At 59.6% G+C, this 55,764-nt stretch carries 55 protein-coding genes and 2 pseudogenes (1 of these 57 cut by a window edge); 29 read left to right on the forward strand and 28 right to left on the reverse strand.

Going from position 1 to position 55,764, the window contains the following annotated elements:
* The first annotated feature begins 221 nt into the window (after positions 1-221).
* Positions 222-590: a PilZ domain-containing protein gene (locus F8N21_RS05425; RefSeq protein WP_150641150.1), complete on the forward strand. Its 369-nt coding sequence runs from the start codon at positions 222-224 to the stop codon at positions 588-590.
* A 24-nt stretch (positions 591-614) separates the two neighbouring features.
* Here F8N21_RS05425 and radA read toward each other — a convergent pair whose 3' ends face one another.
* On the reverse strand, positions 615-1,982 hold the full coding sequence (gene radA, locus F8N21_RS05430) for a DNA repair protein RadA (RefSeq protein ID WP_150641151.1): 1,368 nt from the start codon (positions 1,980-1,982) through the stop codon (positions 615-617).
* Between the two features lie 433 nt (positions 1,983-2,415).
* On the opposite strand from radA, the gene mscL reads away from it, so the two are divergent.
* Entirely contained in the window at positions 2,416-2,829 is a 414-nt protein-coding gene (gene mscL, locus F8N21_RS05435) for a large-conductance mechanosensitive channel protein MscL (RefSeq protein WP_150641152.1), read from the forward strand.
* A 46-nt stretch (positions 2,830-2,875) separates the two neighbouring features.
* Here the strand turns inward: mscL and F8N21_RS05440 are convergent, their stop codons facing one another.
* Positions 2,876-3,652: a ferredoxin--NADP reductase gene (locus tag F8N21_RS05440; RefSeq protein ID WP_150641153.1), complete on the reverse strand. Its 777-nt coding sequence runs from the start codon at positions 3,650-3,652 to the stop codon at positions 2,876-2,878.
* A 417-nt stretch (positions 3,653-4,069) separates the two neighbouring features.
* On the opposite strand from F8N21_RS05440, the gene F8N21_RS05445 reads away from it, so the two are divergent.
* Positions 4,070-4,846: a LuxR family transcriptional regulator gene (locus F8N21_RS05445; RefSeq protein WP_191624201.1), complete on the forward strand. Its 777-nt coding sequence runs from the start codon at positions 4,070-4,072 to the stop codon at positions 4,844-4,846.
* A 150-nt stretch (positions 4,847-4,996) separates the two neighbouring features.
* Positions 4,997-6,121 carry a methyltransferase gene (locus F8N21_RS05450; protein ID WP_150641155.1) on the forward strand — a complete coding sequence of 375 codons (1,125 nt, stop codon included), beginning with the start codon at positions 4,997-4,999 and terminating at the stop codon, positions 6,119-6,121.
* Between the two features lie 75 nt (positions 6,122-6,196).
* Here the strand turns inward: F8N21_RS05450 and F8N21_RS05455 are convergent, their stop codons facing one another.
* From F8N21_RS05455 to F8N21_RS05465, 3 genes are all read right to left on the reverse strand, one after another.
* Positions 6,197-6,364 carry a DUF2474 domain-containing protein gene (locus tag F8N21_RS05455; protein ID WP_150641156.1) on the reverse strand — a complete coding sequence of 56 codons (168 nt, stop codon included), beginning with the start codon at positions 6,362-6,364 and terminating at the stop codon, positions 6,197-6,199.
* A 125-nt stretch (positions 6,365-6,489) separates the two neighbouring features.
* Positions 6,490-7,497, reverse strand: coding sequence for a cytochrome d ubiquinol oxidase subunit II (gene cydB, locus F8N21_RS05460; protein WP_150641157.1), 1,008 nt, complete (start codon positions 7,495-7,497; stop codon positions 6,490-6,492).
* A gap of 3 nt (positions 7,498-7,500) precedes the next feature.
* Positions 7,501-8,934, reverse strand: coding sequence for a cytochrome ubiquinol oxidase subunit I (locus F8N21_RS05465; protein ID WP_150641158.1), 1,434 nt, complete (start codon positions 8,932-8,934; stop codon positions 7,501-7,503).
* 524 nt (positions 8,935-9,458) lie between these two features.
* Between F8N21_RS05465 and F8N21_RS05470 the strand changes: the two genes are divergently transcribed.
* Positions 9,459-10,697 (forward strand): MFS transporter, encoded by a 1,239-nt coding sequence (locus F8N21_RS05470; protein WP_150641159.1) that lies wholly within the window; start codon positions 9,459-9,461, stop codon positions 10,695-10,697.
* Between the two features lie 22 nt (positions 10,698-10,719).
* Here the strand turns inward: F8N21_RS05470 and F8N21_RS05475 are convergent, their stop codons facing one another.
* Entirely contained in the window at positions 10,720-11,271 is a 552-nt protein-coding gene (locus F8N21_RS05475) for a DJ-1 family glyoxalase III (RefSeq protein ID WP_150641160.1), read from the reverse strand.
* A 66-nt stretch (positions 11,272-11,337) separates the two neighbouring features.
* A complete protein-coding gene (locus F8N21_RS05480; protein ID WP_150641161.1) occupies positions 11,338-11,793 on the reverse strand; it encodes a DUF4879 domain-containing protein in 456 nt (151 codons plus the stop codon).
* Between the two features lie 206 nt (positions 11,794-11,999).
* On the opposite strand from F8N21_RS05480, the gene F8N21_RS05485 reads away from it, so the two are divergent.
* Both F8N21_RS05485 and trmA read left to right on the forward strand, forming a co-directional pair.
* Complete coding sequence (locus tag F8N21_RS05485; RefSeq protein WP_150641162.1) at positions 12,000-13,295, forward strand: NCS2 family permease; 1,296 nt, start codon at positions 12,000-12,002, stop codon at positions 13,293-13,295.
* A complete protein-coding gene (gene trmA / locus F8N21_RS05490) occupies positions 13,292-14,380 on the forward strand; it encodes a tRNA (uridine(54)-C5)-methyltransferase TrmA (RefSeq protein ID WP_150641163.1) in 1,089 nt (362 codons plus the stop codon). Before F8N21_RS05485 ends, trmA begins: the two co-directional genes overlap by 4 nt.
* 65 nt (positions 14,381-14,445) lie before the next feature.
* Here trmA and F8N21_RS05495 read toward each other — a convergent pair whose 3' ends face one another.
* Both F8N21_RS05495 and F8N21_RS05500 read right to left on the reverse strand, forming a co-directional pair.
* The gene (locus F8N21_RS05495; RefSeq protein WP_150641164.1) at positions 14,446-14,892 is read right to left on the reverse strand and encodes a DUF2442 domain-containing protein; all 447 of its coding nucleotides are present in this window, start codon (positions 14,890-14,892) and stop codon (positions 14,446-14,448) included.
* Positions 14,889-15,317 (reverse strand): DUF4160 domain-containing protein, encoded by a 429-nt coding sequence (locus F8N21_RS05500; protein ID WP_150641165.1) that lies wholly within the window; start codon positions 15,315-15,317, stop codon positions 14,889-14,891. Before F8N21_RS05500 ends, F8N21_RS05495 begins: the two co-directional genes overlap by 4 nt.
* Positions 15,318-15,511: 194 nt before the next feature.
* On the opposite strand from F8N21_RS05500, the pseudogene F8N21_RS05505 reads away from it, so the two are divergent.
* Positions 15,512-15,770: pseudogene (locus F8N21_RS05505) on the forward strand (shikimate dehydrogenase); the annotation flags it as partial.
* A gap of 120 nt (positions 15,771-15,890) precedes the next feature.
* On the opposite strand, the gene F8N21_RS05510 reads toward F8N21_RS05505, so the two are convergent.
* The 4 genes and pseudogenes from F8N21_RS05510 to F8N21_RS05525 form a co-directional block, all read right to left on the reverse strand.
* On the reverse strand, positions 15,891-16,568 hold the full coding sequence (locus F8N21_RS05510) for a TetR/AcrR family transcriptional regulator (protein ID WP_150641166.1): 678 nt from the start codon (positions 16,566-16,568) through the stop codon (positions 15,891-15,893).
* Positions 16,569-16,672: 104 nt separating this feature from the next.
* A pseudogene (locus tag F8N21_RS05515) lies at positions 16,673-16,867 on the reverse strand (4-hydroxyphenylpyruvate dioxygenase); the annotation flags it as partial.
* A gap of 28 nt (positions 16,868-16,895) precedes the next feature.
* Positions 16,896-17,774, reverse strand: a complete 879-nt coding sequence (locus tag F8N21_RS05520) for a DMT family transporter (protein ID WP_150641167.1) — start codon at positions 17,772-17,774, stop codon at positions 16,896-16,898.
* A gap of 112 nt (positions 17,775-17,886) precedes the next feature.
* The gene (locus tag F8N21_RS05525) at positions 17,887-18,663 is read right to left on the reverse strand and encodes an IclR family transcriptional regulator (RefSeq protein WP_150641168.1); all 777 of its coding nucleotides are present in this window, start codon (positions 18,661-18,663) and stop codon (positions 17,887-17,889) included.
* A gap of 180 nt (positions 18,664-18,843) precedes the next feature.
* On the opposite strand from F8N21_RS05525, the gene F8N21_RS05530 reads away from it, so the two are divergent.
* The 3 genes from F8N21_RS05530 to F8N21_RS05540 all read left to right on the forward strand — a co-directional run bounded on the left by F8N21_RS05530 (position 18,844) and on the right by F8N21_RS05540 (position 21,718).
* Positions 18,844-19,710: a neutral zinc metallopeptidase gene (locus tag F8N21_RS05530; protein WP_150641169.1), complete on the forward strand. Its 867-nt coding sequence runs from the start codon at positions 18,844-18,846 to the stop codon at positions 19,708-19,710.
* Positions 19,711-19,868: 158 nt separating this feature from the next.
* Positions 19,869-20,762: a neutral zinc metallopeptidase gene (locus F8N21_RS05535; RefSeq protein WP_150641170.1), complete on the forward strand. Its 894-nt coding sequence runs from the start codon at positions 19,869-19,871 to the stop codon at positions 20,760-20,762.
* Entirely contained in the window at positions 20,762-21,718 is a 957-nt protein-coding gene (locus tag F8N21_RS05540) for an alpha/beta hydrolase (RefSeq protein ID WP_150641171.1), read from the forward strand. Before F8N21_RS05535 ends, F8N21_RS05540 begins: the two co-directional genes overlap by 1 nt.
* A 30-nt stretch (positions 21,719-21,748) precedes the next feature.
* On the opposite strand, the gene F8N21_RS05545 is transcribed toward F8N21_RS05540, so the two are convergent.
* The 3 genes from F8N21_RS05545 to F8N21_RS05555 form a co-directional block, all read right to left on the reverse strand.
* Positions 21,749-22,342, reverse strand: coding sequence for an HAD family hydrolase (locus F8N21_RS05545; RefSeq protein ID WP_150641172.1), 594 nt, complete (start codon positions 22,340-22,342; stop codon positions 21,749-21,751).
* On the reverse strand, positions 22,339-23,208 hold the full coding sequence (gene tesB, locus F8N21_RS05550) for an acyl-CoA thioesterase II (protein WP_150641173.1): 870 nt from the start codon (positions 23,206-23,208) through the stop codon (positions 22,339-22,341). Before tesB ends, F8N21_RS05545 begins: the two co-directional genes overlap by 4 nt.
* A gap of 106 nt (positions 23,209-23,314) precedes the next feature.
* Positions 23,315-23,884, reverse strand: coding sequence for a GNAT family N-acetyltransferase (locus tag F8N21_RS05555; protein WP_150641174.1), 570 nt, complete (start codon positions 23,882-23,884; stop codon positions 23,315-23,317).
* 85 nt (positions 23,885-23,969) lie between these two features.
* Between F8N21_RS05555 and F8N21_RS05560 the strand changes: the two genes are divergently transcribed.
* Both F8N21_RS05560 and F8N21_RS05565 read left to right on the forward strand, forming a co-directional pair.
* Positions 23,970-24,890 carry a histone deacetylase gene (locus tag F8N21_RS05560; protein WP_150641175.1) on the forward strand — a complete coding sequence of 307 codons (921 nt, stop codon included), beginning with the start codon at positions 23,970-23,972 and terminating at the stop codon, positions 24,888-24,890.
* A 375-nt stretch (positions 24,891-25,265) separates the two neighbouring features.
* Positions 25,266-26,507, forward strand: a complete 1,242-nt coding sequence (locus F8N21_RS05565; RefSeq protein ID WP_191624202.1) for a TIGR03862 family flavoprotein — start codon at positions 25,266-25,268, stop codon at positions 26,505-26,507.
* A 240-nt stretch (positions 26,508-26,747) separates the two neighbouring features.
* Here the strand turns inward: F8N21_RS05565 and F8N21_RS05570 are convergent, their stop codons facing one another.
* Complete coding sequence (locus tag F8N21_RS05570) at positions 26,748-28,082, reverse strand: DEAD/DEAH box helicase (protein ID WP_150641177.1); 1,335 nt, start codon at positions 28,080-28,082, stop codon at positions 26,748-26,750.
* Positions 28,083-28,140: 58 nt separating this feature from the next.
* A complete protein-coding gene (gene yedA / locus F8N21_RS05575) occupies positions 28,141-29,031 on the reverse strand; it encodes a drug/metabolite exporter YedA (protein WP_150641178.1) in 891 nt (296 codons plus the stop codon).
* A gap of 180 nt (positions 29,032-29,211) precedes the next feature.
* On the opposite strand from yedA, the gene F8N21_RS05580 reads away from it, so the two are divergent.
* On the forward strand, positions 29,212-29,673 hold the full coding sequence (locus F8N21_RS05580) for an Lrp/AsnC family transcriptional regulator (protein WP_150641179.1): 462 nt from the start codon (positions 29,212-29,214) through the stop codon (positions 29,671-29,673).
* 116 nt (positions 29,674-29,789) lie between these two features.
* On the opposite strand, the gene F8N21_RS05585 is transcribed toward F8N21_RS05580, so the two are convergent.
* The 3 genes from F8N21_RS05585 to F8N21_RS05595 form a co-directional block, all read right to left on the reverse strand.
* Positions 29,790-30,401 carry a PolC-type DNA polymerase III gene (locus F8N21_RS05585; RefSeq protein ID WP_150641180.1) on the reverse strand — a complete coding sequence of 204 codons (612 nt, stop codon included), beginning with the start codon at positions 30,399-30,401 and terminating at the stop codon, positions 29,790-29,792.
* A gap of 28 nt (positions 30,402-30,429) precedes the next feature.
* Positions 30,430-30,915, reverse strand: coding sequence for an NYN domain-containing protein (locus F8N21_RS05590; protein ID WP_150641181.1), 486 nt, complete (start codon positions 30,913-30,915; stop codon positions 30,430-30,432).
* 136 nt (positions 30,916-31,051) lie between these two features.
* Positions 31,052-31,828, reverse strand: coding sequence for a DUF2076 domain-containing protein (locus F8N21_RS05595; RefSeq protein ID WP_150641182.1), 777 nt, complete (start codon positions 31,826-31,828; stop codon positions 31,052-31,054).
* A gap of 178 nt (positions 31,829-32,006) precedes the next feature.
* On the opposite strand from F8N21_RS05595, the gene F8N21_RS05600 reads away from it, so the two are divergent.
* The 4 genes from F8N21_RS05600 to F8N21_RS05610 all read left to right on the forward strand — a co-directional run bounded on the left by F8N21_RS05600 (position 32,007) and on the right by F8N21_RS05610 (position 34,886).
* A complete protein-coding gene (locus F8N21_RS05600; RefSeq protein WP_150641183.1) occupies positions 32,007-32,681 on the forward strand; it encodes a YciC family protein in 675 nt (224 codons plus the stop codon).
* Positions 32,682-32,756: 75 nt separating this feature from the next.
* A complete protein-coding gene (locus F8N21_RS05605; RefSeq protein WP_150641184.1) occupies positions 32,757-33,836 on the forward strand; it encodes an endonuclease/exonuclease/phosphatase family protein in 1,080 nt (359 codons plus the stop codon).
* A 282-nt stretch (positions 33,837-34,118) separates the two neighbouring features.
* Positions 34,119-34,268, forward strand: a complete 150-nt coding sequence (locus F8N21_RS30390) for a hypothetical protein (protein ID WP_191624204.1) — start codon at positions 34,119-34,121, stop codon at positions 34,266-34,268.
* Between the two features lie 165 nt (positions 34,269-34,433).
* Positions 34,434-34,886: a hypothetical protein gene (locus tag F8N21_RS05610; protein WP_150641185.1), complete on the forward strand. Its 453-nt coding sequence runs from the start codon at positions 34,434-34,436 to the stop codon at positions 34,884-34,886.
* Positions 34,887-34,938: 52 nt separating this feature from the next.
* On the opposite strand, the gene hrpB is transcribed toward F8N21_RS05610, so the two are convergent.
* Positions 34,939-37,473: an ATP-dependent helicase HrpB gene (gene hrpB / locus F8N21_RS05615; protein ID WP_150641186.1), complete on the reverse strand. Its 2,535-nt coding sequence runs from the start codon at positions 37,471-37,473 to the stop codon at positions 34,939-34,941.
* A 374-nt stretch (positions 37,474-37,847) separates the two neighbouring features.
* On the opposite strand from hrpB, the gene F8N21_RS05620 reads away from it, so the two are divergent.
* Together F8N21_RS05620 and F8N21_RS05625 are read left to right on the forward strand one after the other, a co-directional pair.
* Positions 37,848-38,267 carry a polyribonucleotide nucleotidyltransferase gene (locus tag F8N21_RS05620; RefSeq protein ID WP_150641187.1) on the forward strand — a complete coding sequence of 140 codons (420 nt, stop codon included), beginning with the start codon at positions 37,848-37,850 and terminating at the stop codon, positions 38,265-38,267.
* A 30-nt stretch (positions 38,268-38,297) separates the two neighbouring features.
* Positions 38,298-39,212: a cation diffusion facilitator family transporter gene (locus F8N21_RS05625; RefSeq protein ID WP_150641188.1), complete on the forward strand. Its 915-nt coding sequence runs from the start codon at positions 38,298-38,300 to the stop codon at positions 39,210-39,212.
* On the opposite strand, the gene F8N21_RS05630 is transcribed toward F8N21_RS05625, so the two are convergent.
* Positions 39,202-40,266, reverse strand: a complete 1,065-nt coding sequence (locus tag F8N21_RS05630) for a DUF6515 family protein (RefSeq protein ID WP_150641189.1) — start codon at positions 40,264-40,266, stop codon at positions 39,202-39,204. The genes F8N21_RS05625 and F8N21_RS05630 overlap by 11 nt on opposite strands.
* 414 nt (positions 40,267-40,680) lie before the next feature.
* Here F8N21_RS05630 and F8N21_RS05635 point away from each other — a divergent pair, with 414 nt between their 5' ends.
* Together F8N21_RS05635 and F8N21_RS05640 are read left to right on the forward strand one after the other, a co-directional pair.
* Positions 40,681-41,160: an Lrp/AsnC family transcriptional regulator gene (locus F8N21_RS05635; RefSeq protein WP_150641190.1), complete on the forward strand. Its 480-nt coding sequence runs from the start codon at positions 40,681-40,683 to the stop codon at positions 41,158-41,160.
* Between the two features lie 275 nt (positions 41,161-41,435).
* On the forward strand, positions 41,436-41,645 hold the full coding sequence (locus F8N21_RS05640) for a DUF2788 domain-containing protein (protein WP_150641191.1): 210 nt from the start codon (positions 41,436-41,438) through the stop codon (positions 41,643-41,645).
* On the opposite strand, the gene F8N21_RS05645 is transcribed toward F8N21_RS05640, so the two are convergent.
* The 4 genes from F8N21_RS05645 to F8N21_RS05660 all read right to left on the reverse strand — a co-directional run bounded on the left by F8N21_RS05645 (position 41,640) and on the right by F8N21_RS05660 (position 47,987).
* Positions 41,640-42,281: a pseudouridine synthase gene (locus tag F8N21_RS05645; RefSeq protein ID WP_150641192.1), complete on the reverse strand. Its 642-nt coding sequence runs from the start codon at positions 42,279-42,281 to the stop codon at positions 41,640-41,642. The genes F8N21_RS05640 and F8N21_RS05645 overlap by 6 nt on opposite strands.
* 70 nt (positions 42,282-42,351) lie before the next feature.
* Positions 42,352-43,851 carry an AMP nucleosidase gene (amn, locus tag F8N21_RS05650; protein WP_191624206.1) on the reverse strand — a complete coding sequence of 500 codons (1,500 nt, stop codon included), beginning with the start codon at positions 43,849-43,851 and terminating at the stop codon, positions 42,352-42,354.
* Positions 43,852-43,872: 21 nt separating this feature from the next.
* Positions 43,873-45,522, reverse strand: coding sequence for an acyl-CoA dehydrogenase family protein (locus F8N21_RS05655; RefSeq protein ID WP_150641194.1), 1,650 nt, complete (start codon positions 45,520-45,522; stop codon positions 43,873-43,875).
* 74 nt (positions 45,523-45,596) lie between these two features.
* Positions 45,597-47,987 carry a hybrid sensor histidine kinase/response regulator gene (locus F8N21_RS05660; protein ID WP_150641195.1) on the reverse strand — a complete coding sequence of 797 codons (2,391 nt, stop codon included), beginning with the start codon at positions 47,985-47,987 and terminating at the stop codon, positions 45,597-45,599.
* Between the two features lie 473 nt (positions 47,988-48,460).
* On the opposite strand from F8N21_RS05660, the gene F8N21_RS05665 reads away from it, so the two are divergent.
* The 4 genes from F8N21_RS05665 to F8N21_RS05680 all read left to right on the forward strand — a co-directional run bounded on the left by F8N21_RS05665 (position 48,461) and on the right by F8N21_RS05680 (position 51,994).
* Complete coding sequence (locus F8N21_RS05665; protein ID WP_150641196.1) at positions 48,461-49,258, forward strand: hydroxymethylpyrimidine/phosphomethylpyrimidine kinase; 798 nt, start codon at positions 48,461-48,463, stop codon at positions 49,256-49,258.
* An 18-nt stretch (positions 49,259-49,276) separates the two neighbouring features.
* Positions 49,277-49,900, forward strand: coding sequence for a thiamine phosphate synthase (gene thiE / locus F8N21_RS05670; RefSeq protein WP_150641197.1), 624 nt, complete (start codon positions 49,277-49,279; stop codon positions 49,898-49,900).
* 31 nt (positions 49,901-49,931) lie between these two features.
* The gene (gene hemL, locus F8N21_RS05675) at positions 49,932-51,215 is read left to right on the forward strand and encodes a glutamate-1-semialdehyde 2,1-aminomutase (protein WP_150641198.1); all 1,284 of its coding nucleotides are present in this window, start codon (positions 49,932-49,934) and stop codon (positions 51,213-51,215) included.
* 224 nt (positions 51,216-51,439) lie between these two features.
* The gene (locus tag F8N21_RS05680) at positions 51,440-51,994 is read left to right on the forward strand and encodes a tetratricopeptide repeat protein (protein ID WP_150641199.1); all 555 of its coding nucleotides are present in this window, start codon (positions 51,440-51,442) and stop codon (positions 51,992-51,994) included.
* A 228-nt stretch (positions 51,995-52,222) separates the two neighbouring features.
* On the opposite strand, the gene F8N21_RS05685 is transcribed toward F8N21_RS05680, so the two are convergent.
* Positions 52,223-52,549 carry a DUF1820 family protein gene (locus tag F8N21_RS05685; RefSeq protein ID WP_150641200.1) on the reverse strand — a complete coding sequence of 109 codons (327 nt, stop codon included), beginning with the start codon at positions 52,547-52,549 and terminating at the stop codon, positions 52,223-52,225.
* Between the two features lie 133 nt (positions 52,550-52,682).
* Here F8N21_RS05685 and miaB point away from each other — a divergent pair, with 133 nt between their 5' ends.
* The 3 genes from miaB to ybeY form a co-directional block, all read left to right on the forward strand.
* Positions 52,683-54,011, forward strand: coding sequence for a tRNA (N6-isopentenyl adenosine(37)-C2)-methylthiotransferase MiaB (gene miaB, locus F8N21_RS05690; RefSeq protein ID WP_150641201.1), 1,329 nt, complete (start codon positions 52,683-52,685; stop codon positions 54,009-54,011).
* Positions 54,012-54,266: 255 nt separating this feature from the next.
* Complete coding sequence (locus F8N21_RS05695) at positions 54,267-55,286, forward strand: PhoH family protein (protein WP_150641202.1); 1,020 nt, start codon at positions 54,267-54,269, stop codon at positions 55,284-55,286.
* Positions 55,279-55,764, forward strand: the 5' portion of a protein-coding gene (ybeY, locus tag F8N21_RS05700) for an rRNA maturation RNase YbeY (protein ID WP_150641203.1). The gene runs 9 nt beyond the window's last position; 486 of the gene's 495 nt are visible here — the first part of the coding sequence; it begins with the start codon at positions 55,279-55,281; its stop codon lies off the right edge, out of view. The genes F8N21_RS05695 and ybeY overlap by 8 nt, the downstream gene beginning before the upstream one ends.

The following is a 55,764-nucleotide window of genomic DNA, read 5'->3' on the forward strand; positions in this document are numbered from 1 at the left end:
AAGCCCATATCCTGCGTTGCTGTTCCTCGCCATAGCGGGCTATGACTCGTCACAGCGCCTTGGCTATGGACTTCCGGCATCCGAATTTGAGCTAACGAACTAGCCGTACAGGCCACTAGAGCCTTGTTTCGAGTACGTAGCTTTCAACGTCGCGAATGAACCGCGGTAGCGACTCTTGCAAATGCCGGTCTATAGTCAGCGCACATAAAGAGGATTGCGCCATGAGCGACCACCCTGCAGATCGCCGCCGCTTCAAACGAATAACCTTCGATGCGAGGACTGAACTGAGCCAGGGTGAGCATCGCTGGCCGGTGCAATTGATTGATCTGTCCCTCAAAGGTCTGCTGGTCCAACGCCCCGATCCCTGGACGGGTGACGAGACGCAACCTTTCGCAGCGGATATACATTTGAGCGACGACGTCGAAGTCAGGATGGACATACAACTGACCCACGTCGATCAGGGCCAACTGGGTTTCGTCTGCCTGCACATTGATCTGGAGTCAATCGAACACCTGCGACGGCTGATCGAGTTGAATCTGCGGGATGTAGAAGAGCTGGAGCGGGAACTGGGAGCGCTGATCGAAGTTTGATCACCGCTCCAATTCGCCTGGTGTTTATGCGAACAACGCATCCAATGCCTGCTCGAGGCGTGTCACCGCAATAATTTCCAGTCCGGGCGGTGCCTCTTTCGGTGCATTGCCCTTGGGTACGATGGCCCGCTTGAAGCCATGCTTGGCGGCTTCTTTCAGCCGTTCCTGACCGCTGGGCACCGGCCGTACCTCGCCAGACAGGCCCACTTCGCCAAACACCAGCAGATCATGGGGCAACGGCCGGTTGCGCAAACTGGACATCACCGCCGCCATCAGTGCCAGGTCGGAAGCCGTCTCCAACACCTTGACCCCGCCGACCACGTTGAGGAACACGTCCTGATCGTGAGTAGGGATGCCGCCATGTCGATGCAGAACCGCCAGGAGCATGGCCAGTCGGTTCTGATCCAGGCCCAGGGTCACCCGTCGCGGATTGGCCAGATGGCTATCGTCCACCAGTGCCTGGACTTCCACCAGCATCGGCCGGGTGCCTTCCCAGGTTGCCATTACCACACTGCCCGGCACTTCTTCCTGGGCTCGCGTCAGGAAAATCGCCGACGGGTTGGAGACTTCTTTCAACCCTTTGTCGGTCATGCCGAACACGCCCAGCTCGTTGACTGCCCCGAAGCGGTTTTTCACCGCCCGCAGCAGACGCAGGCGACCATCCGATTCGCCTTCGAAATACAGCACGGTATCGACCATGTGCTCCAACACCCGCGGTCCAGCCAATGCACCCTCTTTAGTGACATGACCCACCAGGAAAATCGCGGTACCGCTCTGTTTCGCATAGCGCACCAGCAACGCCGCACTTTCGCGCACTTGAGAGACGCCGCCCGGTGCCGACTGCAGTTGTTCGGTAAAGATTGTCTGGATCGAGTCGATCACCATGACTTTCGGTTTTTCTACCCGCGCCGTGGCAATGATGGTCTCGATGCAGGTTTCAGTCATGACCCTCAGCTTGTCCTGGGGTAGCCCCAGGCGACGGGCACGCATGGCCACTTGCTGCTGGGATTCTTCGCCGGTGACGTACAGCGCCGGCATGCGCGCGGCGAGACTGCACAAGGTCTGCAACAAAATGGTCGACTTGCCAATGCCCGGATCACCGCCGATCAGTACCACCGAACCGTCCACCAGACCACCGCCAAGGACTCGGTCGAGTTCACCGGACGCCGTGGAAAAGCGCGGAATCTCTTCGACGCTGACTTCGGCCAGGGTCTTGATCTGAGCCTGCTGCCCGGTCCAGCCAGTACGACCGCTGGGAGCCGCTGCGCCACCGCTTTCCACCATGGTTTCGGTCAGCGTGTTCCAGGCGCCGCACTCGCCGCATTGGCCTCCCCACTTGGGAAAGGTTGCGCCGCACTCAGTGCAGCCGTACATGCGCTTTGCCTTGGCCATCGGAACTCCAATGAAAAACCGCGATGATAGCTCAGCTGGCGGTGATCAGTGCCCTTGACTGGCAAAGCATCGAACCTTGGCAGCCAAACGGCAGCAAAGCGACTTCCATAACAATTTGCCCGGTTAATAGAGTCGGATACGGATCAATGCCATGCATCCAACTTTTTGTTCATCCATACCCAGGCATCCAACGGATGAGAAACAAAAAACCTCTACATGCATTGCCAACTCAGAAGTTGGATGTATAAGTTTTAGCCTTGGACAAACACCTTGATAAAAGCGCTACGCTCCAACAGCAGTCATATGCCAGCCGTCCTCTCCCTGAATATTGGCAGGTACTTTTGGGTCATGAGGTAAATGGTTGTTTCGAGCAAGATGCGTTTTGCTGACTTACACTGCACTCACCAACCTCATTTGTAACAAGGAATAACCTATGGGCGTGATCAATGAGTTCAAGGCCTTCGCGGTCAAAGGTAACGTGGTCGACATGGCCGTCGGGATCATTATCGGCGCAGCCTTCGGCAAAATCGTTTCGTCCTTTGTAGGCGACGTGATAATGCCACCCATCGGCCTGCTGATCGGCGGGGTGGACTTCAGTGATCTTGCAGTCACCCTCAAGGCAGCCCAAGGCGAGGCACCCGCGGTGATGCTGGCCTACGGCAGATTCATCCAGAGCACGATCGACTTCATCATCCTCGCTTTTGCGATTTTCATGGGCGTCAAAGCCATCAATCGTCTGAAACGCGAAGAGGCCGTTGCGCCAACCCTGCCACCGGTTCCGACCAAGGAAGAGGAGCTGCTGGAGGAAATACGCGACCTGCTCAAAGCGCAGAACAACAGACCCTGAACGGTTTTGTCGCCTGGGTAAACGGCACCATCACGGTGCCGTTCTCTTACCAGTAATTCTCCACCGCAACCTGCCCGGGCTTGCGACTCAGGCTTAGCCGCATATCGCGTGTTTTAAGCAGTTTGCGCGTGTCATCGATCATTTGCGGATTACCGCAGAGCATCACCCGCGAGTGCTCGGCCGTCAGCTCCACGCCTGCGGCACATTCCAGTTCGCCATTTTCTATCAACCGGGTGATCCGACCGCTCAACGCACCTGGATGCTGCTCGCGGGTGACTGTCGCAATGAACTGCAGTTTATGTCCGTACTCCGCCAGGTACTCGCGCTGTGCCAGTCCGGCGATCAATTCCTGGTAGGCGAGTTCTCGTGCTTCGCGTGCACTGTAGACCAGGATGATTCGCTCGAATTTTTCCCAGGCCTCGAAGTCCTGAAGGATCGACAAAAACGGCGCAACGCCGGTACCTGTGGCCATCAACCAGAGATCTCGGCCGTCGGTAAAACGATCCAGGGTCAGAAAACCGAACGCCTGCCGGTCGACCAGTAACGTATCGCCCTCGACCAAACGACTCAACTCACTGGTGAACTCGCCACCCGGCACCACGATGGAAAAGAACTCAAGAAACTCGTCATGGGGCGAGGAGACCATGGAATAGGCCCGCCAGACCACGCTGCCATCGGCCTTGCAAACACCCAGGCGCGCGAACTGCCCAGCCCGAAAACGGAAGCCAGGATCTCGTGTGGTACGCAAAGTGAACAGACCTGGGGTCAATGGCTGAACGTCGAGCAGGGTTTGCCGGGTGAATTTTTCGGCGCTGGCGGTCATGGGGTGCTCCAAGAGGCAGATACCCCAGTGTCGCGCAAAGCCAGGCAGATAAACACCGTGAGTTTGTAGTGTTAAAAAGCATCCAGGACGCTGGGCAAAATTAAACAAAATTGAACTAAAAATACTCGAATTCCACCGCGCACAACATGAATCTCTCCAGAGATGCTCCAACCATACAATTACTCACAAATACTGGCTTACTGCTATCAGTCTTGATCCTACTTTGGATAAGTCGACATTTACTCACTAGATGATAAACATCATTCAAAAAACAAGTATTTATCAGAGAGCTTATAATCAAATAAGAACCAAACCTTCTACTTCAAGAATAAAATAATCATTAAAATTGCGTAGGACCTGTCCTACACTGCCCCTCTAGAATCGGATCCAATCCAACAAGAACACATGGAGAGTCGTATGGATTTCTGGACGGAGGCCCAGCTTAAAAGATTGAATCAAGAGCATGATTTACAGACCGTTTTCAAAATCGCCTTGAATTTAACCCGCGATATAGGCTTCGAATTTTGTGCGTTCACGATGAACGCTCCCGGGCATCACCAGCAGCCACAGGCCCTGAGAATCAACAATTATTCGTTCGCCTGGAACGAAAAATACGAACTCTCCAACTATGTGGCTATCGATCCAATTGTTCATCACTGCAATCATTCGGTCATTCCTATCATCTGGAGCGACCAGGTCTTCGCCAATGCTCCTGCCTACTGGGAGGACATGCAAAAACACGGCATGCACCATGGGATTTCTCAGTCAGTGCATGACCCCCGCGGAGTCTGCAGCATGCTGAGCCTTTCTCGAAGCCGTGAGTCTATCGGTGGACGCGAGCTCTACGAAAAAGCCGCCCATATCATCTGGCTTTGCCATGCCTTGCACACTGCCGTTGTCGAGCAGTTGTTGCGTGACCCTGCTTTTCGCCCCTCCAACAGATTGTCGACCCGGGAAATCGAAGTCTTGAAATGGTCAGCCGAAGGCAAGACCGCCTCGGACATTGCCACCATTCTCAACCTCTCGGAACGGACCGTGAATTTCCATGTGAGCACTGCAATAAAAAAGATGGGAGTCAACAATAAGATCGCAGCCGTCGTACATGCGGTCATGGAGGGATTGCTTGACCCATCCCTTACGACAGATACAGCGTCACGGAGGCGCGTTTTGCAAACCGAAAAAACCTGCAAGTAATCCAGAAGAAAAAAACGTACCATTTACCACCCTATCTGAGTGATGACGTGAGTTGCCCGGCACCGCGATGCAGTTCACTCAGACAGTCCCGCAAGCCCCCTGCCGCCCAGGCCCTGCAGGACCCCGTTGATTACCCAGAGTCCCCGCCCCATGCCCCTGCTCGAAAGCCCTTTCACCCAACTCGATCTGATCCGCCAGCCTGAACAACAGAACGAACCCTTGCAGGCCTTTGACGCAGCCGATGAATACCTGCTCAATTATCTGGCCGAGCAAACGCCTGCAGCAGATACCCGGGTGTTGGTGCTCAATGACAGCTTTGGCGCTCTGGCTGCCAGCCTGGTCGGGCATGTGCAGGTCAGCAGCAGCGGCGACTCGTTCCTGGCCAGCCAGGCACTGGAGAAGAATCTGGTGCGCAACGGCCGGGCCTTCGACGCCGTATCGTTCGTTCCTGCCAGCGCAATACCCACCGGGCCGTTCGACCGGGTGTTGATCCGGGTGCCGAAAACCCTGGCCTTGCTCCAAGAACAACTGATTCGCCTGCAAGACCAACTGGCTCCCGGCGCCCAAGTGATTGCCGGCGCCATGGTCAAGCACCTGCCCCGCGCCGCTGGCGATCTGCTGGAGCGTTATATCGGCCCGGTGCAAGCTTCACTGGCGATGAAAAAAGCCCGACTGCTGATCGCTACCGCCGAAAGCAAAAAGCCGAGCGTATCGCCCTACCCGACTCGCTACACCCTCGACCAACCTGCGATCGAACTGTTGAACCATGCCAATGTGTTCTGTCGCGAAGGGCTGGATATCGGTACGCGGGCGTTTCTCCCACACCTGCCGAAAAACCTGGGCAGCGCACAGGTTGCGGATCTGGGGTGTGGTAACGGTGTACTGGCCATCGCCAGTGCACTGCAAAACCCCCAGGCCCGGTACACGCTGGTCGATGAATCCTTCATGGCGGTGCAATCTGCGAGCGAAAACTGGCGTGCCGCACTCGGTGAGCGCGAGGTGATCGTTCGCGCTGACGATGGTCTGGCAGGGCAAGAACCGCAATCCCTTGATGTGGTGCTGTGCAACCCGCCGTTTCACCAGCAACAGGTGGTCGGTGATTTCCTTGCCTGGCGGATGTTCCAGCAAGCCCGTGAAGCACTGGTGGTCGGCGGCGCACTGTATATCGTCGGCAATCGTCATCTGGGTTATCACAGCAAACTGGCGCGATTGTTCCGCGGCGTCGAACAAGTGGCAGCCACACCCAAGTTCGTGATTCTCAAAGCCCGGAAGTAACAAAAAAAAACCCTCCAGTGGAGGGTTATAAATCCGTGCCGCAAGGCAACGGGATGGGATTGGGTGTGGCGAATATCAGTGAGTGGTCAGGCCGGCAGCGTTCATGAACATACGCATCAGGCCGGCAACAATGGCCAGGGCCAGCACACTGCCGGTCCAGATCAGCGCCAGCCAGCCGAGTCGCTGCCAGAGAGGCTTTTTTTCGGCCTGTTCGATTTCTTGCAAGGAATGTTTGCCGGTCATTGCCTGGAATCCTCTCTGGGGTTCGGTGGTGCCTAAGTAGACGCTAGCGTAGGAGCCCGGGATCTTTTGGGGTGCTGGTACCAAAGAGCAAGATCAAAAGATCGCAGCCTATCGGCAGCTCCTACCTAGTGATACCCGTCTTCGTGGGTGACCTTGCCGCGGAACACGTAGTAGCTCCAGAAGGTGTACCCCAAAATGAACGGGATGATAAACAATGTGCCGACCAGCATGAAGCCCTGACTCTGCGGCGGCGCGGCAGCATCCCAGATCGAGATCGACGGCGGCACGATGTTCGGCCACAGGCTGATGCCCAGGCCGCTGTAGCCGAGGAAGATCAGCACCAGGGTCAACAGGAACGGCGTGTAATGGGCATTGCGGGCCACTGCGCGGACCAGACCGTACATGGTCACCAGCACCAGAATCGGTACCGGCAGGAACCAGAACAGGTTCGGCAGGGTAAACCAGCGAGCGGCGATCTCGGCATGGGCCAGCGGCGTCCAGATACTGACGATGCCGATCAGCGCCAGCACCACGAAGGCCAACGGCCGCGCCAGGTCATGCATCTGCTCCTGCAACTTGCCTTCGGTCTTCATGATCAGCCAGGTGCAGCCGAGCAAGGCATAAGCCACCACCAGCGCCGCGCCGCAGAACAGCGTGAAAGGCGTGAACCAGTCCAGCGAACCGCCGGCGAACTGGCGATTGACCACCGGAAAACCATCAATGAATGCCCCCAGCGCCACGCCCTGAAAGAAGGTCGCCGTGATGGAGCCGCCGATAAAGGCCTTGTCCCAGAGGTGACGTTTGTCGTCCCTGGCCTTGAAACGGAACTCGAACGCAACGCCGCGGAAGATCAGCCCGATCAGCATCAGGATCAGCGGCAGGTACAACGCCGAGAGCACCACCGAGTAGGCCAGCGGGAACGCGCCAAAGAGTGCCGCACCGCCCAGCACCAGCCAGGTTTCATTACCGTCCCAGACCGGCGCGACGGTGTTCATCATTACGTCGCGATCACGTTTGCCCTTGATGAAGGGGAAAAGAATCCCGATACCCAGATCGAAGCCATCCATGACCACGTACATCATGATGCCGAAAATGATGATCACGGCCCAGATCAGCGGAAGATCAATACCCATGACTCAATTCCCCTTGTTCAGGCTATCGCTGTGATCACCATCATCATCAGCGGCGGAAAGCGGACGGGCCGGCGTACGTTTCTGGCCAGGACCACCGTGGCTCGGCTCGGCGCCTTCGTTGATCACCGGACCTTTGCGCACCAAGCGCATCATGTAACCCAGGCCCGCGCCAAACAGCGAGAAATACACCACGACGAATAGCGCCAGGGTGATGCTCATCTGGGTAAAGCTATGCCCGGAGGAGGCGTCCGCCGTGCGCATCAATCCGTAGACCACCCACGGCTGACGACCGATTTCGGTAGTGAACCAGCCCGCCAGGATCGCGATCAGGCCGGATGGCCCCATCCACAACGCCAGGTACAGGAACGGACGGGAGGAGTAGAGGGTGTCGCGTTTGCGCAGCCAAAGGCTCCACAAACCGGTAAAAATCATCAGCATGCCCAGCCCGACCATGATCCGGAACGACCAGAACACAATGGTCGAATTCGGCCGATCCTCAGGTGCAAACTCCTTGAGCGCCGGTACTTGCTTGTCCAGCGAGTGGGTCAGGATCAGGCTGCCCAGGTAGGGTACCTCAACGGCAAAACGCGTCTTCTCGGCTTTCATGTCCGGCCAGCCGAACAGGATCAGCGGGGTCGGCTCATCACCGTGATTCTCCCAGTGCCCCTCGATCGCGGCGATTTTCGCCGGCTGGTGCTTGAGGGTATTGAGGCCATGGAAGTCGCCGATCACCGCCTGGATCGGCGCAACAATCAGCGCCATCCACATCGCCATCGACAGCATCGTGCGGATCGCCGGGTTGTCCCGACCGCGCAACAGATGCCAGGCCGCGGAGGAACCGACAAAGAAGGCGGTAGCGACGAAGGCGGCCGTGGACATGTGCAGCAGACGGTACGGGAAGGACGGATTGAAAATCACCGCCAGCCAATCCACCGGAATCACTTGACCATTGACGATTTCATAGCCTTGCGGGGTTTGCATCCAGCTGTTGGAGGCGAGAATCCAGAAGGTCGAGATCAGCGTACCGATGGCCACCATGACGGTGGCGAAGAAGTGCAGTTTACGCCCGACCTTGTTCCAGCCGAACAGCATCACCCCGAGGAAACCGGCTTCAAGAAAGAACGCCGTCAGCACTTCATACGTCAGCAGCGGCCCGGTGACCGAGCCGGCGAAATCGGAGAAGCGGCTCCAGTTGGTGCCGAACTGATAGGCCATGACCAACCCTGACACCACCCCCATGCCGAAGTTGACGGCAAAGATCTTCGACCAGAAGTGATACAGGTCGCGGTAGGTATCGTTATGGGTCTTCAGCCACAGGCCTTCGAGCACCGCAAGGTAACTCGCCAGGCCAATGGTGATGGCCGGAAACAGGATGTGAAACGAAATGGTGAACGCGAACTGAATTCGGGCGAGATCAAGTGCCTCCAAACCGAACATAAGTCTTCCTCTGTCAGGTAATACCGGCTGCCGGCTGAAGGCCTGCACCCACTGCCCCCACGGATATGGAGTGCGGCGAATTCGAATTCGTTCTTCTTAAACCAACACAACGCAGGGATTCTGGCCATCTGGCCGCCAGAGCTTTTCCGAAAAGGAATTGATCTGGATCAAGCAATGCCCAAAGAGTAGTCCCATTTTCCGGCCCGGACTGTGTGGTCTTTTGTCGCGTGACAGGTTGCCTCACTCGGCACACTGCCCGTTATGGCGCCGAACACTGTGGCGAGGGGGCTTGCCCCCGTTCGGCTGCGAAGCAGTCGCAAAACCAGCCATTGCGGTGTGCCAGACAAAATGAGGTGGCCGGGTTTGGGGGTGCTTCGCACCCCAACGGGGGCAAGCCCCGTCGCCACAGGGATATCGTCATGGCCAAACCAGGTGTCTAGCTAACTAAATCTCCCGAGCCTGCAACTTCTGGTTACATTCTGGTGATAATCTCGCCTCTCCCCCAGCTCAGACCCTGCCTTCAGATGCCTAGCCAAGCCCCGCTGCTGTTGCGCCATCACCGCCCTTTCATTGCGTTCTGGCTGGCTCGGGTGTTTACCGCCAGTGGTTTCCAGATGCTCACCGTGGCTATCGGCTGGAACCTCTACCAACTGACCGGCAGTGTCCTGGACCTGGGTTGGGTCGGGCTGGTGGAATTCGCACCACGGGTGCTGTTCATGCTCCACACCGGGCATGTGGCGGATCGTTATGACCGACGCAAGGTCGCGGCCCTCTGCCAATCCCTGCAAGCCTTGATCGCCCTGGCGCTGGTTATCGGCAGTGTCACCGAGAACGTCACCCGGGAAATGATCTTCATCCTCGCCTTTCTGCTGGGTGCCGCCCGCTCGTTCGAAATGCCGACAACCCAAGCCTTGCTGCCAACCATTGTCCCCTGCACGCTGTTCCCGCGAGCCGTCGCCGCGTCACAGTCGGCCCAGCAATCGGCGACCATCGTCGCCCCGGCCCTGGGCGGCCTGCTTTACGCCTTCGGCAGCGTCTGGGTCTACGGACCCACGGTGATTTTGTACCTCATCGCCTGCCTGCTGATGCTCAACCTGCCAGCCCGGCAAACGCCGCTGAACAAAGGCAAGGCCACGCTTGATTCGCTGCTGGCCGGGATCCGCTTCATTCGCAGTCGTCCGGACATTCTCGGGGCAATTTCCCTGGACCTGTTTGCCGTGCTGCTGGGCGGTGCGACAGCGCTGCTGCCGGTGTTCGCCAAAGACATCCTGCTCACCGGGCCCTGGGGTCTCGGATTGCTGCGCTCGGCCCCTGCGGTCGGCGCTTTGTTGATGTCGCTGTGGTTGGCGCGTTTCGCCGTGGAACGCCAGGTCGGGCGAATCATGTTCACCGCGGTCGGGGTGTTCGGTGTCGCGACTATCGCCTTCGGACTGTCGACCTCGTTCTGGTTCTCGCTCGCAGTGCTGGTGGTGCTGGGCGCGGCGGACATGATCAGCATGGTGATCCGCGCCTCCTTCGTGCAACTGGAAACCCCGGACGAGATGCGCGGCCGGGTCAGCGCCGTGAACGGATTGTTCATCGGCGCTTCGAACCAGTTGGGCGAATTCGAATCCGGGGTGACCGCCCATTGGTTGGGCACGGTACCGGCGGTGGTGCTCGGCGGGATCGGTACCCTGGTGGTCACCGGGGTGTGGGTCAAACTGTTCCCGACCCTGGCCCGGCGCGACCATATGCATGTACCGGCAGAAGAAGCGAAAGCCTGAAGCAGAATGATGGGAGCAAGCGCTAAACCAGTAAATCCCCTGCCACCGCCGCCCGTTTGCCCTTGCCGCACAATTGCTCCACCAGGGTCAAGGCCAACTCCAGGGTTGCACCGGAACCTTGGGCAGTGATGCAGTTGCCGTCCACCACGATCGGCTGGTCGATGAAGGTGCAGCCGGACAAATAATGGCTGACGGTTGGCAGGCAAGTCATGCGGCGCTGGCGCAGAACGCCGTAAGTCTGCAAGGCCACTGCGGGGGCTTCGGCGATGCCTGCGAACAGGCGTCCGGCCGCCGCCTGGCCCTTGACCAATTGCAGCAAGGGTTGATAGGCCGCCAGATGCTGCACACCGACCATTCCTCCGGGCAATACGATCAAGTCGAAATGCTGGGCCAGCACATCCACCAACATACCGTCGGCAGTCACCCGGGTACCACGGGCACAGGTAAGCATGCGCCGCCCTTCGATGCTGGCCACTACCACTTCAATCTTGGCGCGGCGCAACACATCGATCAGGGTCACGCTTTGCAGGTCGTCGATACCTTCGGCGAGGGTGATCAGGGCTCTAAAGGTCATGGCTAGTTCCACACAGTGATCGTTCAAGCTTAGTCAGCTTTCCCGACAAAGGTCCGGACACTTCGATTACTTGATGTAGATCTGCGCCGTCAGCGTGTTTTGCGGCGCATTGATTGATGTGTTGCTGAAGGTAAAATGCCCTTGCTGCTTACCGGCCAGATCGAAGATATACAGATAGCCGACGATTTTCCCGGTTGAGGAGCACTCCACCAGATTGTCGCTGGCGTTTGCGCAAACCCGTGTACGAGTACCGTCCACTACGAGCCCATCCAGTGCAACCCTCGGCTCGCGGCCATAGCCCTGCTCCAGCACATAGACCTTGATGCCGGGCCCTTGGTGATCGCAGCGCGTCCGCGCCTGGTCTTGTGCCACATCTTCAAAGCCACAGGCTGGCGATTCGACCTTGAGAATTCTGACCTCAGTCAAGGCCGCAGCCGAGGCGGCGGAAGCGGTTTGCCCACCCATCAGCAAGGCCCCCAACAGCCCAAGGCGGAAAACCACACGGTTGTTTATGCAATACATAGCGCCCCCCCCAAAACCTGCGCGCAGTATGCCCCACTCCCTGCCATGGCAAAACTTCGCCGACGATCGCAGCCATTGGCCCAAGCTGCTGGTATGATGCGCGGCTTTTTCCGACCCGCAGAATATCCACAGGCGCTTCAGGCACCCTGTGCTTTGCTGTCCAGGTCGATACATTCACGGCGCCCGGCGCGCCACGGGGAGCGGACATGCTGGAAAGGCTGTTTCAACTCAAGGAACACAACACCAACGTGCGGACCGAGATTCTTGCGGGCCTCACGACCTTCCTGGCCATGGCCTACATTCTGTTCGTCAACCCGAGCATCCTCGGCGAGACCGGCATGGACAAGGGTGCGGTGTTTGTCGCGACCTGCCTGGCGGCGGCCATCGGTTCGACCGTGATGGGCCTGATCGCCAACTACCCGATCGCCCTGGCACCGGGCATGGGCTTGAACGCCTTCTTTACCTACACTGTGGTCCTGAACATGGGCCATACCTGGCAAGTGGCGCTGGGAGCGGTGTTCATCTCGGCGGTGATGTTTTTCCTGTTGTCGATCTTCCGCATTCGCGAATGGATCATCAACAGTATCCCGCTGGCGTTGCGCTCGGCAATTGCCGCCGGTATTGGCTTGTTTCTGGCGCTGATCGCCCTGCATAACGCCGGTATCGTGGTCAGCAACCCGGCCACCATGGTTGGCCTCGGCGATCTGAAACAACCAGCGCCGATCCTCGCCACCCTCGGTTTCGCCCTGATCGTCGCCCTCGAAGCGCTGAAGATTCGCGGCGCGGTGCTGATCGGTATTCTCTCGGTGACTATCGTTTCCATTGCACTGGGCTTCACCCCGTTCGGCGGCGTGATGTCGATGCCGCCCTCGCTGGCGCCGACCTTCCTGCAACTGGACATCATGGGCGCGCTGGACATCGGGCTGGTCAGTGTAATCTTCGCCTTCCTGTTCGTTGACCTGTTCGACAACTCCGGCACGCTGATCGGCGTGGCCAAACGTGCCGGGTTGATGGGCAAGGACGGCCACATGCCGAAAATGGGCCGTGCGTTGATTGCCGACAGTACCGCGGCCATGGCCGGTTCCTTGCTGGGCACCTCGACCACCACCAGTTACATCGAATCGGCAGCAGGCGTCAGCGCCGGTGGCCGTACCGGTTTGACCGCCGTTGTCGTGGCCATCCTGTTCCTCTTGGCGCTGTTCTTTTCGCCACTGGCCGCCAGCGTTCCGCCCTTCGCTACCGCACCCGCCTTGCTGTTCGTCGCAGTATTGATGACCTCTGGCCTGGCTGAAATAGACTGGGACGACATCACCGTCGCCGCGCCTGTGGTAGTCACCGCCCTGGCCATGCCGTTCACCTATTCGATCGCCAACGGCATTGCCTTCGGTTTCATTTCCTGGACCGCCATCAAGCTGTTGTCCGGTCGTGGCCGTGAACTGAACTCGGCGCTGGTGATTCTATCGATTCTGTTCGTGATCAAGTTGGGTTGGTTCAACGCATGAGTGCTCCGTCTTTCGATTCCGGGTCCTACACCCTTCAGCTCGATGAAAAAGCTGCGCGCCTGCGCGAATTGCTGGCGCCATTCGATGCGCCCGAGCCTCAGGTGTTCGATTCACCGCTGAAAAATTACCGGCTGCGTGCCGAATTCCGCCTGTGGCGCGAAGACGGCCAGCGCCACTACGCGATGTTCGCCCCGGGGAACAATCACACGGCAATCCTGATCGAAGAGTTCCCGATCGCCAGCCTGCGCATCAATCAATTGATGCCGCAGCTCAAAGCCGCGTGGCAAGCCAGCGCAGCCTTGAGTCACAAGCTGTTTCAGGTGGATTTCCTGACCACCCTGGCCGGTGATGCGGTGATTACCCTGTGCTACCACCGCACGCTGGACGAGCACTGGCATGTGGCGGCCAGGCAGCTGGCCGCCGATTTGAATGTCAGCGTGATCGGCCGCTCCAAGGGTAAACGTGAAGTGATCGGCCACGATTATGTGGTCGAAAAATTCGACGTCGGCGGCCGCACGTTCAGCTACCGACAACCGGAGGGCGCGTTCACCCAACCCAATGGCACGGTCAACCAGAAGATGCTCAACTGGGCCTTCGAAGCCCTCGGCGAGCGTTCCGATGATTTGCTCGAGTTGTATTGCGGCAACGGCAACTTCACCCTGCCGCTGGCGACCCGCGTGCGCAAGGTGCTGGCCACCGAAATCAGCAAGACCTCAGTGAATGCGGCCCTGAGCAACCTCAGCGAAAACGCTGTGGATAACGTCAGCCTGGTGCGCTTGTCCGCCGAAGAACTGACCGAAGCGCTGAATGAGGTTCGCCCGTTCCGCCGCCTGCACGGCATCGACCTCAAGAGCTATGAGTTCGGCAGCGTGTTCGTCGACCCGCCGCGCGCCGGCATGGACCCGGACACCTGCGAGCTGACCCGGCGCTTCGAGAATATCCTCTATATCTCGTGCAACCCGGAAACCCTCGCGGCCAATATCGCGCAACTGCACGACACCCACCGCATCACTCAATGTGCGATGTTCGACCAGTTCCCCTGGACCCATCACATGGAGTCCGGGGTGTTGTTGACCCGGCGTTGAAACCGATCTGACAAACAACAACAGCCGTCGTTATGACGGCTGTTTTGTCTGGATCATCCGGCTGTTCAAAGAGCAACATCGACCTTGCGCGGACGCCCCCCCTTTCTGCCATTGGCACGCGCCGCCCTGGCTTTGGCCTCACTGCTCTGACGACCATTACGCGCTGCGATCACTACCGCCGCCATATCCATCAACGGCTTGCTGGCCGATATCAGGCCGGCAATGGAAACCTGTAAATCACGCGCCTCATGACAGATCGCGGCACCTGCAAAACCGACCTCCAACCCGTCGAAATCCGCGACTGAGAAATCATCGAACTCCGGATAGTTCTTTATCGGCAGGAGAATTCTGCTGCCGTCTGCAAAACCGATAGACAGGCACTGCTCCTGAAATTTCACCGTGGTCGCGTTAACCCCAACGCTGCGGCGCGCCTGACCACGTTCTATCGCCTGATCCAGAACGGCCTCGGTCACCGGCCGGTCGATGTGCGCCTTGGCCTGTAGCGTTTTCATAGTTCGATCTCCACCCCGTCCGGCGCGTCGAGCAGCCTCAGCAGGGTTCTATTTCCTTCTATCTCATAGCGAGCAGACTCAATCAGATAAGTCGTGCTCCCAGGTCCCTTCGTTGCAACCACTTCATCCGCCCGCCAATCCCATGACTGATTGTCCAGGCAGACCGTATTCAATCTGCTCCACCAGACTCTGCGAGCCTGCTGCAAATGGGCAGGTTGTTTCAGCTCCTGGCGTAACCCCTCAAGAACCGCCAAGGGCGGTCGGCGCGAATAAGGAATGACATCCCAGAGCTCGACGCCGTTATGCCAGAAGCTGAATCTGAAACGGGCACTCCATCTGCCGCCGTCCACATGCACGTGAGGCGGACAATGTTCGTCACGCAGCATGACCACCACCACCAATCCTTTGTACTTGCATATCTTCATGCTAACCCATCCGTTAGGTTTTTAAATTCATAGATCCTGGTTTCTGTCATTGATCCGACGACTGGCAGTTTTTCCACACCGCTAGCGGTCTTGAGATTAGTTCTGGCGACGGCCAACGGTTCTCGCCTCACACCGCAAAGTAGTAAGCAATCCTTACAGCCTTCGCCCTCGGCCCTGGAGCTGAATATCCGATCACCACGCCGATGGGCATGGCCAAGCTGCCTGGCATGCCGGTGCCGGGTGGAGTTGCTGCACGCGGCCTTGTGGGTCGCGGAGATCGTCTACTTCCCGCTGGAAACCGAACTGCTGCGCAACGCCCGTGCTTTGGGGTGTCGCACGCTGGATGGCGGCACCATGGCGGTGTTCCAGGCGGTGAAGGCGTTTGAATTGTTCAGTGGGATGGTGCCGGATGCGCAGCGGATGCTGGAGCATTTTCAGGGCATGAATGGTTGAAAAGCAAAGATCGCAGCCTATCGGCAGCTCCTACAGACAGCGGGGTGTCATGCCGTTCCGCAGCCCGTAGGAGCTGCCGATAGGCTGCGATCTTTTAAGCAGCACATCAGATTCGAGGCATCAGGCCTGTAGATACCTCAACACCGACTCGCAAATCATCTCGCGATGGCGCTGTTTGATCGCTTCGTCCGGCAAGTCGATCTGAAAGATTTCGCCGAAAGTATGGCGGTTCGAAACCCGGTAGAAGCAGAACGAACTGATCAGCAAATGCACGTCCAGCGGTTCAAGCCCGCGGCGGAACAACCCTCCCTCGACCCCGCGCTGGAGAATCTCGCCCAGTACATGGAGGATGGTGTTGTTCATCGCCTTGATCGCATCGGACTGCTTCACATACTCGGCGTTGTGAATGTTCTCGATGCTGACGATGCGCACGAAGTCGACATTGCGGTCGTGGTGATCGAAGGTGAATTCCACCAACCGCCGAATCGCCTTCCGAGGTTCCAGCTCAGTCAGGTGCAGACGGCTTTCGGTGTTGCGGATATCACCGTAAAGTTTTTCCAGCACTTCGACGTAGAGCTGCTCCTTGCTGGCGAAGTAGTAATAGATCATGCGCTTCGAGGTATGGGTCCGTTCGGCGATGGCATCCACACGAGCACCCGAAAGCCCCTGCTGGACGAACTCGACAATGGCTTCTTGAAGAATGTTCTCGCGGGTCTTTTCCGGGTTGTTCTTGCGACTCTTGCGCGGCGCGAGAGCAGGCTCGTCGGGCGCTGCAGAGAGTTCTGGGGTCATTGTCATTCCGGGCTCAAGGCCATCACTGCACAGACTGCCGATTATGGGCCGCGCCGCGCCGTGAAAGAAAGCACGGCGGCGGCGGTTTACCACCTCTCATTACGAAACTCCTACAACTTGGCGTGACGTATCCTCCCACTGCGCGACTTGGCCATCGCAGCCAAACGCACCGCGACGTTCGCCGCGCCATAACCCGCGTAGCCATTCTTGCGCTGGATAATCTCGAAGAAGAAACGCCCTTCGAAGGGTTCGGTATAAACATGGAACAACTCGCCGCCTTGTGCGTCGCGGTCATACAACACGTTGCCTGCGCCTCTCTGCGGCGTGGCTCCATCACTGGCGCCGCTGTTGCCAGACCGCCGCCAGCCCGCTCAGACAAATCACCCCGATGCCAAACACGGTAGTCAGGCTCGGCGTGTGGGAAAACAGCAGCCAGCCAAGCAGACCGGCGAAGACAATCTGGCAATAACCAAAAGGCGCCAGCAACGCCGGTGCCGCGAGGCGGAACGCCTGGGTCAGGAACAGATGCGCCGTCATGCCAAAAGCCCCCAGCGCCACCATCAGCAAACCATCGCCAACGCCTGGCGCTTGCCAGAAGAACGGCACCAAAGCACTCATCACCAGGGTATTGCACAGGCCGGCAAAGAAGTTACTGGTAGTCGGGCTGTCGAGCTCACTGAGTTTGCGCGTGAGCAACTGATAGAAGCAGAAAAATAGCGCCGAGCAGAATGGCAGTAGTACTGCAGGGGTAAACAACTCGCCACCGGGATGGACGATGATCAACACCCCTACAAATCCACAGATCACCGCCAGCCATTGGCCGCGGGTCACGTGCTCGCCGAGCAGCGGCACCGACAGCGCAGTGACCAGAACCGGCGCAAGAAAATTCACCGCCGTCGCTTCGGCCAGCGGAATGAACAACAGGCCGGTAGTGAACAACAAGCTGGTACTGAGCAGGCACAGCGCCCGCAAAAATTGCAACAGCGGACGTTTACTGCGCAATACCCGCAACCCCGATTGCGGCAGGAAAATCCCGGCCATAAGCAAGGTGTGAACCAGATACCGTGCCCAGACCACCATCACCACCGGGTAGAAACCAGAAAGGTATTTCGACAAGGCGTCATGGCTGGAAAACAGAAAGGTCGCCACGACGACCAGCAGAATGCCCTTGAGGGGCTGATTGACACCGGAAAGAGGTGTGCTGAGGGTCATGAGGGCTCTCTTGAGTAACGCATAAAGGTTATTTAGAACTCAGTTCCAATTTCAATCAAGAGACGAACAAAAAGCTGTGCGATCAGCGAACACTTTCAGGAAGGAACATTGATCAACTAAACAACTCTGACGCCTGGCTCGCCACCGACAACTCGTCAGCAAACTTCAGCAGCAGCGGCGCCAGCTCATGGAGCCTTGCGTGGGTCATCCGCGCACTTGGCCCGGCGATGCTGAGCACGCCGACCACCCGTCCATCCAGCGGATGACGCACCACCGCGGCAATCGCCGAGGTGCCGACCGCCGAACTCTCCTCGACCCAGGCATAACCGTGCTCGCGGGCCAGGCGCAAACGTTCGAGCAGTTCGATATTGGTACGTGGCGCATTCGGACCCAGCTCCAGCGGGACGTCCGCAGCCTGTCGTTCAACCAGCGACAGAGCTTCGGCATCGCTCAGACACGCCAGCCAGGCATGTCCGGAAGCGGTATAGAACAGTGGCGCATCGCGGCCCATGTCGGGGTCGTAACGCAGGCCGGAACGAGCCCCCTGAGACTTGGCGATCCAGATCTGGCGCTCTCCCTCGATCACTCCGAGGCGCACCAACTCTCCGGTTTCCTGTGCCAGGCGATCAAGTACCGGCTGAACGATATCCGCACCGCTGCTGGCCAGGTAACGAAAACCCATGGCAACCAGTTTGGTCGACAGGTGATAACGCAGATTGTCTGGATTCTGCCGTACATAGCCCAGTCGAATCAGCTCGGCGAGCAGCCGGTGGGTGGCGCTTTTGGGGATATCCAACTGCTGCGCCAGGGTCTGCATCGGCAGACCCCGCGGGTCACTGGTGAGATTTTCCAGAACGCTGAAAACGCGTTCGATTTGACTGCCTGCCATAGGGGGGTCCAAATATATTGGAATAAAGTTCCATAATATAACAATCCGCCTGAATCTTTCGCCTTGATGCCTGACACCTGGCGTTATCTGCATTTACACATTTTTCCATCGCCGAAACGGCATTCGGACTATCTATAGAAAAGGCGATTCACGCCGATCCCGCTATGGAGAGCACGATCAATGTTATGGAACAAAGCAAGACGCAGTGACAATGTGGAGGACGCGCGCGATGGCCGGCAAACGCGCACGTTGAGTGGTAAAAAACTGGGCCTGGGTCTCGGCGCCATTGCACTGGCGGGCATCGGCCTGTATGTCGGTGTCAATCCGCCGCTCGACCAGGTTCGACCGGACACCGCCCCTATTGAAGGACTCGACGCGCCAGCCATTGACACATCCGTCGCCGAAGATACCCAACAGGCGTTTGTCGAGTCGGTGCTCGGTGATACCGAAGACACTTGGCGGCCGATATTCGAGCAATTGGGTGAACGCTACCCGGAACCGACCCTGACCCTGTTCGACAACGGAGTGGTCTCCGGATGTGGTTTTGCCCGCTCTGCCATCGGTCCCTTCTATTGCCCTCAGGACCAGAAGGTGTATCTGGATCTGGAATTTTTTCGCGAGATGGCGCAGCGCTATGCAGTGGTCGGCGACTTCGCCCAGGCCTACGTGATCGCCCATGAAGTCGGCCATCACGTGCAGAAGGTACTCGGTCTGACACAAGCCCTCGACGATGCACTGAACACCGATCAACCGGTGGTTGGCGCGAATGGCCTGGAGGTTCGTTCAGAACTGCAGGCCGATTGCCTGGCCGGCGTCTGGGCCCACCACGCACAGCAGCGGCTGAACTGGCTGGAGCCCGGAGATATCGAAGAGGCGCTGCATGCCGCAGCAGTATTCGGCGACGACTATGCTCAGCGCAACCGGAACCGCGCACAGTCGCCAGAGACATTCAGCCATGGTACCTCGGCCCAGCGTGCACAATGGTTCCAGACCGGTTTTGCCAAAGGCCGGATCAACGATTGCGACACCTTCGCCGCTGACCTGTAATACCATCACCGGAGCGCAAAACCTCCCGCTCGCTATGCTGAAGCAGTGGGATGCGGCCCGCGACTGAACTTTGTCCCTCGTCACTGTCTGACAACCGGACTGGCATCCGTCCCGCTCAGCAGCAACACTCATCAGCAAACCAACCAGAGGATTCCCACATGCTATGGAAAAAAGGCCGGCGCAGTGACAACGTGGTGGATGCTCGCGGTGACGACACTGGCGGTGGCGGTGGTGGGATGCGTTTCGGTGGTGGCAAGGGCCTGAGCCTGACGGCCATTGTGTTGATAGTCGGCATTGGCTGGTTAACCGGTCAGGATCCGATGCAGATTCTCGGGGAACTGACCGGGCAGATGAGCGAGCAATCGGCACCGGCCACTCAACAGTCTCGCAAGGCGCCACCGGCCAATGATGAGCAGGCGGAATTCGTTCGTTCCATCCTGGGTGACACCGAGGACACCTGGGGTCAGATTTTCCAGCAGGCCGGGCGCAATTACAGGAACCCGACGCTGATCCTGTTCAGCAACGGGGTGAACTCCGCCTGCGGCTTTGCGACCTCTGCCACGGGCCCTTTCTATTGCCCGGCGGACCAGAAGGTTTACCTGGACATGAGTTTTTTCCGGGAGATGTCCCAGCGTTTTTCTGCGGCCGGCGACTTTGCGCAGGCCTACGTGATCGCCCATGAAATCGGTCATCACGTACAAACCCTGCTCGGGGTGTCCGCGAAAATCCAGGCTGCCCGGCAACAGGGCCAGCGTATGGAAGGCGACGGCGGCCTGCTGGTGCGTCAGGAACTGCAGGCCGACTGCCTGGCGGGGGTCTGGGCCAACAATGCGCAGAAACGTTTGAACTGGCTGGAGCCGGGTGACATCGAGGAAGCACTGAACGCGGCCAACGCCATCGGCGACGACCGCTTGCAACACCAGGGTCAGGGCCGCGTGGTGCCGGACTCGTTCACCCATGGCTCCTCGGTGCAACGGGTTCGCTGGTTCAAGACCGGATTTGCTCAAGGCCAGGTCAGCCAGTGCGACACTTTTGCCGCGAGGAACCTGTAATGCGTATGTGGCTGCTGGCTCTACTGATCACCTGCGCCAGCACCCAGGCTGCCGAGCCTGGAGCTGAGACGATCAGCTCCGGGCGCCTGAAGTTGAAAGGCGGCGAGATGGCGGTGAGCGTAGGCCCGTCACCGTTAAAAATCGAGCGTATGCTGATCGTCATCCATGGTCGTTCTCGGGATGCTGAAACCTACCGCAAGAGCGCTGAACACGCGGCCGACCAGGCCGGGCAAAGCATGACCACGCTGGTGATCGTCCCGCAATTTCTCAATGAAACCGATATCGCTCGCCATCACCTGCCTGACAACGTGTTGCGCTGGCAGGGCGATGACTGGATGGTCGGCGGCTTATCCACAGGTCAAAACCCTCTGAGTTCCTACACTGTTATCGACGAAATTGTCGCCCGGCTGGGTGATCACCAACAGTTTCCGGACGTGAAGGAAGTCGTCATCGCCGGTCACTCCGGTGGCGCTCAGGTGGTTCAGCGCTACGCATTGTTGAGTCAGGATCAGCCAGCCCTCAAATCAGCCGGCGTGCAAGTGCGCTATGTGATCGCCAATCCCTCGTCGTACGCATATTTCAATGAGCAACGGCCGGTAGCCTTCAATCACGCTGGTTGTCCGAACTTCAACCGATGGAAGTACGGGCTGAAGGACTTGCCCGCCTATGCCGGAGGGCAAACACCCGCACAACTGGAGGAAATCTACGTCAAACGTGACGTCAGTTATTTACTCGGGCAGCAGGACAACGACTCGAATCAACCGGCGCTGGATAAAGGTTGTGAGGCCCAGGCCCAAGGCGTGAATCGGTTGATCCGCGGGCACAACTATTTTAACTATCTGAAGCGGCGCCACACTCAAGGGTTGAGTCAGCAACTGATCGAAGTGCCCGGGGTTGGGCATGATGGGGACGCGATGTTTACCTCGCCTGAGGGGCAAAAAGCGTTGTTCAGGTAGGAGCTGCCGCAGGCTGCGATCTTTTGATCTTCAAGCAGACAACATTTGCCGCAACGCCAGACAATCCTGCGCATGCCAATCGGTCAATTCCGGCCACGGATTATCCGGCAGATTGACCAGCACGGTCCGCGCACCCGCCGCCCTGCCGCAGTCCAGGTCGAAGCGATAATCCCCGACCATCACCAATTCGCCGGGCGCCACATTCCAGGCCTGGGCCAGTTTCAGCAAGCCACCCGGATGGGGTTTGGGCGGGGCTTCATCGCGGCCCAGCACATCCTCCACCGCAAAGCAGTCCGCCAGACCGATCGCTTCCAGAGTCACATGGGCCAGCTCACGGGCGTTGCGGGTCAGGATGCCAAGGCGATATCCGCGCCCCGCCAACTCACGCACCAACTCCACCGCGCCAGGAGCCGGCCGCGAACCCAGTGCCAGATCACGCTCGTGTTCAAGCAACCAGGCATGTTTGGCCGCAGCCTCATCGGCCGGCAGCGCGGCGAGGTGGGTCAGGATGTCGTGTTCAGCGGGAATCGCCAGCGCTTCGCGAATCGCCGCGAAGTCGTGCACGGCAATTGTCAGCGTGCCGTCCATGTCGAACACCCAGTACCGCACTTCGCCCAGACTCATGCCCAATCCTTGCGATGACGAATCAGGCCTTCCTGAGTGACCGACGCCACCAGTTGCCCGGCGCGATTGAACACGCTGCCACGGGAAAAACCACGGGAATTGCCAGCCCACGGGCTGTCCATCGCATAGAGCAGCCAGTCATCGGCGCGCAGGTCACCATGGAACCACAAGGCATGGTCGAGGCTGGCGACCTGCATGTCTTTCTGCCAGACCGACTTGCCATGGGGCATCAGCGAGGTGGTCAACAAGCCGAAGTCCGATGCATAGGCCAGCAGGTACTTGTGCAGTGCCGGCGAGTCGGCCAAGGCTCCGTCGGCGCGGAACCAGACGTATTTGATCGGATCGCCGGGTTGCGGGTTGTAGGGGTCTTTTTCCGTCACCGGGCGCACTTCGATCGGCTTGGCGCACAGCAGCTTATCGCGCATGTGCTCCGGGATCAGATGCGCATACTGCTGGGTGATCTCCAGTTCCGACGGCAGATTCTCCGGGCCGACCACTTGCGGCATCTGCTGCTGGTGTTCGAAACCTTTTTCGTCAAACTGGAACGACGCGCTGCAGGTGAAGATCGGATTGCCCTTCTGGATCGCCGTGACGCGACGGGTACTGAAGCTGCCACCATCACGCACCCGATCAACCTGATAGACCACCGGTAAACCGGCATCACCCGGGCGCAGAAAATAACCATGCATCGAATGCACATGGCGCGCTTCTTCTACCGTCTGGCTGGCCGCCGACAACGACTGGCCGAGTACCTGGCCACCGAACAGCTGGCGAAAACCCAGGTCCTGGCTGCGACCGCGAAAGAGGTTTTCTTCGATCGGTTCCAGGGTCAGCAGGTCGACCAGATCTTCCAACACGTGGCTCATTCAGACTCTCCTCACACAGAGCAATGCCGCGCAGTCTTGGCTGCGGCGGTCGATTCAGTTTTTGGCCCGAGCCAACAATGGACCCATTGTAAACGTCCAGGCAGGCTTATCCATGCAAGGTTTCCAGCCATTGTTCACGAGTGATGCGGTACAGCACATGATGGCGCAACGGATCATCGCTGCCGAGCTTCGGATGCTCGAAGTCGTGCGTCGGGTCGTGTTGCATGCCAATCGCCTGCATGACTTTCTGCGACGGCAGGTTGCTCGCGGTGGTAAACGCCACGATATCCTTCAGCAACAACCGGTCAAAGCCGCAACGCAGAGCGGTCCAGGCTGCTTCGCTGGCATAGCCCAATCCCCAATGTTCACGAGCCAGACGCCAGCCGATTTCCACCGCAGGAGTAAACGTTGCGTCGAATCCGACATGCAACAGGCCGGTAAATCCAATAAAATCCCCGGTATCCTTGCGCTCCAGCGCCCAGAATCCGAAGCCATGTTCGGCAAAATGTCCGCGTATTCGCCCGATCAATCCGGCACTTTCCAGACGGCTCAAGGGTGCCGGGAAATAACGCATGACCTGGGGATCGGCGCACATGGCTGCGAATTCCGGCAAATCACCATCTTGCCACTGACGCAACAGCAATCGTGCGCTCTCAAGTTCCAGTATCGACTCCATCGTGCCCCTCCATTTCCATGTCGCAAGTCTACATCGCTGGTAGGATCCTTCACTCATTCCTACATGCTGCCTAGATAAATCTGCCATGCCGCTGCCGCTGATCTATCACGAAGACTACAGTCCCGAGTTTCCGGCGGAACATCGCTTCCCCATGGACAAATTTCGCCTGCTGCGCGATCACCTGGTCGACAGTGGCCTGACCCGCGACCCCGAGCTGCTACGCCCGCAGTTGTGCCCGTCGGAGATTCTCGCCCTCGCCCATGACCCTGGGTACATCGAACGTTATATGAGCGGCGAATTGTCCCGCGAAGATCAACGACGTCTCGGCCTGCCCTGGAGCGAAGCACTGGCCCGGCGTACCGTGCGTGCGGTCGGCGGCTCGCTGCTGGCCGCCGAGCAGGCACTGGAACATGGCCTGGCCTGTCACCTGGCTGGCGGTACACATCACGCCCATTACGACCATCCGGCCGGGTTCTGCATTTTCAACGACCTGGCGGTGATCAGCCGCTACCTGCTGGAAAGCGGCCGGGTGGGCCGGGTCTTGATCTTCGATTGCGACGTACACCAGGGTGACGGCACTGCACGCATTCTGGAAAATACACCGGACGCTGTGACCGTCTCCCTGCATTGCGAAAAGAATTTTCCGGCACGTAAAGCCCAAAGCGATTGGGACATCCCGCTGCCCATGGGCATGGGTGATGGGGACTACCTCAAGGTGGTCGACGATGCCTTGAACTACCTGCTGCCGCTCTACCAGCCGGACCTGGTGCTGTATGACGCCGGGGTGGACGTGCATATGGATGACGCGCTGGGCTACCTGAAACTGACCGACCAGGGCGTCGCCGCTCGTGATGAAAGCGTGCTGCGCCACTGCCTGGGGCGCGACATCCCGGTGGTCGGGGTGATTGGTGGCGGTTACAGCAAGGACCGCAAAGCGCTGGCGCGACGCCATGGGATTCTCCATCACAGCGCGCAACGGGTCTGGGCGTCATCAGGTTGTCACTGAGTTGTGGATGCTTTACCCACAATGCCTGTGGAACTGCCTGTGGATAACCTGAGTGAAAGGCCCTGCAGGCCAGCGTGTATATAGCCTGCAGACTACTGGTTGTTTTTTGATCAACCAAAAGCGTCGCGGGCAAACCCTAATGCCGGTCAGGTAAGACGTTACGCGAACCGCACGGTTTGTCTGGAGTATCGCGGTGCCTGATTTTACGACTGCTTCGCAGCCGAACGCAGCCTTCGGCAGCTGCTACGGGGCCAGTGCTTGGCCTGAAACTCCTTAACTGACCGGCATTAGGACAAGCCCGCGCCCCCAAGAATAGTGCACGGCAATTGTGCTGATAGAATGCCCGCCCTATTCCGTCGAACCGCAGCCCACGCCATGACCCAGTCCTCCGCCAACCTCCCCCACCACGCCACCATTATCGGCGGCGGACCCGCCGGTTTGATGGCGGCCGAAGTATTGAGTCAGGCCGGGGTCAAGGTCGAGCTGTACGACGGCATGCCCTCTGTGGGTCGCAAGTTCCTGCTGGCCGGCGTCGGCGGGATGAACATCACCCATTCCGAAGCCTACCCGGGGTTTCTCTCGCGCTATGGCGAACGGGCGCCGCAGATTGCGCCGCTGCTGCGCGAGTTCGGCGCCGAGGCTCTGTGCCAGTGGATTCATGGGTTAGGCATCGAAACCTTTGTCGGCAGTTCCGGTCGGGTGTTTCCAACCGACATGAAAGCCGCTCCCCTGCTACGCGCCTGGCTCAAACGCCTGCGCGAAGCCGGCGTAGTTATCCACACCCGTCACCGCTGGCTCGGCTGGAACATCGATGGCAGCCTGCGCATCGACAGCCCGGAAGGCGAAAAAAACCTGCAAACCGATGCGCTGTTACTGGCTCTCGGCGGCGGCAGTTGGGCACGCCTGGGCTCGGATGGCGCGTGGATGCTGCCCCTGGAACAACGCGCAATTCCATTGACGCGCCTGCAACCGAGCAACTGCGGTTTCGACGTGACGGCCTGGAGCGATCTGCTGGTCAACAAATTCGCCGGCGCACCGCTGAAAAACATCGCCATCGGCCTGAATGACGATGTGCCGCGATTGGGGGAATGTGTGATCACCGCAACCGGCATCGAAGGCAGCCTGGTGTATGCGCTGTCTGCACCGATCCGCGAAGCCATCAATCAAAACGGCTTGGCGACCCTTCACCTCGACCTGCTGCCGGGCAAAACCCTCGACAGGATTCAAGCAGCGCTGCTCAAGCCTCGTGGCTCTCGCTCAATGAGCAAGCACCTGCACAGCCAGCTCGGTATCGACGGCGTGAAAGCGGCCCTGTTGCGTGAACTGACGCCTGCCGGATGCTTTGCCGATCCGCTGCTGCTGGCCACTGCAATCAAGGCACTGCCCCTGACCCTGGTAAAACCCCGGCCACTGGACGAAGCCATCAGCAGCGCTGGCGGGGTGCCGTTCGAGGCGATGAATGAAGGTTTGATGCTCAAGCAATTGCCCGGCGTGTTCTGCGCCGGCGAAATGCTCGACTGGGAAGCGCCGACTGGCGGCTACCTGCTCACCGCATGCTTTGCCAGTGGCCGCGTGGCAGGGTTGGGGATGGTGGAGTGGTTGAAGCAAACGGCTTAACGGATCGTTAACTGAAGATTTCTTTCACTTTCAAAATCCACCCCTCACCCCAACCCTCTCCCCAAGGGGGAGAGGGGGAAAGGGAGCCGATCTTTGTGCTGTTCAAACCTGAGTTCGACTCGATATCTCAGGTCGCAGTACTTCCAAAAAACACCGCGGTCAGCTCCCTCTTCCCCCTGGGGAGAGGGTTGGGGTGAGGGGTGGTTCTCAAGTCGATCGCGAAGCCAAGGCCAACGAAGCTTAAGGCTTGCGCTTACGCGGCCCAGTGTTGAACACCGGAACCTTACGCACTGGCTTGATCGCCGGCGCTTCAACCGGCACTTCGCCGCTGTCCACCCATTTGCCCAGGTTGCGCTTGCCGCCACCCGACACTTTGGGTTTCTTCGGCTTTTTCGGTTTCTTGACCACTTGGCCGCTGGCATCGGTGTCCGGCACGCGGTGCTCAGGTTCGAAATCCTGCTCTTCCTCGCGGGTCAGTGTCTGACGGGTCAGGGTCTCGATGGCTGACAGCATATTCACTTCATCGGCACACACCAGTGAAATCGCCTCGCCGGTAGCGCCCGCACGACCGGTACGGCCGATACGGTGGATGTAATCCTCAGCCACGATCGGCAGGTCGAAGTTCACCACCAATGGCAAGTCTTCAATATCCAGACCACGGGCCGCCACATCGGTGGCCACCAGAATCTGGATCTCACTGGCCTTGAACCGGTCCAGCGCACGCTGGCGAGTGGCTTGTGGTTTGTCGCCGTGAATACCGTCGGCATTCACACTCAGGCCCTGGAGTTTTTCCACCAGTTGATCGACGCCGTTACGGGTCTTGGCGAATACCAGTACCTGCTTCCAGCGATTCTTGCGCATCAAGTGGATGAACAGCTCCGCCTTGCGTTTCTTGTCCACCGTCACCACCCACTGCTTGACGGTGTTGGCGGCGACGTTGCGCGGGCTGACTTCGATGCTCAGTGGATCATTGAGCATCTGCCCGGCCAGCAGGCGGATCGCATCGGAGAAGGTCGCGGAGAACAGCAGCGTCTGACGTTGCTTGGGCAGGACCCGGTAAATGTTCCCCAGCTCTTCGGAAAATCCGAGGTCGAGCATACGGTCGGCTTCGTCGAGGATCAGGGTTTGCAACTGGTTGAACTTCAGCGCTTTCTGCCGGTACAGGTCGAGCAAGCGGCCCGGGGTCGCCACCAGCACGTCAACGCCCTTGCGCAGCTTCATCATCTGCGGGTTGATGCTCACGCCGCCGTACACCGCATAAGTGCTCAGTGGCAGGTGCTCGGCATATTGGCGAACGCTTTCGTGAACCTGTTCGGCCAGCTCGCGGGTCGGCACCAGGATCAGCGCGCGCACCGAGTTACTGGCGACCTTCGGCCCTTCCATGGCCAGCAACTGCAGCAGCGGCACGGCGAAACCGGCGGTCTTGCCGGTGCCGGTCTGGGCCGCGGCCATCAAGTCGCGACCGGCCAGCACCGCCGGAATGGCTTGCACCTGCACCGGCGTCGGGGTCTGGTAACCGAGCGTCTCAAGGGCGCGCAGCAAGGGTTCGATCAAGCCAAGAGTGGCGAAAGTCATGGGGGTACCGTAGGGAAATGTCAGCGCATGTGAGCAATGCGCCGCAGTTTACCCTAATTCACTGCGGATTCTGCCTGCGCCACTGCGGCAAGCCGATCAACACTACGGCACTGATGATCACCGCCATCGCCAGAGCCTCTTCGATACCGATGCTTTCACCGGCAAAGACGATCCCCAGCAGCACCGCCACCGCCGGATTGACGTACGCATAGCTGGTCGCCGCTGCCGGACGGACGTTTTTCAGCAGGTACATATAGGCGTTGAAGGCGATGATCGAGCCGAAGCCAATCAAATAGGCCAGAGCGAGCCAGCCTTCTATTGGCGGCAGGCTGTCCAGGTGCTCACCACTGAGGGTGCTGGCAATCATTAGCACCACTCCGCCGACCAGCATCTGCGCGGCGCTGGCCATCGCCCCCTGAGGCAATGGCAAGTGTTTGCTCAAGACCGAGCCGAATGCCCAGGCTGCTGCCGCGAACACCAGCAACGCCGCGCCCAGCGGGCTCGACTGCAGGTTGGAACCGAGGTTGAGCATGGCAATCCCGATCAGCCCGAGAGCAATCCCGGCCCACTCCAGACGGGTATTACGCGCGCCCCAGAAGTAGCCGCAGAGCAAGGTGAACAGCGGTACCGTCGCCACCGCCAGCGCCGCAACCCCGGAGGCCACACCCATATGCTCCGCCACCGTCACCGCACCGTTACCGCAACTGAGCAGCAAAATTCCGATCACTCCTGCCGCCTTCCATTGCGGCCAGGTCGGCGCGGGCACTCCTCGCCAGCGCAGGAAACCGTACATCAAGGCCCCGGCAATGATGAAACGAATCCCGCCGAGCATCAGCGGCGGCCAGTACTGCACGCCGATTCGAATCACCAGATAGGTGGATCCCCAAATCACATACAACGCAAAAAACGCAGAAACCAGCGGCAACGTAATTTGGCGTGGGCCAGGCATGGAAAGCTCGACGGCAGACATGGGAAGCTCGAATCTGGAGAGGTGGAGCGCTAGTTTAGAAAGCAGTGGGGCAGAATTTAAGTTACAAAACCTGTTTATAGCACCCGTACACTTTTCAAAACACGGAGATCAGCGCTATAAACCGTGCTTTCGAAAGTCGCGCGTTCCAGGAGCCCAATCATGGACAAATACGACCGCATGCTCCTCAATGCCCTGCTGGAAAACGGCCGGGCGACCTATGCGCAACTGGCGCGCAAGGTCAACCTGTCCGCCCCGGCCGTAGCCGAGCGCGTGGCCAAACTCGAAGCCTGCGGGGTGATCACTGGTTACCAGGCGAAAATCGATATGGCCAAGGTCGGCCTGCCGATCCAGTGCGTCATCGAATTGCGCCTGAGCCACCACGGCAGCCAGAAAACCTACGACGAACTGATCAAAATCCCGCAACTGACCGAATGCCACCGAGTCACCGGCGACCCCTGCGTCATCATGCAAGCCGCTGTTGGCTCGATGCCGGAACTCGAAGACCTGATCAACCGCATCGCCCAGTTCGGGTTTAGCAAGACCTCGATCGTGCTATCGAGCGCGATTGAAAAACGCGTGCCGCTGGGGCATCTGGAGGGGAATGGAAAGAATGGGGGGTGACGCTAAAGATCGCAGCCTGCGGCAGCTCCTACAGGAATCCGGTACACCTGCGTTATCGTGGGTGGACACCGATTCCTGTAGGAGCTGCCGCAGGCTGCGATCTTTTGATCTTGCTTCTAGAAACCTCGATGGCGCTTGAGATGCTCATTGATCTTCGCCGCCGGCACCTTCTGCAGGCTGCACAACAGATCATGGGACAACTCCCGCAGACCATGTCGCTGCCGCAGTTCCTGGGCCAGGTGCGTGGTGAGGTTGGCGGCCATTTCGGCGTCGGCCATGGCCCGGTGAGCCTGGCCGGTGTGGGGCAATTGGGCGAAGGTGGTCAGGGTGCCGAGTTTGTGGTTCGGCGCGGCCGGCATCAGGCGCCGGGCGAGTAACAGGGAGCAGGCGAAGTTCTGCAGGCGTGTGCGCTTGATCCGCCCCAGTTCGTAGTCCCAGAACTTCTGGTCAAACGCGGCGTTGTGGGCCAACAGCGGTGTGGTGCCGACGAATTCGTTGACTTCGTTCATCACCTGTTCCGCCGAGGGTGCGCTACGCAACATGGCGTTGCTGATACCGGTCAGGCTTTCGATAAAGCCCGGGACGCGCACGCCGGCGTTCATCAGGCTCTGGTAACGCTCGACAATGCGCCCCTGTTCAAGGATCACCACGGCAATTTCCGTGGCCCGGCAAGAGCTGCTCGGGGAGATTCCGGTGGTTTCAAAGTCGATGACCGCTATCCGTTCCAAACCTGTTCCCACTCCATCCAAAATATAATCAGTTTGAGTTTTTAAGCAGCAACGCGCCTTCGATCGGCACATAGCGGCTGGCGGCGCGTATCAACGAGTTGGCGGTCAGGCCCGGCACGCCGTAGGCGACGGCTTCAACCCCATGTTTGCTGATGATGTGTTCAAGCAGCATGTCGAAATCACCATCGCCGGAGGCCAGCACCACTTCATCGACGTTCGCCGCAGCGTCCATGATATCGATGGTGATACCCACATCCCAGTCACCTTTGGCCGAACCGTCGCTGCGCTGGATATAGGGCTTGAGTTTCACTGTGAAGCCGAGGTTGCGCAGGATTTGCTGGAACTGCTGCTGCTTGCTGTCACCGCGATCGATGGCATAGGCATAGGCCTCGACAATCTGCCCGCGCTGACTGATGTCAGCCCACAGGGCCGCATAATTGAAGTGACAGCCATAGGCCTGACGCACGGTGTAGTAGAGGTTTTGGACATCGGCGAACACCGCGATTTTTTTCACCGCAAATCCTCATGGCGCAAGCGCGCGCAGGCTGGATCAGGCGCAAAGCCCGAAAAGTCGCCCAGTATGCCAGCCAGAAGGAAATTTCCGCGAATAATCGGACCGGAGCGCCATGGCGCTCCGGACGAATGGTGTATCAGACGAAGGAATCGTCGTCGCTGAAGTCAGATGAGCTGTCATCGGTGTAGTCGGCGTCGGTAAACCCGCCCTGGTCGTTGCCGTAGGAATCGTTACCGACCAATTGCTGGTCATCGTTCGCCACATCGCTGCCGCTGTCACTGACCTGGGCGGGCTCTTCCTTGGCGACTTCGGCCACTTCCTGCGGTTGTTGATCGTTGTGGAACAGGCTGCTGATGCCTTGCGCCAGCATGACCCCGCCGGCCACCCCGGCCGCGGTTCGCAATGCGCCACCGAGAAAGCTGTTGCCACCTGCCGGAGCCTGTTGCTGCGGTGCCGCATAATTCTGTTGCGGGCTACCGAAGTTTTGCCGGGGCGCTACGCCGGGCTGGGCGTTGAACGACGGGCGTGGCGGTTCACGCCAGCCACCGGTCGAGGCCGGAGCGCTGGCGACCGAAGCCGGTTGCGAGTCACGCGAACCACCGCCGAAGATGCTCGACAGGAAACCGCCACCACCGCTTGGCGCGGGTGCGGCCACTTGGGCCTTGGCTTGTTGCAGTTCGGCCTGCAGTTGCTGGTTTTGCTGAGCGAGTTGCTTGTTCTGTTCGTCGAGGCTTTTGAGCGCAGCCTCCTGCACCAGAATCGCCTGGGTCATGAAATAACCTGCCGCAGGCTGGCGATTCAGATGTTCCTTGATCCGTGTCTCGGCCTGGGCATCGCGCGGGGCTGAATCCGCTTCGGCTTGCTGCAGCCGTGAAAACAGACCATCGATCAGGGTTTGTTCTTCGCTGTTCATGGCGACCTCGTTAGATTGCCGGAAAAATCGTCGCCCTTTCCGTTGTGGATAAGGTGCCTTGCAGTAATGGGGGGTGCTGCGCCGCCTTTCAATAGCTTTTACCTAACGTTTACGTTTGCTCCTGCGGGTCCTGCATCGGTTAAAGTGTCGAACTGCTTTTTACCTGCGATACCGACTGATGAATCCGTTAGATGTGCTCCGCGACTCTTTGTACTTCTTCAAGCGCAACCTCGGCCAGATCGTGCCGTTGTGCCTGCCGTTAGTGGTGCTCGAAGCGCTGCTGCAACAACTGGTCGAACACTCTCGGGGGCCGGATGTCTTTCCCGGCTACAGCGTGATCGTCGGGCTGCTGATTTATCCGTTGTACACCGCTGCGCTGATCCTTTTTCTGGATGCCCGCAGTCGCGGTGAATCACCGCGAACCCGTGATCTGCTGGCGATGTCGGCCAGTCTCTGGCCGCGCTTCGCGTTGCTGACGGCGATCAATACCCTGTTGATTCTGGTGGGCCTGTCGCTGTATTTCCTGCCAGGGTTGTGGCTGATGGTGACGCTGGCCTTTGCCGAGTACCTGCTGGTACTGCGAGGTCTGCAACCACTGGCTGCGATCAAGGAAAGCTTTCGACTGACCCGTGGCAATTTCCTGCGCATCCTGATTTGCATTCTGTGCGTCATGGCACCGCTGTGGATACTCAAGGGCGCAAGTCTTGGGGTGTACCCCGAGCCGCAGAACCCTGCCTTTGCATTGCTGATCGACAGCGTTCACAGCTTCCTGCAACTCTTTACCAGCGTGGTGCTGTTCCGCCTGTTCATGTTGATTAGCGAAGCATCCGACAAAAATGATGAAATAGTCTGACAGACCAGCCCTTTGGATCCGACTCGGCTCTCGGGTATGCTCGAGCTTAATCCTGCAACGCCATAAGCCGAGCCGATGATCCGTCTACTGCGCTACACCCTGCTGGGCCTGCTGATAATTGCCGGTCTGTTGTCAGCCGTGATCTATAGCCTGACCTGGCGCCCGGGAGCCAAAGAGCCCCTGCCGGTCAGTTGCAGCGCCCAGGCACCGACCCTGGTGCCCGGCCAGGCGTTCACGGTGATGACCTGGAACGTCCAGTACCTGGCGGGCAAACGCTATGTATTCTGGAATGACCTGGCCAACGGCATCGACGAACGCCCCACCACTGAAGACATGGCCTTCAGTCTCGATGAAGTGGCGCGGGTGATTCGCGATGAGCAACCGGACATCGTCCTGCTGCAAGAGCTCGATGAAGACGCCAAGGCCAGCGACTATCAACACCAGTTGAAACTGCTTCAGGAACGCCTGACCGATCTTTACCCCTGCAGCACTTATGCGTTCGACTGGAAGGCTGACTTCATTCCAGACCCGCATATTTTCGGCAGTGTCGGCCGACAACTGGCGACATTGAGCCGCTACCAGATCGAACACGCCGAACGCCTGCAACTACCCGAGGCACCCGCCAATATCATCAGCCGTCAATTCCAGCCGAAAAACGCGCTGCTGGTGAGTTATCTGCCGTTGAGCGACGGCGGGCAAATGGCGGTGCTCAATACCCATCTGGATCGATCGATGCAGGCTGACGACACTCTGCGAGTGCAAGTGAGCGCCGTCGCCAAGGTGCTCGACAAGTTCGAAAGTCGTGGCACGCCCTGGTTGATCGGCGGCGATTTCAATCTACTGCCGCTGGGCCAGTATCAACGGCTCGCCCCCGAACAACGCTCCCCCTACTCTCCAGACAGCGCGCTGCATGTACTCTGGGACAAGTACCCGATGATTCCCACCAACAGCGAAGCCAGCGGCATCGACCGCGCGCACTGGCTGACCCACTATCCCAATGACCTGACACTCAACGGTCCGGACCGGACCCTTGACTACCTGATTTACAGCCCACGGCTGAAACGGGTCGAGGCCCAGGTGAGGCAGGACGATACGCTGCGCATCTCCGATCATTTGCCGGTGATTGCACGGTTTCTGTTGCCGGCGGCGCTATAGATCAAACCTCTGGCGAGGGGGCAAGGTGGCCCATCTTCGCTTCTCTGCCAGGATCGGCCTTTGATGCAGATCGATGGACGAGAGCCTGATAGTGTTGCGTAGCGCCCATCGTATAGAAGAGCAATCCAGGGAGGCCAGACACAATTGGTATCCTCAATGCGGCACCTGCTGCACCCTGTTTCCTTGACTTTTCTGGGGTCGCTCATCAAAAATGAGCAAAGGAAAATACTCGTCCGGGCACCTCTGAAAGCCCGAGCGACCACGGAGAAACTGGAGGTTTTTATGCCCAACGTCTCGATCGCACTCGTCAAGGAAAGTAATAAACGGCTCTCGTCGACTGCCAGGAAGGATGTCGTTGCTCGCTCCTCGAAGCTATCCAAAGAAACCATCAATGGCATGATGAAGCGGGCGTACGAACGCCTGTCTCGTTGACTGCGAGATTTTTATTCTTTGTCCTCACGCCCAATTGATGCTTGCGCTGCTTCAGTCGAGATGACGCATCAGGCTTCATCTCCTGCTGCCCCCCATCACTCTCCAGTTCACTCCCTCACGGCAACATCGCCTGCCAGTTCAATACAGTTCAACGTCTTCAGCAAGATGGTTGAAGCTGATGAGGACTTCCTGGGCCTGCTGGCGTACGCACTGTACAAGCGCCACAAAATCGAATGGATTCGAAATCACGACAGCGATAACCATGATGCATTCAAACAGGTGGCCTGTACTCCACAGCAGGTCAGGATGTATCGAGATCAAGCCGAGCAGTTGGCAAAAAACTTCATCGACGAATCGCTTGATCAACTCGGCGCGGAGATGAAAGAGACGATCACCAATGGCGTTATCGTTGCCAAAATCGAAAGCCTGAAGCCCGGGTTCTGGCGCTCCCTTGGAAACCATACGCTCAGTGGCATTGCCTCTGTCGCCGTCGCGCTGGCCCTGTTTGGCCTGTTCACTCTCTATTCGAGCTACCAGGAAAATGGCGGCCTGGAAGGACGCATCAAGCAGATGACCACCCCTTTACAGTCCTCCCCTCCCAACCAGCCGCAAGGTTGAGACCATTCCTGGCCACATCTGGTGACCTGACCAGCTCGACCCGTCGCCCTCCTCAGGTACCCCTGGGTTTTGCCCGAGCAGTGGCCTCTGCTGCCAAGGGATCATCCGGCCAGTAATGCTTTGGATATCTCCCCTTCAGGTCTTTCTTAACATCGCTATAGGTCGTACGCCAGAAGTTGGCTAAATCCTGGGTTACCTGCACCGGACGCCGCGCCGGTGATAACAGATGCAACTTGACCACTTGCCGGCCGCCGGCAATGCGCGGGGTTTCTGCCAGGCCGAACAACTCCTGCAAACGCACCGCCAGAATCGGCGGCTGCTCGCTGTAATCCAGGCGAATCGACGAGCCGGAAGGGACCGTCAAATGGTGTGGCGCCAGTTCATCCAGGCGTTGCGGCAGTGGCCATGGCAACAGGTTATGGACGATGCTGGACAGCTCCAGATTGGCGAAGTGGCTGAGTCTCGAGACCCGCCCCAGATACGGCAACAACCAATGCTCCAGACCCGACAGCAACGCCGCATCGCTGACATCCGGCCATTCGCTCTGCCCTTTCCCCTCGATATCCAGCTGGCGCAGCAAAGCCACCCGTGCCTGCCACTGGCGCAGTTCCGGCGTCCATGGCAACAGCTCAAGCCCTTTACGCCGCACCAGATTGACCAACGCCTGGCTGCGCGCGGCTTCATCCAGACCGGTCAGCGGTTCACGGCTGAGAATCAGTTCGCCCACCTTGCGCTGACGCTCGGCCCGCAGCACACCTTCGCGCTCATCCCAATCGAGTTGATCGACCGTGCGCACTTGTTCAGCCAGCACCGACTCGAACAGCGCCGGATCAAAATCCGCCGCCAGATAAATTCGTTCTTCGCGTTGCCCCTGACGACTGCCCAGATCGGCAATCACCAACCAGGGTTGCTTCATCAGGCTATCAGCCTCGGCGAACAGCGCCGCGCGCCCGTTGGCCAGGCGATATTCGGCCCCGCCGGCCCGTCGCTGCTGCGCGACGCGATCCGGATAGGCCAGGGCCAGCAGCGCGCCAAGCCAGCGCGGATGATCCGGATCGCTGACCGGTTCCTGTGCTTTGCCGCGCAGATAACCGCGATATTGTCGAGCCAGCTGCCGGGCTCGCTGAACGCCACCTTGAGCACCCCGCGCCGCTCGCTCTTCGCCGGACAACAACACCAGCCGGCTGTGCAGATCCGCACCGGCGCCGCGCAAGATATCCCGTTCTCCCAACAATGCGGCGACGTCGCAGGCCATGTCCGCCAACCCCAGCGCCTGCCCACGCAACAACAAATGGGCGATGCGCGGATGAGCCGGCAGTTCGGCCATCGCCTGCCCGTGACGGGTCAGTTTCCAATCCTCGGCGGTCTTGCCCTCCAGTGCGCCCAAACGCTCAAGCAGATCCTGAGCCTGTGCATAAGCCGCCGCCGGTGGCACATCGAGCCAGATCAATTGCCCAGGCAGAACACCCCAACGCCCCAACTGCAGGGCCAGCCCGGCAAGATCAGCCGAAAGAATTTCCGCACTGGCGTAAGCCGCCAACTGCTCATGCTGGTCCTGGGACCACAGGCGATAACACACGCCCGGTTCCAGACGTCCCGCGCGCCCGGCGCGCTGGGTCGCACTGGCGCGGGAGATCCGTTGCGTGTCGAGGCGAGTCATGCCGCTGCCCGGATCAAAACGCGGGACCCGCGCCAACCCGGCATCGATCACCACTCGCACGCCGTCGATGGTCAGGCTGGTCTCGGCGATGTTGGTGGCCAGCACCACTTTGCGCTGACCGGGCGGTGCCGGTTCGATGGCGGCGCGTTGCGCGTTCAGGTCCAGTTCACCATGCAACGGACACAGCAGCACTTCAGTTCGCTCGCCCAGTGCCTCGACCAACTGTTGATGGACCCGACGGATCTCCGCCTGGCCCGGCAGAAACACCAGCAGACTGCCGCTTTCGTCGTTCAAGGCCTCGAGGATGGTCTGCACCACCCGTGGCTCGATGAATTCCCCCGACTGAAACGCCCGGCCCCAGCGCATCGCCACCGGGTACATACGCCCTTCGCTGCGCAGAATCGGTGCCTCTTCCAACAAGCCGGCGAGGCGTTCGCCTTCCAGGGTCGCCGACATCAAGAGAATCTTCAGCGGTTGCTCATCACGGAACAGGTCGCGACCATTCAGGCTCAGGGCCAGCGCCAGATCAGCGTCGAGGCTGCGCTCGTGGAACTCGTCGAAGATCAGCAGACCGACACCGTCCAGCGCCGGGTCATCTTGCAGGCGTCGAGTGAGAATTCCCTCAGTGACCACTTCGATACGGGTATTGGGTCCCACTTTGCTGTCGAGACGAATGCGATAGCCCACGGTTTCGCCGACCTTTTCCCCCAACTCGCTAGCCAATCGTTCGGCGGCTGCGCGGGCGGCAAGGCGACGCGGTTCAAGCATCAGGATGGTTTGCCCGGCCAGCCACGGCTCATGCAACAACGCCAATGGCACGCGGGTGGTTTTACCGGCGCCGGGCGGTGCTTCGAGCACGGCTTCGTGGCGTGTCGCCAAGGCTTCACGCAGCGCGGGTAAAACTTCATCAATCGGCAAAGAAATCATGCTGGCTCCCCAGGGCGTGCTCACAGTAAATTGCGGATCGCGTTGGAGCTGTGGACGTGCCAGGCAAGGCGCGGGACGCCGGTAAGGGTCTCGTTTCCTTACCAAGTCCCGCAACGCAGCCTGGCGCGTTCACAGCTCCAACCCGAAGGGCCGAACCCCGGAAAGCGCAATCCGCCGTTACTCGTTTTTGATTGGGGAAAACCAAACCTCACTCCTCGTGTACTCTTGCGTCTTCCGGGGTGTAGGCGCGACCGCAATTTACTGTGAGCACGCCCTGCGAGTGGCGAGTATAACGGCGAACTGCATGGCGTTAATCACGGTCTGTATTGATACCAAGGGCGCTTTTTCACTTCGAATTTGCTCAGGAGATTCATATGCGTATTCCCTTCCGTGTGGTTGGCGGCGTTCTGCTCGCTACCCTGGTGACCCAAATGACCGCGTGCGGCACGATCTTCTTCCCGGACCGCCGCGGCCAGATCGAAGGCAAGATCGACCCGGTGGTGGCCGCCCTCGACGCCGTGGGCCTGTTGTTCTATGTCATTCCAGGGTTGATCGCCTTTGGCGTGGACTTCGCCACGGGTGCCATCTACCTGGAACCCGGCAGGAACGCCCAGGTCGCCCCGGAAAAACTCCAGCAGGCCATCGATGCGGACGGCAAGGTCGATAACACCAAGTTGCAGGCTATTCTCGAAAGCGAACTGGGCCGCAGCTTCCCACTGGATGATCCACGGCTGATCCAGCACAAAGGCAGCGCGCAGCAACTGGCCATGTACGGTCTGCAACCCGCTGCTTGAAGTGGCGTATTCGAAGGAACGTAAACGCCTATGACCAGTAGTCCCGAACACGCTCGCCTGTTGCGTCTGGCGACCCGCTCTTCACTGGCGGTCGCGAGCATTCTGATCGTGACCAAGGCGATCGCCTGGTGGATGAGCGGCTCGGTCAGCCTGCTGGCCGGTCTGACTGACTCTCTGCTCGACGGTGCCGCGTCGTTTCTCAATCTGCTGGCGGTGCATTACGCCCTGCGACCGGCAGACGAGGACCACCGTTACGGGCATGGCAAGGCCGAGTCACTCTCAGGCATGGCCCAGGCGCTATTCATCGCCGTCAGTGCGGTATTGATTGGCGTGCAGGCAATCGAGCGTCTGCAGAACCCGGAACCCCTGGGGGCCCCGTGGGTGGGTATCGGCGTGATGCTGCTGTCACTGGCGCTGACGGTCGCGCTGCTAATGTTGCAACACCGGGTAATCCGCGAAACCGGCTCGACCGCGGTACGTGCCGACTCGCTGCATTACCGTTCCGATCTGCTGCTCAATTCGAGCATCCTGGTGGCGCTGGTACTGGCCAGTTTCGGCTGGGAACAGCTGGATGCCTGGTTTGGTCTGGCGATTGCGGTGTACATCCTCTGGAGCGCCGGGCAAATCGCCAAGGAAAGTGTCGCGGTGTTGATGGACGAAGAATTGCCGCCGGACGTCAGCCAGCACATGCTCGAACTGGCTTGCAGCGTGCCGGGGGTGCTTGGCGCACATGACCTGCGCACCCGGATCTCCGGCAATCACTGGTTCGTGCAATTGCATCTGGAGTTGCCGGGTGAGTTGACCCTAACCGTCGCCCACGGCATCAGCGATCGCGCCGCCGAAGCGATCAGCGCCGCTTACCCGCTGGCCGAGGTGCTGGTGCACGCCGACCCGCAAGAAGTGGTGAGCCCTGCCAAGACCTCAGGCTTTCGGCCTAATAGCTGACCTGATAACCGCGACTGCTCAGGCAGTTGCCCTGGGCCTGGCGATAGATTTGCACCACCGCTGGCGCCGGTTGATAGGTGACCGCCGCCGGATCGAATCCGCTCTGCTCGACCGCCCAGCGATAGCAGTCGTAGCCATCCTGATTGACCTGCTCGGGCGTCTGCCCGTTTGCCGGGTAGGCGACCACGTCGTAGCCATTGCTGACCGGTTGCGCCGCCACCGGCGGATCAACCACCACGTATTGCTGGGTGCTGGACTCATACGCGTAGTAGGAACCGGCCGCCAAAAAGAGCAGCGCGCCGCCGATCCAGACTTCCTGGGCGTAATCGGGCAGGTAGCTGACGCGGATCCCGTGTGGAGGCCTGACCACTACATAACGCGGGCCTTGCGGGCGATACCAGTAACCGCCGGAATAGAAGTAGTCTTGACCGCGATACGGCACGCGGTAATTGCGATCCGGGAACCGATCGATCACATAACCCGGACGATAGTGCGGACCAGGCCCCCAGCTGTTGCCATGCCCGCCCGGGCGACCCTGCCAGCGATGGTCATTGGAGTGATCGTTGTAGCCTGAGCGCGAACCGGGGCCGCCTGACTGCCAATGCTGGTTGTTATCGTTGCGCCGGGGAACGTCCTGATAGTAACCACGCTGTGGCTGCTGGGTCTGGCGGACGGTGTCCGGGCGGCTTTGAATCGGCAGGTTACTGTTCGTCTGCGACGCAGACCGGCCCTGACCATTGGGATCGTGCTGCCCACCGTTCTGCCCCTGTGCGCCAGGATTGCGGCCGTTTTGCTCGAACTGTTGGCTGTTGTCGCCGCGAATAATCTGGTTCTGCGGGCGCGGTTGGTGATTCTGTGGACGTTGCTGATTGTTGTCCGCACGCGGTTGATTGTTTCCCGACCGCCCTTCGACGCCATGATCACGCTGGCCACCGCTATTGGAACCATTGTGTTGTGGACGTTGCCCGTCATCCCGCTCGTCAGCCAGCAATTGCGCGCCGACACTCATGCAAAGCAAACCAACACCTGCCAAACGCCAGATGCGCGACTTCATGCGATTCCTCACTGCGGTTCAGGACCTATCCATCAGACTGGAAAAGCCTGGGGCGGTTCTGCAACAGGTTATCAGTCACGAGACTTATTTCGCAGGCATTAAAAAAGGGAGACCCGTTGGGCTCCCTTTGAGAACTTCGTCCGTGCTCGACGCTTATGACGCCGGCTCACCTCACTCCGTCTTCTGGACAGTGTGTAGCCCGGGGGCCGACTCAACCCTGTGGGGTTGGCGACCGCAGCTGGCCTGATTCGGCGAGCCGCACTGGACTGTTTGTCCGGGCAGTGATTCTGGTAATAAGAATAGGCCTGAGGCCTCGGCAGAGGATTGCGAAGATTGCTCAAATAAACATAGCTTGCGCAATTTTTAACTAAAGATAGATAATTAGCCGCAATAGTTATGACAAAGGACTGACCCATGAGCAAACTTGACCGATATGACCTGAGCATTTTGGCGGAATTGCAGCGGGACGCGCGCATCTCCAATCAGGAGCTGGCCGAGCGTATCGGTCTGTCACCCTCGCCCTGCTCGCGGCGAGTCAAGCAACTGGAAGACGACGGCTATATTTCCCGCCAGGTCGCCCTGCTCGATCGCAAGAAGCTCGGCCTGAGCCTGACCGCCTACGTGCTGATCGGCATGGACCGGCACACCCCCGAGCGCTTCGAGAACTTTGAAGCGGCGATTCGCAACCTGCCGCAGGTGCTCGAATGCAGCCTGGTGACAGGTATGGACGCCGACTATCAACTCAAGGTGGTGGTACCGGACATGGATCACTACCAGAAGCTGTTGCTCGGCCACCTGACCCGCATTGAAGGCGTGACCAGCGTGCGCTCGAGCTTTGTACTCAATCAGGTGCTCAATAGCACTGAGTTGCCGCTGACGCATCTGCGCGGCTGAAGGCGATTCCCCTGTGGCGAGGCGCTTGTTGTGGCGAGGGGGCTTGCCCCCGTTCGGCCGCGCAGCGGTCGTAAAGCCAGCTAACCCGGTTTATCTGGAAAAAAGCGGTTGCAGATTTTAGGACTGCTTCGCAGCCCAGCGGGGGCAAGCCCCCTCGCCACAGTACGAGTCCCTCACCAGGGCTGCGACAGGTCGACGCACGTCAATACACCACCAATCACCCTTGGCGTATACTCCCCCGGCCTTTTTTTGCCCTGACGCGCTGGAGAGTTTCAATGGATCCTGCAGTATTCGAAGAGTGGATGATGACCAGTCTGGTGACCATCCTGATTATTTTCATGGGTTTCATCGTCTGGGATTTGGCTAAGAAGTCCAAGGCCGGGCGGTTCGGTTCTATCATTCTGTTTTCCGTACTGGGCTTGGGCGTTGCCGCCTTTGTGATCAAAAGCGTGGTCATCGGGCTGATCGAATCCGGCACCTTATAAACGCGCGGGGACTTCTTTCCACTGACCCTGATCCAGCCCTTCGATAGACCAGTCGCCGATTCGCACCCGCACCAGACGCAGGGTCGGCAAGCCCACCGCGGCAGTCATCCGGCGCACCTGGCGGTTGCGCCCTTCGCGAATCACCAGCTCCAGCCAACTGGTCGGCACACTCTTGCGGAACCGCACTGGCGGATTGCGCGGCCATAGCTGCGGCTCTTCAAGCTGCCGCGCCTCGGCGGGCAAGGTCATGCCGTCATTCAACTCGACGCCGTCGCGCAACCGCTGCAATTGCTCAGCGCTGGGCTCGCCTTCCACCTGCACCCAATAGGTCTTGGCCAGTTTGTGTTTCGGATCGGCAATCCGCGCCTGGAGCTGGCCATCGTTGGTCAGCAGCAGCAAGCCTTCGCTGTCTCGATCCAGCCGGCCCGCCGGATAAATGCCGGGAATCTCGATAAAGTCCTTGAGCGTCGCTCGCCCTTCGCCATCGCTGAATTGAGTCAGCACATCAAATGGCTTGTTGAACAGGATCAGCTTCGGCTCGGCCGGTGGTGCCTTGGCGACACGCCGTGGTGCTGAGGAAGATTGCGGGGTGTTCGCGCCAGGGCGGCGGGAAACGGGACGAGGTGGACGAGGCATGGCGAAAAGAACATCTAACGGTCAGGGCTCACCATGCTAGTGGCCCAACCGTTAAATGACCATCCCGCAATCAGCGGAAGGGCGGTTCGTCGAAGCTGCGCAGTTTGCGTGAATGCAGCGAGTTGAGCTCGGTGCGCAGCAGATCCACTGCGGCGATGCCGATCTTCAAGTGCTGGCTGACCGCACGTTCATAGAACGCGTTGGCCGAACCCGGCAGTTTGATTTCACTGTGCAGCGGTTTGTCCGAGACACACAGCAAGGTGCCATAAGGCACTCGCAGGCGATAACCCTGGGCAGCAATGGTGCCGCTTTCCATGTCCACCGCCACGGCTCGCGACAGGTTGATCAGCGGACGCTCCTGAGCCCAGCGCAGCTCCCAGTTACGGTCATCGTAGGTCAGCACCGTGCCGGTGCGCAGGCGCTTTTTCAGATCATCGCCTTTCTCACCGGTGACGTTGGCCGCCGCTTGCTGCAAGGCCATCTGCACTTCGGCCAGGGCAGGGATCGGAATATTCGGTGGTACTACCCGATCGAGGATCCCGTCGCGGCGCATGTAGGCGTGAGCCAGCACGTAGTCACCAATGGTCTGCGACTGACGCAAGCCGCCACAGTGCCCGATCATCAGCCAGCAGTGCGGACGCAGCACGGCCAAATGGTCGGTGATGTTTTTCGCATTGGACGGACCGACACCGATATTCACCAGGGTCACCCCATGACCGTCACTGGCTTGCAGGTGATAGGCCGGCATCTGATAGCGGTGCCAGACCACTCCGGCGGCAATCGCCGAGGCTTCGCTGTGGTCCATGCTCTTTTCGATGATTACATTGCCCGGCAACACCAAACGCACGAAGCGTGGATCGCTGCGCAATTGCTCCAGGCCGTGCACGATGAACTGGTCGACATAGCGGTGATAGTTGGTCAGCAGGATCCACGGCTGCACATGCCGCCAGTCGCTGCCGGTGTAGTGCACCAGACGACGCAGCGAGAAATCGACCCGCGCCGCGTCGAACAGCGCCAAGGGCAGCGGATCGGTGTTTTCCCAATCATAGAGGCCATCGGCGATGCCATCGGTGGCCGCCGACAAGTCGGTGCTGGGGAACACCCGAGCCAGCGCTGCAGCTGTGACGCCGGAGCCGCCAAGCTCATCGCCCTGCTCGACCACATAGGGATAAGGAATGTTCTGCTCGCTGACGCCTACTTCCACCGTCACGGTGAAGTCGTGCATCAGCGGCACCAGTTGCTCCAGCAGATAATTACGGAAGGCTGAAGGATGGGTGACGGTGACGCTGTAGGTGCCGGGCAACTGGACCTTGGCGTAAGCCCGAGTAGTCTGGGGGACTTCGCCCTGGCAGAGATAGGTCAAGCGCAGTTCAGGGTAACGAAACAGGGCGCGCTGCTCGGCGTCCGGTTCGATGCGATCCTTCAGGTACTGCTTGAGGGCCTGGCTCAGCGCGGTGGTCGCACGTTCGTGCAGAGCAGCAAGCCGGTCCACGGCTTGCTCGGCGGTTTGAACGACAATAAAAGCTTCGGTCACGATAAGCATCCTGTGTTCTGATCTGCAGGCCTTCATCTTGCCTGCAACTCAGCCCGATCAGAAGCCCTGAGGTGTCGATCGCGCAACAATCGCTCGCACGTCCAGACCTCGTGGCAGCATGCCATAGACCCGACCGGCAGTGCCCAGGCGACTGGCAATGAAAGCATCGCTGACACTGGCATTGCCCGCCTCCAGCAACAGCTTGGCTTGCAGTCCCAGCGCGATGTCTTCAGTCAGCTGCCGAGCGCGGTACTGAATGTCACTGGTGTCCTTGAACGCCGCCTGCAATTGACTGATGTGCGCAGCCAGGCGCTTGTCGCCATGGCCATCGCCCAATTCGCTGAACAATACATCCAGCACCCCCTGCTCTTTCGACAAGGCCCGCAACACGTCGAGGCACTGCACGTTGCCGGAACCTTCCCACGTCGAGTTCACGGGTGCCTCACGGTACAGACGCGGCAGGATGCTTTCCTCGACATAACCGGCACCGCCCATGCACTCGGCGGCTTCGTTGATCATGGCCGGCGCCCGTTTGCAGATCCAGTACTTGCCCACTGCCGTCACCAGCCGGGCGAATTTGGCTTCCTGGGAGTCATCCAGTTGATCCAGTGCTCGTCCCATGCGCAGGCTCAAGGCCAGGGCGGCCTCGCTTTCCAGGGCCAGATCGGCCAGCACGTTCTGCATCAGGGGTTGTTCGCTGAGCAGCTTGCCGCCGACCCGCCGATGCGCACAGTGATGGCTGGCCTGGGTCAGCGCCTGACGCATCAGGGCACTGGAACCGACCATGCAATCGAAGCGGGTCATGGCGACCATCTCGATGATGGTCGGCACGCCGCGGCCTTCCTCGCCGACCATCCAGGCCAGAGCCCCGCGAAACTCCACTTCGCTGGAGGCGTTGGACCAATTGCCGAGTTTGTTTTTCAGACGCTGGATGTAGAACTGGTTGCGGCTGTCGTCCGGGCGATGGCGCGGCAGCAGGAAGCAGGTCAAGCCCTTGTCAGTCTGGGCCAGGGTCAGGAAGGCGTCGCACATCGGCGCCGAACAGAACCATTTGTGGCCAACCAGTTCATAGGCCTGACCCGGACCTGCAGCTCCCACCGGAAAAGCCTGGGTGGTGTTGGCCCGGACATCGGTGCCGCCCTGCTTCTCGGTCATCGCCATGCCGAGGGTTGCGCCGGCCTTGTGGGCGATGCCAACGTTGCGCGGGTCGTATTCGGTGGCGAGAACTTTCGGTAGCCATTGTTCGGCGATGTCCGGCTGCAAGCGCAGCGCCGGCACCGAGGCGAAGGTCATGGTCAACGGGCAGCCGCTGCCGGCCTCGGCCTGGCTATGCAAATAGGTCATGGCCGCACGGGCCACATGGGCTCCGGACTGCGGATCGGTCCAGGGCAATGAGGTCAAACCATGCTCGACGGCGGTGCGCATCAGTTGATGGTAGGACGGGTGAAATTCCACCAGATCGATGCGATGACCATAACGGTCGTGACTGACGAATACCGGTTTGTTCTGATTGGCCAGAAACCCTGCTTCCATCAACGGCCCACCTGCCAGCGCGCCATAGCGATCAATCCGTGATTCGGCCCAACCCGCGCCGAATCGCCGCGCCCATTCCTGCAGTGGCAGGTCGATGCGATAGAGGTTGATGCCATCCAGAGAGGGCGGCTGATTGGTAACCTCGTGGGTTTCGGCGAACTGATGCAGGTTCATGGCGGGGCTCCTTTGGGGTGGACCAGGATCCCAGTTAAGCACCACCCCTGCGCTGAACAAAGTGGCATATACGCCTAAATATCGGCGCTTTCACCATGTTCCCGACAAAGCACCCGGCGATACAAAATCGCCTGCAACTCTTCGAATTTCACCGGCTTGCTCAAATACTCGGTCATCCCCACCGCCTGGCAACGCTCACGCCCGGCATTCGCTGTGACTGCCAGCACTGGCAGCTGCGCATAACCTGGCAGCGCCCGCAACTGACAGCAGATCGACACGCCGTCGAGTCGCGCCAGCTGGCTATCAAGCACCACGGCATCGAAAGCTTCGTGCCGAAGCAGATCCAGGGTCGCCCGCGGACTGTCCGCCGTGCGCACCCGATAGCCCAACTTGAGCAGCATGCCACGCACCACCAGTTGATTGATGCTGCTGTCATCGACCAACAACACGCGACATTCCTGAGGCGTACGACGGGTTATCGGCCCATGTCCCTGGAAGCTTTGCTCGACGACCAAAGGTTGTGCGCTATCGGTATCGAACTCGACTTCCAGCTGGAAACAACTGCCGCGGCCGGGCTCTGATTGATGGGTCAAACGCCCGCCGAGCAACTCGATCAGTTGCCGGCAAATCGCCAGGCCGACACCCAGCCCGCCGTATTCGCGGGTCATCGAACCGTCGAGCTGGAAGAATCGCTGATACAGGTTGGCGTCATCCAGTTGGGTGAAACCGATACCCGTGTCGATGACCGCGAAGCACAGCGCCACCCGGCCCTCACCCACCGACTTCCCGGTGACTCGCAGCACCAGCCCACCCACCCCGGTAAACTTGATGGCGTTGTCGAGCAAGCACTCCAGGCATTGAGTCAGTTTTGCGCTATCGCCTTGCAGACGATCCGGCAATCCCTTCCCCACCTCGACCTGAAAATCCAGGGCCTTGCCCATGGCATTTGCGGCGAACTGCATTTGCAGGGCATCGAGTACCCCGTGCAGGCTGAAGTCTTGCCGTTGCACCTTGAGCCTGCCGGCCTGCAACTCGGTCAGGGTGAGGATCCCATTGACCATGCGCATCATGTCTCGCGCCGAGCTCGCGGCCGTCTGCTGGAACTGCTCCAACTCCGGGCCGAGGTCTACGGTCTGCATCAGTTCCAGCGAGCCGATCACCCCGTTCATCGGCGTGCGCAACTCATGGGTCAGGGTCGCGAGGAATTCGTCCTTGAGCCGGTTGCTGTGGGCCAGTTGCTGGTTCAACACTTCGAGTTTCTGACCAGCATCGAACAAGGTCCGGGCCTGCTGCGCGCGCATCGAGTTAATGCGATCGGCCAGGGCCAGTGACAGCAATGCCACCTCAAGTGCCGCACCGATCTGGCTGGCATACATGGTCAGGAACACGTTTGGCAGGTAGCCCAGCACCATCAGTGTGTTGATCGCTCCACCGACCAGAAACGCCGACCAGGCGATGATGAAATACCGGGCCACCCGCAAACCCCGACACCAGGCGAACACCCCGGCGGCAAAAATCGTCACGGTAAAGGCCAGGGCCAACCCTGTCGCCAGGCGCAAGGCCAGGGCATAGCTGGCCATCAACGACAGTGCCACCACCACCGCGCTGCATGCGATCAGTACCAGCAGCAGTCGGTCGAGCCAGCGACTGTGGCTGGCGGTCTGCAAAAAGCTGCGGGCGAACTGGCTGCCGAAAAGCCCTGCGGCGCCAATGAAGAAGGGTGTCGAGGCGTTGGCCCACCAGGGATTGTTCGGCCAGAAATATTCCACCGCTGCGCCGTTCACCGACAATTGGTACAAACCGAACGACGCAATATAGAAAATGTAATAGAGGTAGCTGGTGTCACGGACGGCAAGGTAGATGAACAGGTTGTAGACCAGCATGCCCAGCAACACGCCATAGATCATGCCCAGCACGTATAGACGTTGTGGCTGCTCTTCCAGGTAGGCGGTACTCGACCAAAGGGTCAGGGGTGCCTGGATTGAACCCTGGCTTTGCAGGCGCAGGTACAGGGTTTTGCGTTGATCAGGGGCGAAATCCAGGTCGATTAGATAGTTGTTCTGGCGGATCTGCCGACTGGAGAACGGCAAGGCGTCGCCCGTACGCTGGGCCAATTGATAGCCGCCAGCGGCATCGGGCAGGTACAAGTCGAGATGATCGAGAGGCGGATAGGCCAGCTCCAGCAACCAGGTGTGCTGCGCCGCCGGATTGCCGGGACGATAATGCAGATCGATTTTCAGCCAGAACACCGAGTGCGAGTAACCGGCATTGAGGGTGGCCTTATCATGAGTCTTGAAACTGCCGGCCAAAGCCTGCGAGCTGACGTCGGCGATTGTCGCCTCGCCACTCACGTCTTCGAACACCTGCATGACTCGCCCCAAGGGGAGGCTTTGAGTGTACTCATTAAACTCGGCTGCACCGGCCAGCATTGGCAAGCTCAGCAGCAACATCAGCAAATAGCGCATAAAGCCCCAGCATGGCCTGTCCGGTTGAGTCAGGAAGCCCCCATTTCCCTTGGTAGACGTAAGACCGGCAATACTTGTCAGTGGTTTGGATCCACTCTAGCATAGCCGTTGATGGCCATAGAGCACCATTGAAATCTTTAGTTCAAAGGCTCTAGTACGGGCGTCTCAGCGCCATCCATTGATCTAGAGCTGTTGACCGGATCAAGTGGTGAAGTACCTGTGCTGGCCCCTCATATCTGGCAACCATAAGAGGCCTGAAGCCGGGCGCTCTGTGGTGAGGGGGCTTGTCGGAACGCCGCATCGCCCCGTTCGGCTGCGAAGCAGTCGTGAGCCAATCGACGCGGTGTGCCAGACAGAACTCGATTGCAGGTTTTTGGGCTGCTTCGCAGCCCAGCGGGGGCAAGCCCCCTCACCACAACAAGCCCCCTCGCCACACAACCGAAAAAAAGCGTTTGGTGGTAAGCTCGCGCACCATGAATATCTACAGCTCTCGCCCCGTTGTCCTCTGTCTCTCCGGCCACGACCCAAGTGGTGGCGCCGGCCTGCAGGCAGATATCGAAGCCCTGCTCGCTCAGGGTTGTCATGCTGCCACGGCAGTCACCGCGCTGACCGTGCAAGACACGGTCAACGTCAGCGACTTCCGCGTCCTCGACCGTGAGTGGGTATTGGCCCAGGCCAATGCCGTGCTCAACGACTCGACCGTCGCGGCGGTCAAGCTGGGCATGCTCGGCTCGCTGGAAATGGTCGACACCGTCGTCGAGCTGCTCCAGGCGCATCCGCATTTGCCGCTGGTCTGCGACCCGGTGTTGCGTGCCGGTGGCGGCGGGCGCCTGGGCAAGGATGAAGTCGGCTATGCCATGCGCGAACGCCTGCTGCCGCTGGCGACCATTGCCACCCCTAACCTTCCCGAAGCCCGCATCCTCGCCGAACTGCCTGAAGGCACCCCTGACGAGTGTGCAGAAAAACTCCTGCCCTACTGCAAACACCTGCTGATCACCGGCGGCCATGGCGATGAGCATGAAGTACATAACCGCCTGTACAGCCGCGATGGCACCCGCCAGACCTACACCTGCCAGCGTTTGCCCGGCAGCTATCACGGTTCGGGCTGCACCTTGGCCAGCGCCCTGGCCGGTCGTCTGGCCCTGGGTGAAAACCTCGCCAGCGCCGTGCAATCAGCGCTGAACTACACTTGGCGCACCCTGCGCGATGCCGAACAGCTCGGCAAAGGCCAGTTCGTCCCGCGCCGGCTGCCACTGGATTTTTGCTCGTAACGCCATGAGGCTTGTTCGATGAAACTACGTGGCCTGTATGCCATTACCGACAGTCAACTGTTGGCCGGCAAGTTCCTGCCTTATGTGGAAGCGGCATTGGAGGGCGGTGTCACACTGCTGCAGTACCGCGACAAGAGCTCCGACGAAGCCCGTCGGCTGCGCGAAGCCGAAACCCTGCGTACTTTGTGTGAACGCTACGGCGCCCAGTTGATCATCAATGACGATGCCGAACTGGCCGCGCGCCTCGGCGTCGGCGTCCACCTGGGGCAGACCGACGGCCCGCTGACCCCGGCCCGGGCCCTGCTCGGGCGTAAGGCGATCATCGGCTCGACCTGCCACGCTCAGCTCGAACTCGCCGAACAAGCCGCCAAGGAAGGCGCCAGCTATGTCGCCTTCGGCCGCTTCTTCAACTCCAACACCAAGCCCGGCGCGCCGGCGGCCACTCTCGACTTGCTCGACCAGGCCCGCAGCAAATTGCACCTGCCAATCTGCGTGATCGGCGGCATCACCCTGGAAAACGCCGCCCCGCTGGTGGCTCACGGCGCCGACCTGCTGGCCGTGGTCCACGGCCTGTTCGGTGCCGCGAGCACCCAGGAAGTGACGCAGCGCGCGCGCGCCTTCAAAGCCCTGTTTCATATCTAAATAGCCGAATCCTGATTCAGAGAGCCCCATCATGTCTCGTTCCGAAATCCTGTTTGCCAATGCCCAGAAACACATTCCCGGCGGCGTGAACTCGCCCGTTCGTGCCTTCAAGAGCGTCGGCGGCACCCCGTTGTTCTTCAAACACGCCGAGGGCGCCTACGTCACAGACGAAGATGACAAGCGCTACGTCGACTATGTCGGCTCCTGGGGACCGATGATCCTCGGCCACAGCCACCCCGAAGTGCTCGATGCGGTGCGCAAGCAGCTCGAACACGGGCTGTCCTATGGCGCTCCGACCGAAATGGAAACCCAGATGGCCGATCTGGTCTGCTCCATCGTGCCCTCGATGGAAATGGTCCGCATGGTCAGTTCCGGTACTGAAGCGACCATGAGTGCGATTCGTCTGGCCCGCGGCTTCACCGGTCGTGACAGCATCATCAAGTTCGAAGGTTGCTACCACGGCCACTCCGACAGCCTGCTGGTCAAGGCCGGCTCTGGCGCACTGACCCAAGGTGTTCCCAGCTCTGCCGGGGTACCCGCCGCATTTGCCAGACACACCCTGACCTTGCCATTCAACGACATCGACGCTGTCGAGCAGATGCTCAGCGAAGTCGGCCAGGAAGTGGCGTGCATCATCGTCGAACCGGTGGCCGGCAACATGAACTGCGTGCCGCCGGCACCGGGCTTCCTCGAAGGCCTGCGCACGCTCTGCGACAAACACGGCGTGGTGCTGATTTTCGACGAAGTAATGACCGGTTTCCGCGTCGCCCTGGGTGGCGCCCAGGCCCACTACGGCGTTGTCCCGGACCTGAGCACGTTCGGCAAGATCATTGGTGGCGGTATGCCGGTGGGCTGCTTCGGTGGTAAACGCGAAATCATGTCGCATATCGCCCCCTTGGGCCCGGTCTATCAGGCCGGCACCCTGTCCGGTAACCCGCTGGCCATGGCTGCGGGCCTGACCACCCTGCGCCTGATCAGCCGTCCGGGCTTCCACGCCGAGCTGACTGACTACACCAGTCGCCTGCTCGACGGCCTGCAACAGCGTGCCGACGCGGCCGGCATTCCGTTCGTGACCACCCAGGCCGGCGGTATGTTCGGCCTGTACTTCAGCGGCGCTGACGACATCGTCACCTTTGATGACGTCATGGCCAGCGACGCCGGCCTGTTCAAGCGCTTCTTCCACTTGATGCTCGAGGGTGGCGTGTACCTGGCACCCAGCGCCTTTGAAGCCGGTTTCACCTCGATCGCCCATGGCGATGCCGAGCTGCAACTGACCCTCGATGCTGCCGAACGCGCTTTTGCTGCACTGAAGTAAGCCTCGCAGGACTGATGCCGGGGGACGCCGGCGTCAGTTTTGCTTGCTGCCACAGCCGATTTCCCTCCCGCGCAGCGGCAAAATCCCCGAAAGCGGCAGATATGGCCCCCGCGCAGCAGAAAAACGAGTAAAGACTTTGTAAGGTTGGCCCTGCTTATTTCATAATGCGCGCTTATTGGATCCCCCAGGGGGTCCACGCGCCCCTCAGAGGTACGTCGATTCCCATGAACCGCACCGGCCGCACCCTTGCATTGGGCTGCCTGTTGCTCCTTCAGCCCCTGCTCGCGCACGCACAAGCAGGCGGCAACTCGTTGTTGATCCCAGCGATGGGTCGTTGCACCCTCAATACTCAGCCGCAAGACTTGGCCGAGGCGCTCGCCGCCTGCAAGCAAGCGGCGGATACAGGGGATGCACAGGCACAATACGAGTTGGGCGAATTCTATTACGACGGCAAAAATACGCCGCGCGACCTCAATCAAGCCTTGAGTTACTACGAGAAAGCTTCTCTGCAAGGCCACGCCCAGGCACAGTTCAAGCTTGGCAGCATGTTCTTCCATGGCGAAGGTGTGCCGGCCAACAATGTCCAGGCCTATATCGTGCTGAAGATGGCGGCGGTCAATGGCGCCGAAGATGCGCTGGATACCGCCGACGAAGTCGCCGAGCACATGCAGCGCGAGGAGCTGGAAGTCGCGACCCAGGTGCTGGGACAAATTTTTCGCAAATACCTGCTGGAATTGCAAAGCGCCGACGGGCGTTCGCCTTTTTCGCCGCTGCCTTGAATCCTGCCTGATCGAACGCCTGGCGGGCTTTTGTGGCGAGCGGGCTTGCCCGCGCTGGAGCGCGAAGCGGTCCTAAAACCTGCAATCGAACTCCGCCTGGCACACCGCGCCGGTTGGCTTACGACTGCTTCGCAGCCGAGCGGGGCGATGCGGCGTTCCGACAAGCCCCCTCGCCACAGCAAGCTCGCTCGCCACTAGAAAGCTCCACTCACCACAAAGTACCGAGTGTTACTTATCCGGCATCGGCATCGGAAACGGCATAACGTTGCTCATGCCGCGTGCTTCAGTGATTTTCGGCGTACCCAGTCGCTCGACCTCGTCGATGCGTACGATCGAATGCATCGGCACAAAACTGCGTACCACGCCTTCGAACTGCGCCTTGAGCTTCTCTTCGCCGGGGTCGACGACCAGCTGTGTGCGCTCGCCAAAGACGAACTCTTCCACTTCCAGGAAGCCCCACAGATCACTTTGATAGATCTGCTTGGCGTACATTTCGAACACCTGGCCCTGATTAAGGAAAATCACCTTGTAGATTGGAGCTTCACGTTTGGTCATGGTGGGCGGGCAACAAATCGGGGGATATATATGAGGGCGCGAACTATAGCATAGCCGCCGGACGCACAGCGGTAGGAACCTTGGGACATGTTCCCTATAATGCGCGGTTCTTTGAACCAGTTGACGAACCCCCATGGCCAAGAAGCTCTATATCGAAACCCACGGTTGCCAGATGAACGAGTATGACAGCTCGCGCATGGTCGATCTGCTGGGTGAACATCAGGCCCTGGAAGTGACTGCCCGCGCCGAAGACGCGGACGTCATCCTGCTCAACACCTGCTCGATCCGCGAACGCGCCCAGGATCGGGTGTATTCCCAGCTCGGCCGTTGGCGCGAACTGAAACTGGCCAACCCGGACATGGTGATCGCCGTCGGCGGTTGCGTGGCCAGCCAGGAAGGCGCGGCAATCCGTGACCGCGCGCCGTATGTCGACGTGGTGTTCGGCCCGCAAACCCTGCACCGCTTGCCGGAAATGATCGACGCCGCACGCCTGACCAAGCTGCCGCAAGTCGACGTCTCGTTCCCGGAAATCGAAAAATTCGACCATCTGCCGGAACCACGCATCGACGGCCCGAGCGCCTACGTCTCGGTCATGGAAGGCTGCAGCAAGTACTGCACGTTCTGCGTGGTGCCCTACACCCGTGGCGAAGAAGTCAGCCGACCGTTCGACGACGTACTGGCGGAAATCATTCACCTGGCAGAAAACGGGGTGCGCGAAGTTACCCTGCTCGGCCAGAACGTCAATGGCTACCGCGGCCAGACCCATGACGGTCGCCTGGCGGACCTCGCCGAGCTGATCCGGGTGGTTGCTGCCGTCGACGGTATCGAGCGCATCCGCTACACCACCTCGCACCCGCTGGAGTTCTCCGATAGCCTGATTCAGGCCCACGCCGAAGTGCCGGAGCTGGTCAAGCACCTGCATTTGCCGGTGCAGTCGGGTTCGGACCGCATTCTGGCGGCGATGAAGCGCAACCACACTGCGCTGGAATACAAGTCCAAGCTGCGTAAGCTGCGAGCTGCGGTACCGGGCATCTGCATCAGCTCGGACTTCATTGTCGGCTTCCCCGGCGAGACCGAAAAAGACTTCCAGCAGACCATGAAGCTGATCGAAGACGTCGGTTTCGACTTTTCCTATTCGTTCGTCTATAGCCAGCGCCCGGGCACCCCGGCCGCCGATTTGCCCGACGAAACACCGGAAGAACTGAAAAAAGAACGGCTGAACGCTCTGCAACATCGACTCAATCAGCAAGGCTTCGAGATCAGCCGACAAATGGTCGGCTCGACCCAGCGCATCCTGGTGACCGATTATTCGAAGAAAGACCCGGGCGAATTGCAGGGGCGGACCGAGAACAACCGTATCGTCAACTTCCGCTGCGACAATCCGCAGCTGATCGGGCAGTTCGCCGACGTGCATATCGATGCCGCGCAACCGCACTCGCTGCGCGGCTCTTTGTTGCAATAAGTGTCGGCACGCGCTTCTGTGGCGAGGGGGCTTGCCCCCGCTCGGCTGCGAAGCAGTCGTAAAGTCAGGCAACTCGGCACTAACTGAAAGAACGTGTCGCCCAATTTGGGACCGCTTCGCGCTTCAGCGGGGGCAAGCCCCCTCGCCACAGGGGTAATCGTCGAACACAGCAAGTTATTTAAGAGCTTTCGCACCCGGCCCACTGGCGTTATCCTTGATTTCATCTTAATTGCCCCAGGGCGGCTAAAAACGACCTTGAACGCACCCATCGAACCACATCGTTTCATCCTCGAGCCCTTTGAGGCTCGCCGTTTCGCCAATCTGTGCGGGCAGCTCGACGAGCATTTGCGCCTGATCGAACAGCGCCTGACCATCGAAATCCGCAATCGCGGAAACCAGTTCGAACTGATCGGCGAACCCAAACACACCTCCTCCGCGGAAAACCTTCTGCGCCGCCTGTATCGGGAAACCAAAAGTACCGAGCTGTCGCCGGACATGGTTCACCTGTTCCTGCAGGAATCGGCCGTGGAAGAGCTCGACAACCATACGGCCGCCGAACCCGCCGTCACACTGCGCACCAAAAAAGGCATGGTTCGCCCTCGCGGCTTGAATCAGCAGCGCTACGTGAAGGAAATTCTCGGTAACGATATCAACTTCGGCATCGGCCCCGCCGGTACCGGCAAGACCTATCTCGCCGTTGCCTGCGCGGTAGACGCACTGGAGCGTGAGCAAGTCCGCCGCATCCTGCTGGTGCGCCCAGCGGTTGAAGCCGGCGAAAAACTCGGCTTCCTGCCCGGCGACCTGGCACAGAAAGTCGATCCGTACCTGCGCCCGCTGTATGACGCGCTGTACGAAATGCTCGGCTTTGAACACGTCGCCAAACTGATCGAACGTCAGGTCATCGAGATCGCGCCACTGGCCTATATGCGCGGACGAACGCTGAACAACAGCTTCATCATTCTCGACGAAAGCCAGAACACCACCGTCGAGCAGATGAAAATGTTTTTGACGCGGATCGGCTTCGGCTCCACAGCCGTCATCACCGGTGACATCACTCAGGTCGACTTGCCCAAAGGCACGCGCTCGGGGTTGTCCCATGTGATCGACGTGCTCAAGGGTGTGCCAGGCATCAGCTTCACGCACTTCATGCCCAAAGACGTGGTGCGCCATCCATTGGTGCAGCAGATTGTCGAAGCCTACGAGCGCTTCGAGAATCGCGTCGACGACGATTCGACCCGGCTCTCTACCGCCAGGGACACTCGCCGCGATGCTTGAGCTTGATCTGCAACTTGAAAGCCAACAGCCCGCCCCCAGCGAAGCGGAGTTCCGTCAATGGTGCGAACTGGCCCTGCGTCAGCGCACTGCTGACTCGGAACTGACCATCCGCCTGGTCGATGAACCCGAAGGCCGGGAGCTGAACCACACCTGGCGGCATAAGGATTACGCCACCAATGTGCTGTCCTTCCCGGCCGATGTGCCGGACGAGCTGCTGGACATCCCGCTGCTCGGCGACCTGGTGATCTGCGTACCGGTGGTCGAGCGCGAAGCCGCCGAACAAGGCAAGGCACTCGACGCCCACTGGGCACATCTGGTCATCCACGGCTGCTTGCATCTGCTGGGTTACGACCATATAGACGACGATGAAGCCGAAGAAATGGAAGCACTGGAACGAACGTTGCTTGCCGAACTGGGTCATCCCGACCCTTATGCGGACGACGAAATCGATTCCTCCCCCACTGATACAACAAAGGAT

This window comes from Pseudomonas fluorescens (genome assembly GCF_902497895.1).
Taxonomy (GTDB): domain Bacteria; phylum Pseudomonadota; class Gammaproteobacteria; order Pseudomonadales; family Pseudomonadaceae; genus Aquipseudomonas; species Aquipseudomonas fluorescens_BP.

Bases quoted from the DNA above. Each gene is read 5' to 3' on its own strand.
- F8N21_RS05640 (WP_150641191.1), top strand. From the start codon at position 41,436: ATGGATCCTGCAGTATTCGAAGAGTGGATGATGACCAGTCTGGTGACC.
- F8N21_RS05655 (WP_150641194.1), bottom strand. From the start codon at position 45,522: ATGAACCTGCATCAGTTCGCCGAAACCCACGAGGTTACCAATCAGCCG.
- thiE (WP_150641197.1), top strand. From the start codon at position 49,277: ATGAAACTACGTGGCCTGTATGCCATTACCGACAGTCAACTGTTGGCC.
- F8N21_RS05465 (WP_150641158.1), bottom strand. From the start codon at position 8,934: ATGTTCGGTTTGGAGGCACTTGATCTCGCCCGAATTCAGTTCGCGTTC.
- F8N21_RS05525 (WP_150641168.1), bottom strand. From the start codon at position 18,663: ATGGCAGGCAGTCAAATCGAACGCGTTTTCAGCGTTCTGGAAAATCTC.
- tesB (WP_150641173.1), bottom strand. From the start codon at position 23,208: ATGAGCCACGTGTTGGAAGATCTGGTCGACCTGCTGACCCTGGAACCG.
- F8N21_RS05440 (WP_150641153.1), bottom strand. From the start codon at position 3,652: ATGACCGCCAGCGCCGAAAAATTCACCCGGCAAACCCTGCTCGACGTT.
- hemL (WP_150641198.1), top strand. From the start codon at position 49,932: ATGTCTCGTTCCGAAATCCTGTTTGCCAATGCCCAGAAACACATTCCC.
- F8N21_RS05605 (WP_150641184.1), top strand. From the start codon at position 32,757: ATGATCCGTCTACTGCGCTACACCCTGCTGGGCCTGCTGATAATTGCC.
- F8N21_RS05475 (WP_150641160.1), bottom strand. From the start codon at position 11,271: ATGACCTTTAGAGCCCTGATCACCCTCGCCGAAGGTATCGACGACCTG.
- mscL (WP_150641152.1), top strand. From the start codon at position 2,416: ATGGGCGTGATCAATGAGTTCAAGGCCTTCGCGGTCAAAGGTAACGTG.
- F8N21_RS05645 (WP_150641192.1), bottom strand. From the start codon at position 42,281: ATGCCTCGTCCACCTCGTCCCGTTTCCCGCCGCCCTGGCGCGAACACC.
- F8N21_RS05685 (WP_150641200.1), bottom strand. From the start codon at position 52,549: ATGACCAAACGTGAAGCTCCAATCTACAAGGTGATTTTCCTTAATCAG.
- F8N21_RS05610 (WP_150641185.1), top strand. From the start codon at position 34,434: ATGGTTGAAGCTGATGAGGACTTCCTGGGCCTGCTGGCGTACGCACTG.
- F8N21_RS30390 (WP_191624204.1), top strand. From the start codon at position 34,119: ATGCCCAACGTCTCGATCGCACTCGTCAAGGAAAGTAATAAACGGCTC.
- amn (WP_191624206.1), bottom strand. From the start codon at position 43,851: ATGAAGGCCTGCAGATCAGAACACAGGATGCTTATCGTGACCGAAGCT.
- hrpB (WP_150641186.1), bottom strand. From the start codon at position 37,473: ATGATTTCTTTGCCGATTGATGAAGTTTTACCCGCGCTGCGTGAAGCC.
- F8N21_RS05560 (WP_150641175.1), top strand. From the start codon at position 23,970: ATGCCGCTGCCGCTGATCTATCACGAAGACTACAGTCCCGAGTTTCCG.
- miaB (WP_150641201.1), top strand. From the start codon at position 52,683: ATGGCCAAGAAGCTCTATATCGAAACCCACGGTTGCCAGATGAACGAG.
- F8N21_RS05555 (WP_150641174.1), bottom strand. From the start codon at position 23,884: ATGGAGTCGATACTGGAACTTGAGAGCGCACGATTGCTGTTGCGTCAG.
- F8N21_RS05485 (WP_150641162.1), top strand. From the start codon at position 12,000: ATGCTGGAAAGGCTGTTTCAACTCAAGGAACACAACACCAACGTGCGG.
- F8N21_RS05520 (WP_150641167.1), bottom strand. From the start codon at position 17,774: ATGACCCTCAGCACACCTCTTTCCGGTGTCAATCAGCCCCTCAAGGGC.
- F8N21_RS05480 (WP_150641161.1), bottom strand. From the start codon at position 11,793: ATGTATTGCATAAACAACCGTGTGGTTTTCCGCCTTGGGCTGTTGGGG.
- F8N21_RS05680 (WP_150641199.1), top strand. From the start codon at position 51,440: ATGAACCGCACCGGCCGCACCCTTGCATTGGGCTGCCTGTTGCTCCTT.
- F8N21_RS05565 (WP_191624202.1), top strand. From the start codon at position 25,266: ATGACCCAGTCCTCCGCCAACCTCCCCCACCACGCCACCATTATCGGC.
- F8N21_RS05535 (WP_150641170.1), top strand. From the start codon at position 19,869: ATGCTATGGAAAAAAGGCCGGCGCAGTGACAACGTGGTGGATGCTCGC.
- F8N21_RS05580 (WP_150641179.1), top strand. From the start codon at position 29,212: ATGGACAAATACGACCGCATGCTCCTCAATGCCCTGCTGGAAAACGGC.
- F8N21_RS05510 (WP_150641166.1), bottom strand. From the start codon at position 16,568: ATGACAATGACCCCAGAACTCTCTGCAGCGCCCGACGAGCCTGCTCTC.
- F8N21_RS05500 (WP_150641165.1), bottom strand. From the start codon at position 15,317: ATGAAGATATGCAAGTACAAAGGATTGGTGGTGGTGGTCATGCTGCGT.
- radA (WP_150641151.1), bottom strand. From the start codon at position 1,982: ATGGCCAAGGCAAAGCGCATGTACGGCTGCACTGAGTGCGGCGCAACC.
- F8N21_RS05545 (WP_150641172.1), bottom strand. From the start codon at position 22,342: ATGAGTCTGGGCGAAGTGCGGTACTGGGTGTTCGACATGGACGGCACG.
- F8N21_RS05635 (WP_150641190.1), top strand. From the start codon at position 40,681: ATGAGCAAACTTGACCGATATGACCTGAGCATTTTGGCGGAATTGCAG.
- F8N21_RS05455 (WP_150641156.1), bottom strand. From the start codon at position 6,364: ATGACCGGCAAACATTCCTTGCAAGAAATCGAACAGGCCGAAAAAAAG.
- F8N21_RS05620 (WP_150641187.1), top strand. From the start codon at position 37,848: ATGCGTATTCCCTTCCGTGTGGTTGGCGGCGTTCTGCTCGCTACCCTG.
- F8N21_RS05445 (WP_191624201.1), top strand. From the start codon at position 4,070: ATGGATTTCTGGACGGAGGCCCAGCTTAAAAGATTGAATCAAGAGCAT.
- F8N21_RS05495 (WP_150641164.1), bottom strand. From the start codon at position 14,892: ATGAAAACGCTACAGGCCAAGGCGCACATCGACCGGCCGGTGACCGAG.
- F8N21_RS05530 (WP_150641169.1), top strand. From the start codon at position 18,844: ATGTTATGGAACAAAGCAAGACGCAGTGACAATGTGGAGGACGCGCGC.
- F8N21_RS05470 (WP_150641159.1), top strand. From the start codon at position 9,459: ATGCCTAGCCAAGCCCCGCTGCTGTTGCGCCATCACCGCCCTTTCATT.
- F8N21_RS05570 (WP_150641177.1), bottom strand. From the start codon at position 28,082: ATGACTTTCGCCACTCTTGGCTTGATCGAACCCTTGCTGCGCGCCCTT.
- F8N21_RS05625 (WP_150641188.1), top strand. From the start codon at position 38,298: ATGACCAGTAGTCCCGAACACGCTCGCCTGTTGCGTCTGGCGACCCGC.
- F8N21_RS05665 (WP_150641196.1), top strand. From the start codon at position 48,461: ATGAATATCTACAGCTCTCGCCCCGTTGTCCTCTGTCTCTCCGGCCAC.
- F8N21_RS05660 (WP_150641195.1), bottom strand. From the start codon at position 47,987: ATGCGCTATTTGCTGATGTTGCTGCTGAGCTTGCCAATGCTGGCCGGT.
- cydB (WP_150641157.1), bottom strand. From the start codon at position 7,497: ATGGGTATTGATCTTCCGCTGATCTGGGCCGTGATCATCATTTTCGGC.
- yedA (WP_150641178.1), bottom strand. From the start codon at position 29,031: ATGCCTGGCCCACGCCAAATTACGTTGCCGCTGGTTTCTGCGTTTTTT.
- F8N21_RS05540 (WP_150641171.1), top strand. From the start codon at position 20,762: ATGCGTATGTGGCTGCTGGCTCTACTGATCACCTGCGCCAGCACCCAG.
- trmA (WP_150641163.1), top strand. From the start codon at position 13,292: ATGAGTGCTCCGTCTTTCGATTCCGGGTCCTACACCCTTCAGCTCGAT.
- F8N21_RS05425 (WP_150641150.1), top strand. From the start codon at position 222: ATGAGCGACCACCCTGCAGATCGCCGCCGCTTCAAACGAATAACCTTC.
- F8N21_RS05630 (WP_150641189.1), bottom strand. From the start codon at position 40,266: ATGAAGTCGCGCATCTGGCGTTTGGCAGGTGTTGGTTTGCTTTGCATG.
- F8N21_RS05600 (WP_150641183.1), top strand. From the start codon at position 32,007: ATGAATCCGTTAGATGTGCTCCGCGACTCTTTGTACTTCTTCAAGCGC.
- F8N21_RS05595 (WP_150641182.1), bottom strand. From the start codon at position 31,828: ATGAACAGCGAAGAACAAACCCTGATCGATGGTCTGTTTTCACGGCTG.
- F8N21_RS05450 (WP_150641155.1), top strand. From the start codon at position 4,997: ATGCCCCTGCTCGAAAGCCCTTTCACCCAACTCGATCTGATCCGCCAG.